This is a genomic window from Synergistaceae bacterium (genome assembly GCA_017443945.1).
GTDB lineage: Bacteria > Synergistota > Synergistia > Synergistales > Aminobacteriaceae > JAFUXM01.
In genome coordinates this window covers 1-50,076 of the sequence record JAFSXS010000090.1, presented here as the reverse complement: position 1 = coordinate 50,076, position 50,076 = coordinate 1, and the positions used below count along the sequence as shown (strand labels likewise).

At 40.1% G+C, this 50,076-nt stretch carries 47 protein-coding genes; 28 read left to right on the top strand and 19 right to left on the bottom strand.

The features are described from left to right. Nucleotides 1-105 precede the first annotated feature (105 nt). Nucleotides 106-405 carry a transposase gene (locus tag IJT21_09320; protein ID MBQ7578451.1) on the bottom strand — a complete coding sequence of 100 codons (300 nt, stop codon included), beginning with the start codon at nt 403-405 and terminating at the stop codon, nt 106-108. A 279-nt stretch (nt 406-684) separates the two neighbouring features. Here IJT21_09320 and IJT21_09315 point away from each other — a divergent pair, with 279 nt between their 5' ends. Next, entirely contained in the window at nt 685-1,014 is a 330-nt protein-coding gene (locus IJT21_09315) for a transposase (GenBank protein MBQ7578450.1), read from the top strand. Nucleotides 1,015-1,591: 577 nt separating this feature from the next. Here IJT21_09315 and IJT21_09310 read toward each other — a convergent pair. After that, entirely contained in the window at nt 1,592-3,001 is a 1,410-nt protein-coding gene (locus IJT21_09310; GenBank protein ID MBQ7578449.1) for an APC family permease, read from the bottom strand. Then, a complete protein-coding gene (locus IJT21_09305; GenBank protein MBQ7578448.1) occupies nt 2,998-4,419 on the bottom strand; it encodes an APC family permease in 1,422 nt (473 codons plus the stop codon). The genes IJT21_09310 and IJT21_09305 overlap by 4 nt, the downstream gene beginning before the upstream one ends. A gap of 116 nt (nt 4,420-4,535) precedes the next feature. Here IJT21_09305 and IJT21_09300 point away from each other — a divergent pair, with 116 nt between their 5' ends. From IJT21_09300 to IJT21_09285, 4 genes are read left to right on the top strand one after another with little or no spacing between them, the layout of a single operon-like run. Further along, nucleotides 4,536-6,389 (top strand): response regulator, encoded by a 1,854-nt coding sequence (locus tag IJT21_09300; GenBank protein ID MBQ7578447.1) that lies wholly within the window; start codon nt 4,536-4,538, stop codon nt 6,387-6,389. Between the two features lie 33 nt (nt 6,390-6,422). Then, entirely contained in the window at nt 6,423-7,730 is a 1,308-nt protein-coding gene (gene trmFO, locus IJT21_09295) for a methylenetetrahydrofolate--tRNA-(uracil(54)-C(5))-methyltransferase (FADH(2)-oxidizing) TrmFO (GenBank protein MBQ7578446.1), read from the top strand. Then, nucleotides 7,727-8,464: a precorrin-3B C(17)-methyltransferase gene (gene cobJ / locus IJT21_09290; protein ID MBQ7578445.1), complete on the top strand. Its 738-nt coding sequence runs from the start codon at nt 7,727-7,729 to the stop codon at nt 8,462-8,464. The genes trmFO and cobJ overlap by 4 nt, the downstream gene beginning before the upstream one ends. Before the next feature lie 41 nt (nt 8,465-8,505). Further along, nucleotides 8,506-9,240 (top strand): tellurite resistance TerB family protein, encoded by a 735-nt coding sequence (locus tag IJT21_09285; GenBank protein ID MBQ7578444.1) that lies wholly within the window; start codon nt 8,506-8,508, stop codon nt 9,238-9,240. On the opposite strand, the gene IJT21_09280 is transcribed toward IJT21_09285, so the two are convergent. Continuing rightward, nucleotides 9,228-9,608 carry a helix-turn-helix domain-containing protein gene (locus IJT21_09280; GenBank protein MBQ7578443.1) on the bottom strand — a complete coding sequence of 127 codons (381 nt, stop codon included), beginning with the start codon at nt 9,606-9,608 and terminating at the stop codon, nt 9,228-9,230. The two genes, IJT21_09285 and IJT21_09280, sit on opposite strands and share 13 nt — an antisense overlap. 144 nt (nt 9,609-9,752) lie before the next feature. Here IJT21_09280 and IJT21_09275 point away from each other — a divergent pair, with 144 nt between their 5' ends. Further along, the gene (locus IJT21_09275; GenBank protein ID MBQ7578442.1) at nt 9,753-10,721 is read left to right on the top strand and encodes a biotin--[acetyl-CoA-carboxylase] ligase; all 969 of its coding nucleotides are present in this window, start codon (nt 9,753-9,755) and stop codon (nt 10,719-10,721) included. Beyond that, entirely contained in the window at nt 10,718-11,245 is a 528-nt protein-coding gene (locus IJT21_09270; protein MBQ7578441.1) for a biotin transporter BioY, read from the top strand. Before IJT21_09275 ends, IJT21_09270 begins: the two co-directional genes overlap by 4 nt. Before the next feature lies 1 nt (nt 11,246). On the opposite strand, the gene IJT21_09265 is transcribed toward IJT21_09270, so the two are convergent. The 3 genes from IJT21_09265 to IJT21_09255 form a co-directional block, all read right to left on the bottom strand. After that, nucleotides 11,247-12,167, bottom strand: coding sequence for an AAA family ATPase (locus IJT21_09265; GenBank protein MBQ7578440.1), 921 nt, complete (start codon nt 12,165-12,167; stop codon nt 11,247-11,249). A gap of 61 nt (nt 12,168-12,228) precedes the next feature. After that, a complete protein-coding gene (locus IJT21_09260) occupies nt 12,229-13,299 on the bottom strand; it encodes a ParA family protein (protein ID MBQ7578439.1) in 1,071 nt (356 codons plus the stop codon). Beyond that, nucleotides 13,296-15,137 carry a tetratricopeptide repeat protein gene (locus IJT21_09255; protein MBQ7578438.1) on the bottom strand — a complete coding sequence of 614 codons (1,842 nt, stop codon included), beginning with the start codon at nt 15,135-15,137 and terminating at the stop codon, nt 13,296-13,298. The genes IJT21_09260 and IJT21_09255 overlap by 4 nt, the downstream gene beginning before the upstream one ends. A 360-nt stretch (nt 15,138-15,497) precedes the next feature. Here IJT21_09255 and IJT21_09250 point away from each other — a divergent pair, with 360 nt between their 5' ends. The 5 genes from IJT21_09250 (at nt 15,498) to IJT21_09230 (ending at nt 24,673) form a co-directional block, all read left to right on the top strand. Then, nucleotides 15,498-16,793 (top strand): MBOAT family protein, encoded by a 1,296-nt coding sequence (locus tag IJT21_09250; protein MBQ7578437.1) that lies wholly within the window; start codon nt 15,498-15,500, stop codon nt 16,791-16,793. Between the two features lie 315 nt (nt 16,794-17,108). Continuing rightward, the gene (locus IJT21_09245; GenBank protein ID MBQ7578436.1) at nt 17,109-18,137 is read left to right on the top strand and encodes a hypothetical protein; all 1,029 of its coding nucleotides are present in this window, start codon (nt 17,109-17,111) and stop codon (nt 18,135-18,137) included. Between the two features lie 67 nt (nt 18,138-18,204). Continuing rightward, complete coding sequence (gene glgB, locus IJT21_09240; protein ID MBQ7578435.1) at nt 18,205-20,139, top strand: 1,4-alpha-glucan branching protein GlgB; 1,935 nt, start codon at nt 18,205-18,207, stop codon at nt 20,137-20,139. Between the two features lie 327 nt (nt 20,140-20,466). Continuing rightward, nucleotides 20,467-21,612: an efflux RND transporter periplasmic adaptor subunit gene (locus IJT21_09235; GenBank protein ID MBQ7578434.1), complete on the top strand. Its 1,146-nt coding sequence runs from the start codon at nt 20,467-20,469 to the stop codon at nt 21,610-21,612. A gap of 4 nt (nt 21,613-21,616) precedes the next feature. Further along, a complete protein-coding gene (locus IJT21_09230; protein ID MBQ7578433.1) occupies nt 21,617-24,673 on the top strand; it encodes an efflux RND transporter permease subunit in 3,057 nt (1,018 codons plus the stop codon). Between the two features lie 32 nt (nt 24,674-24,705). Here IJT21_09230 and IJT21_09225 read toward each other — a convergent pair whose 3' ends face one another. The 10 genes from IJT21_09225 to IJT21_09180 form a co-directional block, all read right to left on the bottom strand. Further along, entirely contained in the window at nt 24,706-26,037 is a 1,332-nt protein-coding gene (locus IJT21_09225; GenBank protein ID MBQ7578432.1) for an aspartate kinase, read from the bottom strand. Between the two features lie 88 nt (nt 26,038-26,125). Further along, complete coding sequence (locus IJT21_09220; protein ID MBQ7578431.1) at nt 26,126-27,322, bottom strand: hypothetical protein; 1,197 nt, start codon at nt 27,320-27,322, stop codon at nt 26,126-26,128. A 6-nt stretch (nt 27,323-27,328) separates the two neighbouring features. Then, the gene (locus tag IJT21_09215) at nt 27,329-27,796 is read right to left on the bottom strand and encodes an OmpH family outer membrane protein (protein MBQ7578430.1); all 468 of its coding nucleotides are present in this window, start codon (nt 27,794-27,796) and stop codon (nt 27,329-27,331) included. Nucleotides 27,797-27,920: 124 nt separating this feature from the next. After that, nucleotides 27,921-28,382: a QueT transporter family protein gene (locus IJT21_09210; protein MBQ7578429.1), complete on the bottom strand. Its 462-nt coding sequence runs from the start codon at nt 28,380-28,382 to the stop codon at nt 27,921-27,923. A 2-nt stretch (nt 28,383-28,384) separates the two neighbouring features. After that, nucleotides 28,385-30,145 (bottom strand): hypothetical protein, encoded by a 1,761-nt coding sequence (locus IJT21_09205; protein MBQ7578428.1) that lies wholly within the window; start codon nt 30,143-30,145, stop codon nt 28,385-28,387. After that, a complete protein-coding gene (gene coaBC, locus IJT21_09200; GenBank protein MBQ7578427.1) occupies nt 30,129-31,331 on the bottom strand; it encodes a bifunctional phosphopantothenoylcysteine decarboxylase/phosphopantothenate--cysteine ligase CoaBC in 1,203 nt (400 codons plus the stop codon). Before coaBC ends, IJT21_09205 begins: the two co-directional genes overlap by 17 nt. Next, a complete protein-coding gene (locus tag IJT21_09195; protein ID MBQ7578426.1) occupies nt 31,324-31,536 on the bottom strand; it encodes a hypothetical protein in 213 nt (70 codons plus the stop codon). The genes coaBC and IJT21_09195 overlap by 8 nt, the downstream gene beginning before the upstream one ends. Before the next feature lie 20 nt (nt 31,537-31,556). Next, on the bottom strand, nt 31,557-32,165 hold the full coding sequence (locus IJT21_09190; protein MBQ7578425.1) for a TerD family protein: 609 nt from the start codon (nt 32,163-32,165) through the stop codon (nt 31,557-31,559). A 3-nt stretch (nt 32,166-32,168) separates the two neighbouring features. Continuing rightward, nucleotides 32,169-32,855: a TIGR00266 family protein gene (locus IJT21_09185; protein MBQ7578424.1), complete on the bottom strand. Its 687-nt coding sequence runs from the start codon at nt 32,853-32,855 to the stop codon at nt 32,169-32,171. Continuing rightward, nucleotides 32,856-33,434 (bottom strand): TerD family protein, encoded by a 579-nt coding sequence (locus IJT21_09180; protein ID MBQ7578423.1) that lies wholly within the window; start codon nt 33,432-33,434, stop codon nt 32,856-32,858. A gap of 337 nt (nt 33,435-33,771) precedes the next feature. Between IJT21_09180 and hxsA3 the strand changes: the two genes are divergently transcribed. The 16 genes from hxsA3 to IJT21_09100 all read left to right on the top strand — a co-directional run bounded on the left by hxsA3 (nt 33,772) and on the right by IJT21_09100 (nt 48,230). Then, entirely contained in the window at nt 33,772-34,056 is a 285-nt protein-coding gene (hxsA3, locus tag IJT21_09175; protein ID MBQ7578422.1) for a His-Xaa-Ser repeat protein HxsA3, read from the top strand. A gap of 20 nt (nt 34,057-34,076) precedes the next feature. Further along, entirely contained in the window at nt 34,077-34,478 is a 402-nt protein-coding gene (locus tag IJT21_09170; protein MBQ7578421.1) for a hypothetical protein, read from the top strand. A gap of 78 nt (nt 34,479-34,556) precedes the next feature. After that, a complete protein-coding gene (locus IJT21_09165) occupies nt 34,557-35,474 on the top strand; it encodes a hypothetical protein (protein MBQ7578420.1) in 918 nt (305 codons plus the stop codon). A 19-nt stretch (nt 35,475-35,493) separates the two neighbouring features. After that, complete coding sequence (gene hxsC, locus IJT21_09160) at nt 35,494-36,339, top strand: His-Xaa-Ser system radical SAM maturase HxsC (protein MBQ7578419.1); 846 nt, start codon at nt 35,494-35,496, stop codon at nt 36,337-36,339. A gap of 14 nt (nt 36,340-36,353) precedes the next feature. Further along, nucleotides 36,354-37,766, top strand: coding sequence for a His-Xaa-Ser system radical SAM maturase HxsB (gene hxsB, locus IJT21_09155; protein ID MBQ7578418.1), 1,413 nt, complete (start codon nt 36,354-36,356; stop codon nt 37,764-37,766). A 233-nt stretch (nt 37,767-37,999) separates the two neighbouring features. Further along, nucleotides 38,000-38,158 (top strand): transposase family protein, encoded by a 159-nt coding sequence (locus IJT21_09150; protein ID MBQ7578417.1) that lies wholly within the window; start codon nt 38,000-38,002, stop codon nt 38,156-38,158. Between the two features lie 271 nt (nt 38,159-38,429). Further along, entirely contained in the window at nt 38,430-38,840 is a 411-nt protein-coding gene (locus IJT21_09145) for a DDE-type integrase/transposase/recombinase (protein ID MBQ7578416.1), read from the top strand. A 297-nt stretch (nt 38,841-39,137) separates the two neighbouring features. Further along, nucleotides 39,138-39,980, top strand: a complete 843-nt coding sequence (locus IJT21_09140) for a Sir2 silent information regulator family NAD-dependent deacetylase (protein ID MBQ7578415.1) — start codon at nt 39,138-39,140, stop codon at nt 39,978-39,980. After that, the gene (locus tag IJT21_09135; GenBank protein MBQ7578414.1) at nt 39,977-40,969 is read left to right on the top strand and encodes a hypothetical protein; all 993 of its coding nucleotides are present in this window, start codon (nt 39,977-39,979) and stop codon (nt 40,967-40,969) included. The genes IJT21_09140 and IJT21_09135 overlap by 4 nt, the downstream gene beginning before the upstream one ends. 132 nt (nt 40,970-41,101) lie before the next feature. Further along, a complete protein-coding gene (locus tag IJT21_09130; GenBank protein MBQ7578413.1) occupies nt 41,102-42,457 on the top strand; it encodes an FTR1 family iron permease in 1,356 nt (451 codons plus the stop codon). A 60-nt stretch (nt 42,458-42,517) separates the two neighbouring features. Further along, the gene (locus IJT21_09125) at nt 42,518-43,102 is read left to right on the top strand and encodes an iron transporter (protein MBQ7578412.1); all 585 of its coding nucleotides are present in this window, start codon (nt 42,518-42,520) and stop codon (nt 43,100-43,102) included. Between the two features lie 145 nt (nt 43,103-43,247). Then, nucleotides 43,248-44,456: a DUF2318 domain-containing protein gene (locus IJT21_09120; protein ID MBQ7578411.1), complete on the top strand. Its 1,209-nt coding sequence runs from the start codon at nt 43,248-43,250 to the stop codon at nt 44,454-44,456. 54 nt (nt 44,457-44,510) lie between these two features. Continuing rightward, nucleotides 44,511-45,806 (top strand): ABC transporter permease, encoded by a 1,296-nt coding sequence (locus IJT21_09115; protein ID MBQ7578410.1) that lies wholly within the window; start codon nt 44,511-44,513, stop codon nt 45,804-45,806. Beyond that, nucleotides 45,796-47,001, top strand: coding sequence for an FtsX-like permease family protein (locus tag IJT21_09110; protein MBQ7578409.1), 1,206 nt, complete (start codon nt 45,796-45,798; stop codon nt 46,999-47,001). Before IJT21_09115 ends, IJT21_09110 begins: the two co-directional genes overlap by 11 nt. A 6-nt stretch (nt 47,002-47,007) precedes the next feature. Further along, nucleotides 47,008-47,712, top strand: a complete 705-nt coding sequence (locus IJT21_09105; GenBank protein ID MBQ7578408.1) for an ABC transporter ATP-binding protein — start codon at nt 47,008-47,010, stop codon at nt 47,710-47,712. An 83-nt stretch (nt 47,713-47,795) separates the two neighbouring features. Further along, nucleotides 47,796-48,230: a hypothetical protein gene (locus IJT21_09100; GenBank protein ID MBQ7578407.1), complete on the top strand. Its 435-nt coding sequence runs from the start codon at nt 47,796-47,798 to the stop codon at nt 48,228-48,230. On the opposite strand, the gene IJT21_09095 is transcribed toward IJT21_09100, so the two are convergent. Together IJT21_09095 and IJT21_09090 are read right to left on the bottom strand one after the other, a co-directional pair. Continuing rightward, the gene (locus IJT21_09095) at nt 48,223-48,957 is read right to left on the bottom strand and encodes a glycosyltransferase (GenBank protein MBQ7578406.1); all 735 of its coding nucleotides are present in this window, start codon (nt 48,955-48,957) and stop codon (nt 48,223-48,225) included. The two genes, IJT21_09100 and IJT21_09095, sit on opposite strands and share 8 nt — an antisense overlap. A 16-nt stretch (nt 48,958-48,973) precedes the next feature. Continuing rightward, nucleotides 48,974-49,771, bottom strand: a complete 798-nt coding sequence (locus IJT21_09090; GenBank protein ID MBQ7578405.1) for a glycosyltransferase — start codon at nt 49,769-49,771, stop codon at nt 48,974-48,976. Nucleotides 49,772-50,076: the final 305 nt, after the last annotated feature.

The window sequence follows — 50,076 nt, the reverse complement described above, 5'->3', positions numbered from 1 at the left end:
GTTCTTAATTTTTGATTTTCTAGCTCCCTTTTAGAGATTGGAGAATAAAAATGTTCATAATAAGAACTGCGATTAACTTTTAGAACCCTGCATAACGTCTTAATTTTATTTCATGCCGGAGTTTATAAACGTTGCTTGAGTGTGGCGTGAATATGGCAAGGGCTTTTTTAATATTGTATTCTCCTCCTCAAGTGCAGCGTTACGTTTTTGAAGTTCTCTTATTTGCTTGGCACTAATAATTGTTTCATCGTCAAACTTAACTTCAGAAAAAAGCTTAATCCATCTGGAAGCACTTAAGGAAACCCCATATTCTCGGACTAATTGAGACTGCGATTTGCCGTTTTCGTACATACTAACGAGACTCTTTTTGAAGTCATCATTATATTTTACTGAACGAGTTCCCATATTTTATGTTCCTTCCTAAATTTCTTATTTTGCTGTCTATTTTATTAGGATAACACCATTTACATCGAATCAGAAGCAAAATAATACGTTATTTCAGATAGAGCAGATACACAGAGTCGTCCGGTGAAAGATAATCGCAAGCCCCCCCTTACTTTGAATGGCTTATGATAGATGCTTCCTACGTTAATGTACATTATGACGCAACTGTAGCTGTAGGAGGTAAACAAGATATGGGGCGTACAAAAGGGGGCTCCACACAAAAATAAATATTCATTTGGAATGCCAGTAAGAATTATTATAACAAGCAGAACAATAGCAGATAGCACACAAGTTCCCCAACTCATTCAAGGAATAAATGCAAAAAGTTTACTTGCTGATCGCGGATATGATACAAATAATGTATTGGAAGCAGTCAAAGAAGCTGGAATGGAAGTAGTAATTCCGCCGAAGAGAAACCGCCATGAGCAACGATATTATGAATTTCGTCACATAGTAGAAAATACATTTTTTAGAGTTGAAACGTTGGCGTGGAATAGCGACGCGATATGCAAAAAATACGTCAACATGTTTAGCATCGGTACAAATTTGCTGTATGGTAATGTGGCTTAAGATACTTTAACGACACCCTTTAGAAAATTTCAGAGGACCGGCCTTCACTGGTTTTGACACCAGTAGAACAATGTTAAGAATTTCAGCAATGAATCTTATGCAGCACTTAATCACTAAGCCGGAAATTATTTATCTCGACAGCGTTTCAAAGAATAACAACGCAGCCGGAAAATTTTAAATCGCCCTTCAAGGGTAATATTGACGCAGAAATAATCAACAAAAATTTAACTGTTCTCACTGACACAAGAAAACGGAATTACTATTTTATTGCTATTCCTGCGAATGTGAAAAAACGGCGGTCGGTGTGCGTGGAGTCTTGTTCGGGACTTAGGCAGCTCATATTTCAATTAGGCGCGAATTAGTAGAACACAATAAACACTTTCGGAAAGTAAATTTTTATGCATGACATTGTAAATTGGGAGTGTCAGTTTTTTTGTGTAAATGGAATCCAAAATTCAGTATTTGCAAGGTTTCAATTTTCTAATTACACAAAATTTTGGACAAACCTAACAAATTCGCTAATGACGTTCAAATCCGCCTGTACATATAATAGCAAATGCACTTGAATAGCTATTTATTATTTATCAGCAATGAAATTTTTTCTCTTGTAAAATATAACTCCTAAAATCGTCCACATAATTAATAATACATACGAAGGCATTTCAAGCGAACAATCAAATCCAACAGGCACAAGCAGCAATAACGCAAATATCACAGAAAAAATAAATCCCGCACCTCCAAATATAATCATGTCGATTCTTTTTTTCTCTTCAGACCTGGCAAAATGAATCGCCGCTAATGAAGTATAAGCCATGCTCACAGCTCCTCCAATTGATGACATGTCAACCGTCCAACCCAGCGCATTACGTCCCGCAAAAGGCGCAAGAATCGATACTGCCATACAAAATATTACTGCGTTCAACGGGATATTATTACGATTCAATTTCCCAAACCACGACGGAAGCATTTTTTCTCGCGACATTGAGTAAAGCAGCCGGCTCGTTGCTGTATAAAACGCTGTTATCCCCGTCAACATTGCCATAAAAGCCGCAAGACTCATGAAAAATATTCCCGTACGTCCCAAAACTTTATGTGCTGCTGAGAATGTCGCAATACCTTCTATCCCGTTTAAATTAGGAAGCGCGTTTACATATTCTACCCAGCCGGAAAATTTTTCACTAAAGCCTGAAGCAGCTATAACATTAAGAACAATATACACAAAGCAGCCGCACAAAATAGCAATGTCCATAATAGATTTTGTATAATTACGCGAAAATCTCGACTCCTCTGACAATAACGGCACTATGTCAAAGCCGACAAACGCCCACGGAGCAACAACTAAGACAGAAATAATTTGTGTCAAATAATTCCTGCTGTCATCAGGATAAAACATCGGCAGCAAATCACTTTTATTCGTGTTGGGACTGGTAATTAATCCTGCAAGAGTAACAAGAACTCCCGCAAGCAGCAAAATTACAAATATTGATTGAAGTCTCCCAGAGTAATAAACTTTTAGAGAGCTTATATACGCAAATAATATCAAAGCAACGCAAGCAAGCAGAATTTCACCAAAATAAATATCATAACCCGCTAACTTGTAATAAAATCCGAATTTCAGCAAATCTCCGCACAACGCCCTGAAAATTAAGCACAACGCAGTCGCATTCATCGGAATTATAGAAATATAGCAAAGCCCAAGAAACCACGCGCAAATAAATCCGTGTCTTGAACCAAATGCCTTATCCGCGTAAAAAAATTGCCCTCCCGTAACTGGAAATTTGTGAATCATATAAGCATAACTGTATGAGATTATCAACATTATAAACGCTGCTAGTTCCATAGCTATTAACGTCCCTAGAGTCCCAGCCCTCTTTAGAAAAACTGTCCCGGGCATAACAAAAGATCCCCATCCGATTACGCCTCCAAATGCAAGCGACCAAGTGTTGAAAGCCGTTAATCTGCGCCGAAGACGTAAATGTGTGCTCATTTTTTCTTGCTCCTAGTGTAAAAAGTTATCCCCAAAGCAATCCAGACAAGTAATAATCCGTAAGACTCTTTGCCGATTGAAACATTTAATCCCGGAATCGGAACAAGCAGCAATAAAGCAAAGCACCACGAGAAAATAAATCCTAGCAGCCCAAAAATTATTATATCGAGTCTACGTTCGTGAAAAGCGTATTTACACGCCGATATTGACGTATAAGCAAACCCGATAGCACCTCCGATTGAAGCCATATCAAATATCCATCCCAAAATCGCACGCCCTAAAAGTGAAGCAATACCCGCCGTTGTCATGCAGAAAATAGCAGCGTTTGTCGGGACATTATTTCTGTTAAGACGGCCAAACCATTCCGGAATCATTTTATCGCGCGCCATTGAGTAAAGTAATCTGCTTGTTGCAATATAGAAACCTATTATACCCGTCAGCATTGCCGCAAACACTGACGCAACTATAAAAAATAATCCCGTTCTGCCCATTATCATAGAAGCTGCATTTAACGTCGGGAAAGCTGTAACGCCGTTGAGATTGCTTATATCGTTAATGTATTCGGGCCAAGAATTATAAGCCGCCGGAAAAATCGAACACGCTAAAAATGTCAGCGCAATGTACACAAATCCTCCGCAAATAATACTTGTGTCCATTACAATTTTTGTGCTGTCGGGCGAAAAATTTGACTCTTCCGTCATCTGCGGCACTGTGTCAAACCCTATAAACGACATCGGAGCAGTTACAGCAACAGCTATAATTTGTGATATTATGCTCTTGTCAAATTTTGCGTCTATCGGGTGAAACATAGGCTGAATATTTGAAGCGTTGACTCTGGGACTGAAAATTGTTCCGCCGATAACAAATAATATTCCTCCTAATAGAATCATAACTAAAAATGTTTGCAGCCTGCCCGTAAAATTTACACCGAACGAGTCAATTACTCCGAATATTATCAACGCACTTATAACAACAAGCATTTCACCGAAATAAATATCATAGCCCGCAATAGAATAATGAAACCCGAATTGAAATAAATCACCGAATACAGCACGCATAATTAAATTCAAAGCTGTAGCATTTAACGGAATTACAGACAGATACGACAAACTCAGAAACCACGCGCAAATAAATCCGTGTCTCGCGCCGAACGCCATTTTTGCATAAATAAATTCTCCGCCCGTCATTGGAAATTTGTGAATCATGTAGCTGTAGTTGTACGAGATTACAAGCATTGTGAACGTCGCAAGCTCCATAGCTATTAATGTTCCGATAGGGCCTGCGTTCTTGAGAAATATTGTACCGGGCATAACATACGCGCTCCAGCCTATTACACAGCCGAATGCAAGCGACCATACGTTAATGGGTGTTAATTTTCTGTCAAGATGTCTCTCTGCGTCAAAATTAAAAAATAGCATTGTCGAGTCTGTCCTTTATTATTTATGTTAAATGCTGATTGAATTATATCACGCTGAAAATTTTTATAATGCTATACTATTCAACAGAGCAAATTAAATAAGGAGTCCTTCATGACATGATTGCTTTAGGAGAAATTAATTACACGTTCATAGAAATTACTGTGCTGCCGTTCTTGGCTGTGCTGACTGCTTTTCTTGCTGGCAGACTCTCGACAACTTACGAGATTAACCGGCGGTTTATGCTGCTTGTGCTGACAACTTTTATATCGGCAGTGTTTGAGACCTCGCTTGAACTTTTTCCCGCACTTGACGCAAATATTTCGGCACACAAAATTTTTTATTCACTGGTAAATATAAATGCTTACTGCTTAATGTGTTATATCGCTGCTTATACACGTTCAATTAATAAAACGCTGATTCACACAAATTTTTTCATGTTATGTGCAAGTGTCTTGATGTTGTTCCTGCTGAGTACTGATGAAAAACTTTATACACTGTTTTGTCCGGGATTTGCTGTATTCTTTGCGCTTGAAGGATTTATTTTGCAGCTCGTCTATCAGAAATATTACGGCAACGGTCAATTTCTCGTTATGAATCTTTTATTTTTGCTGCTGATTGACGCGTTTGTGATTCAATATTTATTCAATCAAGATTTCCCGCTGGTGTATTCAATTGCGGCAATAATGCTGTTCTTTACGTTTTTCTACCTTGAAGCACCGACCTACAAGCAATTAATCATAGCAAAGCAAGAAACCGAAGACGCACGAATCAGAACCGAGAAATCAATCAAGAAAGCTACAATCGCGAACAAGGCCAAGAGCAATTTTTTAGCAAGCACATCACACGAAATCAGAACGCCCATGAACGCAATTTTAGGAATCAATGAGATGATTCTAAATGAGGCAACGGACGAGGAGACTCGAAATGCAGCACTTGACGTAAAGAAATCCGGCGAATATTTATTAAATCTCGTGAATAACATTTTAGATATTTCCAAGATTGAGGCCGGCAAAATGGAACTTTTCGAGAATGATTACCACCTTTGGGACATGCTGAAGGAGTGCGAAATTTACGTTACTGAGCGAATCAAGTACAAGCCCGCATTAAAATTTGTGTTGAACGCTGATAAAGATTTAAGCGAGCATTTATACGGGGATTCATTGAGGCTCAAGCAGGCACTAATTAATTTACTCGACAACGCAGCAAAATATACGGAAAAGGGTCAAATCACTCTAACAGTGTCGGGCGAAAGAGTTACGAACAATATAAAATTAGTCTTCACGATTCAAGATACAGGAATCGGCATGAGAGAAGAAGAGAGTCAGAAAATTTTTGACCCCTTTGAGCGCGCAAATATCTTAGAGACTCGACACATTCCGGGTGCGGGCTTAGGCTTGAATCTCGTGCGTAACATTGTAGAAATTATGAGCGGCTTTATCGAGATAAAAAGCGTTTACGGCGAGGGAACTACTTTTATTATGACGATCCCGCAGAAAATTTCATCCGGAGACGAGTTCACAATCAGAAAATATGAAGAATTCTTAAACGCTAACAAACAACAGCAGGAAGAAGAAGACTCAGCCCCCGACACTTGGCCGGACGCAAATATTTTAGTTGTCGATGATACGCCCGTTAATTTAGTAGTCGCTAAAGGAATGCTTAAAGACTCGCAGGCACATATTGACACATCAGAGAGCGGAGAAAATGCAATTGACATGATGAAAGAAAAGCATTATGACATTGTATTTCTTGATCACAAAATGCCCGGCATGGACGGAATCGAGACACTTAAGCACGCAAAGAAATACGCCAACGGTACGAAATTTATCGCACTAACCGCAAATTCAAGCGCAAACGCAAGAGCAGAATATATTTCATACGGATTTGATGACTACCTGCCGAAACCTTTTAAGAGTCTCGAAATGATGAGAATACTTAAATCATGCCTAAATAAGAAAGCTCAATCATGATAAACTACACATATTTAACGGGAGGGAATATTTATAATGGCAGACGTAAAAATTATAGGCGGCGGCCTTGCAGGGTGTGAGGCAGCGTGGCAGTTGACAAAAAGGGGTTATACTGTCGAACTTTACGAGATGAGGCCGGAAAAATTAACTCCAGCACACAAAACCGGATTTCTTGCCGAACTCGTTTGCAGCAACTCTCTAGGATCCGAGAATAGAGAATACAGACTCACTGGTCAAGGCATTCTGAAAGAGGAACTTGCATTACTTGACTCTCTGATTCTTTCGTGCGCTCAGGCAACAAGAGTCCCGGCCGGCGGAGCTTTAGCAGTTGACCGTGATAAATTTGCAGCTTTGGTAACAGAAAAAATTACATCGAATGACAAAATCACAATAATTCGTAAAGAGTGCGAGAAACTTCCGAGGGGACTCACAATAATTGCTTCAGGGCCTTTAACCAGCGGAAAATTAGCAGCAAATCTCAAAGTCTTAGCAGATCAGCAAATTTCATTCTATGACGCAATAGCACCCGTTGTAACAAAAGATTCAATCGACATGAAAAAGGCTTTTGTCGCTGGGCGTTACGGTCATGATACGGATTATATTAATTGCCCGTTCGACAAGAAGACGTACACAAAATTTTATAATGCGCTAGTTAAAGCAAAGAGGAATTTACCTCACGATTTCGAGAAGGGAAAATATTTTCGCGGATGTATGCCCATTGAAGCAATTGCAGAGAGCGGCTTTAACTCCATGAGATTCGGCCCGCTAAAACCTGTAGGAATCGTGAATCCACAAACAGGCAATGAAGATTTCTTTGCAATAGTTCAGTTACGACAGGACAATTTTGACGGAACATTATATAACCTAGTAGGCTTCCAGACCGGTTTAAAATGGGGTGAACAAAAACGCGTTTTCTCGATGATTCCGGGACTTGAGCACGCTGAATTTGTTAGACTCGGTGTAATGCACAGAAATACATCTGTTAATGCTCCGGCCGTACTTGATGAATATTTGCGACTCAAAAAATGGAACAAAATTTTTATCGCAGGACAATTAACAGGAGTCGAAGGCTATCTTGAAAGTACAGCAATGGGACTCATAGCAGGACTTAACGCAGCTTATACACTCGCGGGGAAAGAGCTTTTAACTTGGCCGAGAGATACTGCAATAGGTTCATTATTACATTATTTGCAGACGACGAAGCCCAAAAATTTCCAGCCGATGAACGTAAATTTTGGAATCTTCACGCCGCCTGAAGGAGTTAAAGACAGAGACGAGAAAGCTAAAATTTTACGTGATAAATCAGTAGCAGCAATGACAAAATTTGTAGAAAATATATGATTTACGTAATAGGCATAGGGCCGGGCGGACATGACTCAATTACTCCGCGTGCATTAAAGGCGTTAAAGTCGTGCGAAATTATCGCGGGCTACACAAAATATATTGACTTAGTGCGCGATATTCTGCCCGGAAAATGCTTTATTGCTTACTCGATGAGACAAGAAATTTTACGTTGTCAAGAAGTATTAAATCTTTCACGCGGGAAAAATATAAATATTGCGTTAATCTCAAGCGGGGACTCTGGCGTTTACGGTATGGCGGGCTTAATGCTTGAGACTGCACGAGACAGCGGCCAAGAAGTTATTATTATTCCCGGGATGACTGCGGCTAATTCTGCTGCGGCTGTTTTGGGTGCTCCGTTAATGAATGATTATGTAAATATAAGTCTCAGCGATTTAATGACTCCTTGGAAAATTATCGAGAAAAGGTTAATAGCTGCCTGCACGGGAGATTTTGTAATTTGCTTATACAATCCAGCTAGCAATAACAGACCCGAAAATTTTAGACGAGCCTGCAAAATCTTACTTGATTATAAATCACCTTCAACGCCCGCTGGTTTTGTGATGAACTCTGACAGAGAAAATGAATATCACGAAATTATGACTCTCTCACAAATTCAAGACTGCAAATTAATAAATATGTCCTGCACCGTAATAATAGGCAATTCACAAAGCTACATACTTGACGGAAAAATTATCACTCCTAGGGGCTATAAAATTTTTCAAACATGCTAGAATCACTAATAATTTCACGTACGAAAGGAGCAAAAATTTCTATGGCATTAAATTTTATGGATCTATTAGGCTCAATGATTCAGGGCGGAGGGATGACTCCTTCATCAAATCAAAGGGTTTCACGCGCGGGCGGAGGGATTCAAGATATATTAAGCTCTCTCATGGGCGCAGGTCAGGCAGTTAAAGACAGAGTCGGCGGCGATAATCTTGCAGCTACAGGAATAGGAGCATTACTCGGCGCACTTGGCGGAGGTTCGCGAAGCACTACATTAAATTCACTCGGCGGCGGTCTAATGGGCTTGCTTGGAATGATGGCTTATAAGGCTTTCACTAACAGAGGCAGCAACGCAAGTACACCAGCTCCCGCAAATGTCCCCGCATACACACAGCCGACACCTCAGCAGCAGGCAACTGACGCAGAAATTATTTTACTCGCAATGATCGACGCTGCAAAATCTGACGGACAAGTTGACTCTAACGAACTCAATCAAATTATGAAAAAATTACAAGAGTCAGGAGTCGGCCAAGAAGGAGTCAATTACGTAATCAGCAAACTTAATGCGCCTATGGAGACAGCAAAAATTTTATCAGCCACACGAAACAGGCCGGATTTAGCAGCACAAGTCTATGCAGCGTCATTAATGGCCATTGAAGTAGACACCGACGCAGAAAGAAATTATCTCGACAAACTCGCTAAAGGAATGGGACTTACTGCCGACGTTATCAGAAATATTGAAGACATGACCGGCACAAGCAATACAAGTTACATTTGCTGATTTTCTTTGCGCTTGTTTATGAGATTTTCGACTAAGCGATTAAATAACTCATAACCTTTTTCCGTAGGGGGAAGCTCGATTCTTGTGCCTTCTCCCTCATATACTAACATTCCATTTGATTCGCTCGAATTTGGATAATAAACACTTGCGCGCCCCTGCCGATTTGTTACGGTTTTATCTGCTACGATGTCATCAGGAGAAATTTTTAACAGGTTTGCAAGCTCTATTATTCGCGTTCCTGTTGGTGCTGTCTCGCCTGCCTCCCAGCGTCTTAATGTTGCAATTGAGACCCCTAATTTATCAGCTAATTGAATTTGCGTGAGACCTGCTGTTTTGCGTGCAAGTCTAATATTTGCGCTTAATGACATTTTATGATTTCCCCCTGCATAAAAGATTGATTTATTTCACGAATTATAGCCGATAAAATATTTTTTCCGCAAGAGTCGCATTAATTGTAAACTAGTTATATAATTTCTGCGTTGACGATTTTAAATCAGGAGGTAATAAATTAATTGCGTGAAAAAGTTTTACAAGTTTTAGAATCAAACAGGGGAAAATTTATATCAGGTGAAAATTTAGCAGGTTCTCTCAATGTCTCAAGGGCTGCAATATGGAAAGCTATAGACTCACTCCGTAAAGACGGCCATAAAATTAAAGCTGTCCCGAATAAAGGCTATTCACTCGAAAATTTTAGTGATGTATTGACTGACAAAGGCATTAAATCATATTTGCGTGATGACTCAAGAGTCAAAAATGTTATCTGCTTTGACAAAATCGACTCCACTAATAATTACGCGAAAAAAATATCTTTGGACGGTGCCGAAAACGGGACTCTAATTGCTGCAAACTCACAAACAGCAGGCCGGGGGAGATTCGGACATTCTTTTGACTCGCCGGCGGGTACAGGCTTATATATGAGTCTGATTCTGCGTCCGAAAATTGAGTCCTCAAGATTTCAATTTATAACTATTGCTGCTGCTGTAGCTGTGTGCTTGACTATTGAAGATCTTTGCGGATTTAAGCCTGTCATAAAATGGGTAAATGATATTTACTTGAACGGTAAAAAAATTTGCGGGATTCTAACTGAGGCCGTAACAGGCTTTGAAAGCGGAGAAATTGAAAGCGTCATAACAGGAATCGGCATAAATATAACGACTGAAAAATTTTCCGGCAATTACAACGCAGGAGCACTTTTCAGCGATAATAATATGACTTGCACAAGAAATTCAATTTGCGCAAAAATAGCAGATTACATTATGGATTTCGCCGAAAATTTAAGCTCGCCGGAATTAATAAATTTATATCGTGAACGCTCAATTTTGACAGGAAAAAATATCACCTACATGAAAGACTCGCAAAAAATGTTCGCACTCGTTCAGGGAATCGACGATAACGGCGGATTAATTATCATAAATGAGTCAGGCGGTAAAGAAATTTTGCGCTCCGGTGAAGTATTTACAGTGAGGGAGAATCTATCATGAAGACAAAATATATTATTTTATGCGCGTTATTTGCGGCGTTAATTGCTGTAGGGACTTATATACGAATCCCGACTCCTTTAGTGCCTCTTACTTTACAGACTTTATTTGTAGTCTTGGCCGGTTTGATTCTGGGAAAATTTTACGGTGCTGTATCAGTATGCGTTTATATCGGTGCAGGACTCGCGGGCTTGCCGTTCTTTACGATTACTCCGACATTTGGTTATATTCTGGGCTTTATCGGGGGCGCGTGGATTTCGGGTTATGCTGCAGAAAAATTTAATCCCTGCTTATTAACGTGGATTGCGGGAGCTTTGGCGGGAATAGCTTTTATTTATGCAGTAGGGATTCCATATTATTATTTTGTGAGCAAATATTATATAGGCAATGAACTAGGCGCAAAGAGTCTATTAATTTATTTCGTGTTGATGCCTTTGCCCGGCGATATTGTGAAGAGTGTTGCTGCCGGGCTTGTTGTGCAGAGACTTAAAATATTTTTCCCGAATAAATTTACTTGGAAGCGGTAAATTATATTTCGAGCTTGTTTATAAATTCTTGGCCGAGCTGCTGTAGTTCGGCTTTAATTTTCTTATGAGTGCTGCTAAATAAAAATCTCGGCGTTGTCAACACTACCGGAAGACCTATTTTAGGAGCAGACCCGAATACAGACGCGTTATTTCTGACTCGAGTAAATATGTAATGTTTCTTTCTTAATTCGTCCTCAAATGCTGCCATAGTCTTTAACAGCGTATCACCCTTTGAATATTCGACCATTATGGGAACGACTCCAAGCTCCGAAATAAAAACCGGCTGATATGGCTTTTCCTTGCAAATTTTTCTATATTCGTCGTATTCAGTTAAAAATTTTTCGAGTCCAACCTGTAAATTTTCCGTTCCCAAAGTCGACAAATAATCAAGTTTAGCAGGTACTATATAATAATCACTCGCAACAATGGCATTTTTCACGAGAGTATAAAAATTTGGCGGACAATCAATCATAACTAAATCATAATTATTTCTTAGTTCATATAATCCATTGCGTAAATAACTGTACACTCTTAATGCGTTTCTTGCGAGTCCTTGAATATTCGGCGCAACTGTTGCAATAGCTGCTAATTCCATATCGGTCTCTATTAAATCTAAATGCGAGCTGATAATATCTAGTGTCTTATCGTCTGCACGCGCGGAAATTATTACTTCTGATAAGGGCATTATCTCATTTGCGTTATCTTTCGTTACGGGGTCAAAGCAATTCTTCAGAGTCATTTTGCCGGAGTAACGTTCTGCCCAGTCCGACGGCGCAATAAAATTAAATGTCAAATTTGACTGCGGATCTAAATCAATCATCAAGACTCTTTTCCCAACTGATGCAGCATAAGCACCTAAATTCGCCGTTAATGTAGTCTTGCCGACTCCGCCCTTATAGTTAATAACTGATACAACTTTCATGATAAATAATTTGCCTCCTGCATAAAAAATTTGCCCCTGAACGAGTCAAGGGCTTTATCTCTCACATGTAAGCATTAACAGAGCCGTTTTCGTCAAATTTTAGTGCCAGCTTGACGGATTCTTTTATTTGCGATGAAATAATAACCGGCGATAAATTCCCCTCGTCAGTCAAAATATAAAATGTTATTGCGTCATGATCAACGCTTTCAAATTCTGACTTGAGCGAATCTATATTTATTTCAGCGCAGGAAATATCACTAACAGCACTTAACATCGACAGCCACATATTTTTTTGCGAGTCATTGAGCATGTCAATAATTTTTTGCTTGGTGTCGGGTTCTGGTTCTGGTTCGGGTTGAGACTCGTCAATAATAACGCCTTCACGCTTTAATAATTCTATTGCAGCAGCTTTATAACACTGTGCACCTTTAGAGCGCGGAGAGTACGCAAAAATTGATAATCCCATTCTTGACGCTTCTATGAGACTCACGTTTTGATTTATGCAGGTCTCAAAAAGTTTATCGCTGAAATTTTTCTTGACTCTATCGTAAATTTTTCTAGCAACAGAAAGACGCGCATTATAATTTGTCATGAGAATCCCGGCAATATTCAAATCAGGATTCAATCTGTCGCGGAAAATCTGAATCGACGAGTTAAGCAGGTTCAAGCCCAGATAACTATAATAACCGCCGTCCATCGGGACAATAATACTGTTGCAGGCCGCTAATACATTTCTCGTGAAGACTCCTAATTGAGGAGGACTATCAAGCAAAATGTAATCATATCTGTCTGATTCTAATTGAGTCAGTGAATCGCGCAAAACTGTATCATTATTTATCGCGCCTTCATGATTCAATTCTGCCATGACGAGATTTAACGAGCTGGGAATTATATCAATATTTTCTTTGCGAATTACAACCTCGTCCCACGTCATAGAACCTGACAATAAATCAAAAACTTGAGGCTCGCTCGCAAGTGGCATTACACCAAATCCCGCGCTTAAATTGCTTTGAGGGTCCATATCGATTACTGCAATTTTTTTACCGAGTGAGGCAAGAGCAGCAGCAATATTTTGACATGCCGTAGTTTTTCCGACTCCGCCTTTGAGGTTGCAGAATCCTAAAATTTTCACTTGGACGCAGCCCCCTGACGCTTTAAGAACGCTTCTATTTCGGGATTCGGATGTGTTGCGAGACTCTGTCTGTACAAATCGAGAGCTTCTTTTACTTTTCCGGCCTTATATAGTGCGTTGGCTTGTGCGATTTGTTTATTTGCTGCGTTTACTGCGTCTCGTTCTCTGATTGTGCGCTCGAATCTTGTGAGCCAGTCTTTTAGCTGCGGATTTGCTGAAATTGTCTGTGCCCTTCTGTAAAGTGCTAAGGCCTCATCAAATTTTCCCTGCGCGTATAATTCGTCAGCTTGATTCGTGATTCTTTGAGCGTCGATTCTTGTTCCGATTCCGAAATCTTCAGGCCCTCTCAAGACTGTATCAGCTGGTAATCTCACATTTCGTAATTGATTCGCGCGTTGTCTTGCTTGATCGTTGGGCCAAACGTTTAGACTCTCTCTAAAGCGTTTCAATGCCTCCTGATTCTGATTCTTGCGTAATAACTCATTTCCTTCGCGGTAAAGTGCCTGTGCTTGACGTTCCCGCCGTGAAATAACATTTTGCAATTCTTCAATATGAGCTTTCAAAGTTGCGTCGGGGTTGCTCAAAACGCTTGCTCCATAACGCTGCAAAGCCTCCGTTAAATTTCCTTCGCGCTCTAAAGTATTGCCCTCACCTGCGTATTTGTCTGCGTTTGCAATGAGTGTTAATCGATTCTTTATGCGCTCGATTCGTTCGCTTACTGCATCATTTGAAACTATTGCTATACCCTTTGTGTAATAGTCAATTGCTTCCTCGAACATGTTTTCGCTGTCATAAGCCCGTCCCGTGTCAATAAGCCAGTTAGACTGCTGAACGAGTAATCTGTAATCATTTACTTTGCGTTCGGCCTCTGAAATTTTTTCTGCGTCAGTATCGAGCGGCCATATCACAGCAGCTGCACGCAAATTTTTCAATGCATCGTCAAATTTTTTGTTTTTGTCGAGTGTTACAGCGTCAGAACGCAATTTTTCGGCCTTAGTGAACCTTGCAAAATTAGTGTTCATTGCGCGCAGACCTTCGGAAATTTCTTTATCTCTGGGGGCGAGTCCTGCTGCACGTGTTGCGAGTTTGACACCTTCTGCGTATTTCTTTGCTTCCCATGACTCTTGAGCTTTCTGCCATAAATTCCAAGCCTCGCGCTCTCTCGATGAGTCCTCATATCTTGACATGGGGATATTAATTTTTACCTTCGTTGAACCTTGACCGAGTCTTATTCCCGACGAGTTAAAAGCTGTTACAGTTAATTCACTCTCGCCGACACTGCCTCGCCGTATAAAAATTTCGTCATTGTCTTGACTCATTAATGCCGTTGCTGCGTCAGAGACCCATTTAAACGTGTGTTCGCCTTTAAAATCGGGTGCAAGTTCCGCGCGAATCTTTATAGGAGTGTTAGCTAATAAATCACTTGGTTCAAGCACAAAATTTGAATGTTTCTCAGCGTCCCACAAAGTTAAAGGCTTATCGACCACGACAGAAGCATTAATTACAAATTCGCCGGGGTTGATAACTTTTTCTGAAGTCTCGACAATATCGCCCTGACTGTTTATGAAATTTGCTGTAACCTTCACCGGCTTTGTGTCGAGAGGCGTAAAAGCAAATTCGCGGCCTCCTGCTCTGAGTGAGATTCTCGCGGGAGTCTTTCCCGTTGTAGGAGCTACTGACCATTCAACAGAACCGCCAGAAGGTATTTGCGAAGTCTGAACGGAAAAAATTACTTGTTCGCCGACATGAGGATCTGTATTTGTGAGTGTTGCAGAATTTGCCGAAGCCGTTATTATCAGCGATAACGATAGAGTCAGAATAAAAATTTTTATGCGCATGAAATAAATTCCTCCCTAAATTTATATGTATAATTAGTTATTGTTGATATTATACCCTGAAAAAATTTATTCATTCACAATGCTATAATGTTTGCAAAAATTTTCACAAATTATCACAGAATCGGAGAGAAAATAACTTGACACAAAATTTAAAATCGTGTATAATCGCCTATCGCCTATCGCCTATCGCCTATCGCCTATCGCCTTAATTATTGACTCAAATATTTATTTTCGCAAGGACGTACATTTTTCAACTACATTTGCAACTACAAGAACGCGCAAAAATTTTAGTTCACGCAACGATTCATTTACTCTCACAAAAAAATTAGCTGCCTCAAAAATTGCGGAGGATTTATTATAATGCTCTGCACGTCGTTAGAATTTATTTATATATTTCTGCCTGTGAGTCTTGCGGGATTCTTTATTGCTTCGAGTTTCAGCAAAGATTTTGTTCTGTTATGGCTTGTGATTATCTCGTTGATATTTTACGGTTTAATGAGCGTTAAATTTTTTCCTGTCTTGATTGTCTCATTGCTGATAAATTATATTATGAGTCTCATGATTGCGCGGAAAAATTTGCGTAAATTCTGGTTATTTGCTGGAATAACATTTAATTTTGCGTTGTTGATATATTTTAAGTCAACAAATATTTTACCGCCTGGGATATCGTTTTATACGTTCACTCAGACAGGATATTTAATCGAAATTTACCGTGAGTCAATAAAATCTGTGCCGTTATTGAATTATGCGGGCTGCGTTGCATTTTTTCCGTGTATAACGTCGGGGCCTATAGTTGACTGCAAAAAATTTCTGCCGGAATTAAATAATATTTTGCCTAACCATGATAAATTAGCGAAGGGTTTAACACTTTTTATTATGGGATTATTCAAGAAAATTTTTATTGCTGACTCACTAGCTTCCATTGCGAATAATTTATTTGTTAATGCCGGTACAGTTACATTTATTGAGGCTTGGGCGGGTGCGGTCGGTTACGGAATGCAGTTATATTTTGATTTTTCCGGTTATTCTGATATGGCTGTAGGACTTGGGCTGATGTTTGGTTTGAATCTGCCTGTAAATTTTGACTCGCCTTATAAATCACTGAGTATTATAGATTTTTGGCGTAAATGGCATATTTCATTAGGCCGCTGGATAAGAGATTATATTTATATTCCTATGGGAGGCAGCCGCGAAGGTGAGATTAAGAGAACGCGCAATGTAATTATTGCTATGTTATTTACTGGATTATGGCACGGATTCGGACTCACGTTTATTTTATGGGGAGCTTTGCACGGTTTAATGCTTGCAATTAATCATCAGTGGCGGAGGTTAAATATAAAGCTGCCTGCGGTTATTTCATGGGGGATTACGTTTATTTGTGTGATTTTCTGCTGGGTAATATTCAGAGCTGAAAATTTAAATACTGCTGCAAAAATTTTATATGCAATGTTGAACCCGTTTAATTTCGGACATGCCGGCGACAAAAAATTAATTCTTTCTGCGACTCTGATTACGCTTTTATTTCCTAATAGTCAAGACTTGATTATGAAGAGATTTAGATCTGGTTATATATGGCTGCTTGCGAGTTTTGCACTTGCTGTAATAGCACTTTTTAATTATTCAGGAGTCAGCGATTTCTTATATTTCCAGTTTTAGAGCGTTGGATCACGAAAAAATTTTTGCCTGTTCGCGCTACCCCTTGAGTCCGGGTGGGTGGGTGGGCAGAACGAACGTGTTCGCGCGATAAATTAATAGCATTGAGCTGGAGTTATTTATTTATTATGACGAACTAGCTTTTAATGCCGGGTTAGGGAGTTGAAGCAATTAATAGCATTGAACTGGAGTTATTTATTTATTATGACGAGCTAGCTTTTAATGCCGGGTTAGGGAGCTGAAGCAATTAATAGCATTGAGCTGAAATTTTATGATCTGACACGAACTCAATAATAAATTTTAGGAGGCTTTATATTTATGACAGCTAAGAAATATTTTTACTCGCTTGTAATATTATTATTTGCGTTTATGGCGTTGAATCTTGCAATGTGGTACGGTTTCAACAAAAAAATTTTTCTCAGGGGCGATTTATCACGTATGGGAAGTTTTGCAACTACAGACTCACTCACACAAATAGCAAATTATTCACGCAGACACACAAAATTTCGCGATTATTTGAGTTCCGGCCTTGACGTAATCACCATAGGAGACTCTTTCAGCAATGGCGGCGGAAAAAATTATTATCAGGATTATTTGACGGATAAATACGGCTTGAGAGTCTTAAACTTTAGTCTAACATTTAGTCCCGTTGAAGATTTATATATTCTCGTAAATTCCGGCCTGATTGATAAATTGAAGCCTAGAGTCATAATTCTTGAAAGTGTCGGGCGTTATGTAAATGGCAGGTTAGGCACTAAAGAAATACAAGCAAATTCTGTAAAATCTGATATTGTGCTGAGTGATAATAAATCTAAGAATCTTTCAGACGGTTTATTTGCTCCCATAATGATTAAAGCGAATTATAATTATCTGTCAAACAAATTCTACAGACTCTTTCATCCCGAACAATTAAGCCCTGAAGTATATATAAACACTCTCAATCAGAATTTATTTACTAATCCGGGACAAGAAAATATTTTGTTGACTTATTATGAAGATTTAAATTATCTGCACGAGTCTATTAATCCTGCCATGATTCACGCAAATTTAAATAACGCTGCCGAAATTTTACGCGCGAAAAATATAAAGCTCGTCTTCATGCCCTGCGTTGATAAATATGATTTGTATTTCCCGTATATAATCAACAAGCACGGCCGGCCGGAAAATAATTTATTCGCAGAACTTGACTCAATGCCCGGCAAAAATTATATATTCGTGAACACTAAGAAAATTTTGCGCAAAGCACTTGAACGCGGAGAGAAAGATTTATACTGGCTGGTTGATACTCACTGGTCATGGAAAGGCTTTCAAATAGTGTGTGATGAATTTGTGCGTGAAATTCTCTAAAACATGATATTATTCATTCAATATGATTCAATCACGAAAAATTTTTTATTAGGAGGTAATTTATCACATGGCAGGAAGTATAAGACACGGAGTATCAGCACTAAGCGATTATGATATTTTCTTGTTTAAGCAGGGCACTCACTACAGTTTATATGACAAAATGGGCGCAATTCCCTTCACTGATCCGGCAGACGGTGCAGAAGGAGTCGCCTTTAGTGTATGGGCACCAAATGCACAGGCTGTCTCTGTTGTCGGAAATTTCAACTATTGGAACACTGAAGCACACCCTCTCGCGCCTCGATGGGACGGTTCAGGAATCTGGGAAGGTTTTGTACCCGACCTCAAAAAATGGGAGCTTTACAAATTCTGCATCAAAAACGTTCACGGCGAAATCAAAGAAAAAATGGATCCATTCTCGCGCTTATTTGAACTTCCTCCGAGAACATCATCAATTACTCACTGGCCCGAATATGAATGGGGCGACTCTGAATGGCTTGCACACAGAGGCGAAAAAATGAATCTCGGCGCACCATTGAGCGTTTATGAAGTTCATATAGGATCTTGGCGCAGACATTGGGACGTCGGTTTATCGCTCTCATATAAAGAAATGGCCGAAGAATTACCCGGATATTGCGAGGACATGGGCTTTAACGCTGTAGAATTTCTGCCGGTCATGGAACATCCTTTTTACGGCTCGTGGGGCTATCAGACATTAGGATATTTTGCGCCGACTTGCAGATATGGAACGCCTGAAGATTTTATGAAACTTGTTGACGAACTTCACAAGAAAAATATTGCAGTAATCCTTGACTTTGTGCCGAGTCATTTCCCGACGGACGATTTTGGACTCGCACGCTATGACGGGACTGCACTTTATGAGCATGAAGACCCGCGACGAGGTTATCACCCTGACTGGGGCAGCTACATATTTAATTACGGCCGCAATGAAGTTAGAAGTTTCTTGATCTCAAGTGCTGCATTCTGGATCGATAAATATCATGCTGACGGATTGAGAATCGACGCAGTTGCTTCAATGTTATATCTCAATTACTCACGCAGAGACGGCGAATGGATTCCAAATGTTTACGGCGGAAAAGAAAATCTCGAAGCTATTTCACTTTTGCGCGACCTCAACAGCGAATTATTTGGCAGATTTGGAACGATTCAGACAATCGCAGAAGAAAGCACAGACTGGCCTATGGTAACGCGTCCGGTTTTCTTGGGCGGTTTGGGATTCGGCATGAAATGGAATATGGGCTGGATGCATGACACGTTAGATTATATGAGTCTTGAGCCGATTTATCGCAGCTGGCATCAGAATCAATTGACGTTTAGTATCTGGTATGCGTTCAGTGAAAATTTTATGCTCTCGATCTCTCATGATGAAGTAGTTCACGGCAAGGGTTCATTAATTAATAAAATGTCGGGCGACTGGTGGCAGAAACGCGCGAATTTGAGACTCTTATTCGGTTATATGTGGGCGCATCCAGGCAAGAAATTATTATTTATGGGCTGTGAATTTGCGCAGGGACTCGAATGGAATCATGACTCGGCGCTTGAATGGCATTTGCTGCAAAAACCTGAATTTCGCGGGATTCAAGATTGGGTCAGAGATTTAAATCACGCTCTGAAAACGTATAAGCCTCTTTATGAACTCGATTTTACGCCGGACGGTTTTAGATGGATTGACTGTTCTGACTGGCAGCAAAGCGTAATAGTCTGGATTCGTAAGGGCAAGAGCGACGACGAATATATTTTATGTGCAGCTAATTTTACGCCTGTACCTCGTTTCGGATATAAAGTCGGAGTCCCACGCGCAGGATTCTGGAAGGAAATATTAAATTCTGATGCAGAGAAATACGGCGGAAGCGGTCTCGGTAATTGCGGAGGAATGGAGTCAGACTTAAGCGAGTCTCACGGTTATCCTTATTCATTAATGCTGACTTTACCGCCATTAGGTATTGTGATGTTCCATTTTCACACTAAGAACGAGCAGGAGTAAATAAATTTTTTGCGGGCAGTAAACACTCTGTCCGCTTTAATATAGTGAAAGCATTAAAAGCGGTTACTCTCGTTGGCCACAGCATAAGAACGTACATTTTTACAGCTATTCAAGTGCGTTTGCTATAAAGAGTAAATAAATTTTACCGCACATATTTACTTCGTTCAGGCTTCGTCGTCCGCCGCCTCGCCCCACCCGCCCACCCTGCTCGGCGGCGGAAAAACACAAAACACGCGCAATCACACAATCTTATAATATACAGAGGAAATAAATTGCTGAAAGTTTTATAATTTCACGCAATATCACAAATCTACAGGAGTGTGACTCATGAAGCATATTATAAAATTTTTAGTCGGGGCTGCTCTTGTCGCCGGCATTCTTTACGGATTCAACACTTTACGCACAAAACAAGAATCCCAGCCCGAACCCGAAATTATCAGACCAGTACGCACTATAACTCTTCAAGATTCCGGAGCGTCATTTAACAGACACTATTTCGGAACCGTTCAAGGAGGCAAACGCGCAGATTTGTCATTCAGGGTAGCAGGGACTCTCAACGATATTAAAGTCGAAAAAGGCGCACACGTCAAAAAAGGTGCATTACTCGCAACTCTTGACCCGCGAGACTTTAACACGAGATTATCACAGGCTCAAAGCGCATTATCACAAGCTCAGGCACAATACAAAGACGCTCAAGCAAATTTCAAACGCTACGAAAATTTATACAAACAAAAAGTAGTCCCCCGCGCAACTTATGACACCTACAAAACGCAATTGGACGTAGCAAGATCCGCAGTCAGAACAGCAGAAGCAAACGTCAAGGCCGCAAGAGATTCATTAAACGATACGAGATTAACAGCTCCATTTGAAGGAGTAATCGCAGACAGAACCGCCGAAAATTTTCAGGACATAAACGCAAAGCAGACAATTTTCAGCCTTCAGGATCTCAGCACGTTAGAAATAGTCTTCAACATTCCCGATAATGATATTTTGCTCGCACCGATCCGCAAAGTTAATAACCTTCAGGAATTGCAGGCAAACGCAAATTTATTCACGATTCATGCAAGATTTGACGCTCTGCCCGATAAAGTTTTTCCGCTGAAAATTAAAGAGGTCGCTACACAAACAACCGGCGCGAATACTTATCCCGTAACAGCCGTCATGCCCTCGCAGCAAGATTTTAGAATTTTGCCCGGAATGGCCGTAACCGTCGAAGCTGATTTTACAGGCGATACAAGCGAAAATAATAAATTTTTCGTTCCTACAAGCGCAATTTTGAATCAGGACGGAAATAATTTCGTGTGGCGTTACGAAGAAGGCCGAATCCGCAAAATTTTAGTTACTCTTGGAACGATTCGCAATGACTCATTTATCGAGATAGAAGGCAATATCAAAGGCGGAAATATCATCGTTACAGCAGGAGTCAATTTTTTGCACGAAGGCCAGCACGTTAGACTCTTGACGGAGGATTAAATCAATGGACATAGCACGAGCAAGCATTAAAAGATTTCGAGTCGTTGCGTTTATCTGCTTATTGACTCTTGTCGGGGGTGTCATGGCATATTTTCAGATCGGCAAGCTCGAAGATCCTTCATTTACTATCAAGACAGCAGTTATCAGCGCAATTTACCCCGGTGCAAGTGCTTACGAGGTCGAACAGGAAGTTACAGCCCGAATCGAAGACGCTGTTCAAGCAATGGGAGAAATTAAGCACATCCGCTCGCGTTCAACGGCAGGAATGACAATAATTTATGTTGACATCAAAGACGAATACACGAGTCAAGAACTCCCGCAAATATGGGACAAGTTAAGACAAAAAGTTAATGACGCGCAAATTTATATGCCTTCAGGAGCAACTATAATAATAAATAACGATTTCGGCGAGGTCTACGGGCAATATTACGCACTTGTAGGCGACGGCTACACAATGAAAGAATTATACGATTATGCAGACTTTCTCAAGAAAAATTTAGTGCTCGTTCCCGGTGTTGCAAGCGTTAAAATTTTAGGTGAGCAGACAGAAGGAATTTATATCGAGTTCTCCGCGTCAAGATTATCTGCATTAGGTTTATCGCCTGCTATAATTTTTGCAGCACTGACTCAGCAAAATACTTTATCGGCAGCAGGAAATATTACGCTCGGTGATAGATATATACGAATTTCGCCGACAAGCGCAATTATTTCTGTTGAGGACATCGGAAATTTAGTAATCGGCAGTGCAGGAGGAAATTTAACGCGCCTTCGAGACATTGCAGCAATAAGACGCGATTATGTAGACCCTCAGTCATTCAAGCTGAAATTTAACGATCGCCCGGCATTAGCTATAGGAATTTCTACAGTTGAGGGCGGGAACGTCGTTAATATGGGCCGTGCAGTCTCAAAACGTTTGAAGGAGTTAGAAGCATTCAGACCCGTCGGAATTGAGCTCAACGAAATTTATATGCAGTCGGATCAAGTTGTGAAGTCTACAGATGATTTCTTGATTAACCTGATGGAATCTCTTGCAATAGTCGTAGGAGTGCTGTTAATTTTTATGGGCCTGCGTTCGGGATTGATTATCGGACTTGTTTTGTTGATTACTGTAGCTGGGACGCTGGCAATAATGAATTACACCGGAATAACTTTGCAGATGGTGTCGCTGGCTGCGTTAATTATTGCGTTAGGTTCACTTGTTGATAATGGAATCGTTGTCGCTGAAGGAATGCTTGTCGGCGTTGAAAGAGGTATGACTCTAGAAGATGCTGCGAGCGATTCTGTAGAGTCATCAAAATGGGCGATGCTGGGCGGTACGATAATAGCTGTTCTTGCATTTGCTCCGGTTGGACTGTCAAAGGCTCAGGCTGGTGAATATCTGCGCAGTTTATTTCAAGTTGTAGGAATTTCTATGATATTGAGCTGGTTTGCTGCTTTAATTGCTGCTCCTGTGCTGGGGAAAGTTTTTCTCAAGCCGTCAAAGCAGGAAGGAGACCCCTACGACAGTTTTTTATTCAAGCTGTATAAATCATTTCTTGAACTATGTCTGCGCAATAAATTAATAACTGTAATGGTAACTGTTGCATTATTTGCGGGTTCAATGATGATATTTACGACCATGAAGACCAGTTTTTTCCCTGACGCTGAGACAGTATATTTCAACATAGATTTATGGAGTCCTGAAGGCGTATCGTTAAAGGCTCAGGAGGAAGCGACGAAAAAATTAGCTGACTTTATCTCATCAAATCCGAATGTAAAAAATGTCTCGCAATTTATAGGCGGCGGCGGATTAAGATTCATGCTGACGTATTCACCTCCTGAAGGCAGTAATGCATTCTCGCAATTAATGGTAGAGTTGAAGGACGCAAAATTTACACGTCAAATGCTGTTAGAGACTCAGAAATATATTGACGAAAAAATGACTCCTGTCGAAGGTTATTGCAGGTTATTTGCTAGGGGTTCAGGAATGAGCGAGAAAATCGGCGCAAGATTTTACGGTGATGACCCTGAAATTTTGCGTAAACTTGCGAATCAGGCGTGCGACATAATGAGGCAGGATCCTTCATCAAAATTTGTGCGTGATAATTGGCGTGAAAGAGTCGAGGTTATACGGCCTCACATCTTGAAGGATCAAATGCAGGCACTTGGACTCGGCAGACCGTTAATAAATTATGCGACTCAAATGGCAACAACGGGAATAACAATCGGGGCATTTCGTGAAGGTGATAAATCTTTGGCAATTTATGCGGCGTTAATCCCTGAAGAACGAAACAATATCGAGTTATTAAGCTCTGTGCCGGTGTGGTCGCCGTTGTTGAATAAAGTTGTGCCGCTGGGTACAGTTTTCTCGAATCTTGAGACAGTCTTTGAGGATAATATAATCATGAGGCGGGACAGAAGCCGTTATATTTCTGCAATGAGTGAAGTAAAATTCGGCATGAACGCTGATGAAATGCTAGCAAGAATCAAGCCCAGGATTGAAGCAATAAAACTTCCGTTCGGTTATTCGCTTGAATGGGGCGGAGAGCATGAACTCTCAGATGAATCAATTGCGGGGATGGCCGTAGCTTTTCCTGCTGCGATATTAATAATGTTTGTTATCATGATATTTTTATTTAACGGTTTCAGACAGACAATTATAATATTTATTTCATTGCCGTTAATATTAATAGGCGTTGTCGGGGGCTTATGGCTTGCGGGAATGGATGTAAGTTTTCTTGCGATTGTGGGTCTTCTCTCGCTTGTAGGAATGCTCGCAAAAAATTCTATCGTTATGCTTGATCAAGTCAGCGCGGATTTTGCGGCCGGCCGTGATAAATATAAATCTATCGTAAATGATGCTGTTGCGCGTTTAAGACCTGTTGCGATGTCGGCGTTTACTACAGTTTTAGGGATGATTCCGTTGATATGGGATGTAATGTTCGGTCCGATGGCTGTTACGATAATGGCGGGCTTGACAGTCAGTACTGTATTGACGTTAATTATTATTCCGGTATTGACGGCGATATTTTATAACGTCCCTTGTCCTGATGAAGACGACGACAGCGAAGACGACGAGTAAATAAAAAAATGGGGGAGCGTTTTCCCCCGTTATTATTCTTTCTCCTCGAAAATCATTGCGTCGTAGAGTGCTTTAATAGTTTTCTCGAAATCTGCATCATAGACTCCGATTACTATATTTAAATCGTCTGCTCCCTGACTGATGAAATGAATTTTTACGCCTACTGCTGCTATAGCGTTGAAGATTCGCGCGAAGATTCCTTTTTCTGTGCCCATGCCCTTGCCGATAATTGCAATGAGCGACAAATCATTATCCATTTCGATACTTTCGGGGTTGATTGCCTTCTTGATTTCCTCGAAAATTTGCGCTCTGTTGAGGTCAAATACCATGTTCCTAACGATTATGCAGAAATTATAAATTCCTGATACGTAATGCTCGCAGGAAATTCCATATTTTGCGAACGTCCCAAAAACTTTTTCTCCTACGCCGTGAAGCCGGTTGAGTCCAAATTTCTCGATTCTGATTGCCTTAAAATGTCTCTGTCCGGCGATACAAGCTGCAACACTGCGGTGTGAATCTTCCGCTAGATCTTCTGTTATGAGCGTTCCTTTGTCTGAAGGATTATATATATTATGTATACTGATGGGAATTTTCGCGCTCTGCAATAAATGTATAACGTCCTCGTAAATAACTTTAATGCCCATGTACGTAAGCTCGCGGAGTTCAGCATATGTAACGTGCCTTATCTTGTGAGGGTGATCAACAATTGAGGGATCCGCCGTGAAAACTTCTGTAGTTTCCGACCATTTTTCGTATAAATCAGCTTTTAAGGCCAGTGCAACAAGTGCGCCGGAAGTATCGCCCCCGCCGCGTGTGAAAGTTTTTATCCCGTAGCCCGGCATTGATCCGTAAAAGCCCGGTATTATTGCGTGATTTACATTTTTGAGTCTCATTTCTGAGCGTTCAAGAGTTTTAGCAAGGTCAAGAGTCCCGTCAATCTTGAAGAAAATAATTTCTGAAGCGTCGACGAACTGCCAATCGAGGTAAAGAGAAATTATTTTTGCCATGATGTATTCTCCGCGGCTGGCAATTTCTTCGCTGGGTTTGCCTGATAACAAGTTGCGCTTGATAACGTCAATTTCTGCGTCAATGTTAAAATCTATTCCCAAGCCCTGTATAATTTCTGTGAAACGTTCTTTGACTTGATTCAATGTCTCGTCGTAATTATCACGGCTCTTGAACCGCGAATGAGTCAAATACAATAAATCAGTTACGCGCAAATCATTCTTGAATCTTCTGCCCGGTGCTGACACAAAAATGTATCTGCGTGCAGGGTCAGACGTAATTATTTCGGCTGTTTTCTTGGCCATATCGGAATTTGCAAACGCGCTGCCTCCGAATTTAGATATGATAAAATTTCCCATTAGTATATATAACTTCCTAACTTAGCTAGATCTTAATCAGGTAATACAAAACGTTTTAATTCTATCATATAAACAGGGAAAAAAATTTTTAATATCCGGGAATATAGGCGAGTCCCTTTGTGCTTACAACGTCAAGATTATCATATTTGCGGTTTCTTACTTCGACGATAAATACATTTCGTTCTGCTGGTCTGTGAAGGCGTGAAGAAATATTTAAATTCTGATTCCCAAACGGTATTGAGTCAGCGCGTTCAAGATTTCGTAATAATAAATTTCTCGGCAAATTGTCAATCGGCTTCGGCATTAATTCAATAGCTTTCTTGAGCCATTCTGTTAAAGCAACTGCCCGGCCTGCTGCGACTGTATCATCAATATGCATTGCACGTGTACGCCATAATTCGCGCTTTGTCTCGATAAAGCCGCCCATTGAAGCAAGTAAAATATTTTGATCCGCGAAAATCATTCCTCTGCATGATAAATAACTTGAGTCAGGTTCTGCACAATTCCATAAACGCCAGCTCGAACGAAGACGCATAAAATTACGCCAAATTTCGCGCGCTCCCATGCTGCCCATGAAAGAAATAATTACTCCGGCATTCTCGCCCTCATAGCTTTCTATTTCTTCGGCCATCATAGCAAATGTATCATGAACAGACGCGTCCGCCCAGTAAGGCATAGGCATAAATCCGGCATTATCGAGCATTGTATAACAAATTTTTGCTTCCCGTTCCTGATTGACTGTAAATCTGCTAGCGGCCAGTGCGATTCTTTTCTCGCGGTTATAGATTCTCTTAGCATACTCCGTGAAAGCATTGCACCTGTAATCACGAAATAAATCAAGCGCAAAAATATTCGGAAATGGACGACCACCGAAATCAATCAAGACACTTTCACCGCCTGCAAGCATTAAAGGAATTTCACGGCCTGCGAGTCGGGCAACAAGGACTCTATCAATTTCGGGCGATAAAGCAAAACTCATTATCGCGGCTGTATGGTCATCAATCGGAAAATTTAAATCTCTTGCGGGGTTATCGCTGCTTGTGTTGAGATTCAATCTGATAAATTTCAAGTCATGACCGCCCACGCCTGAGCCTGAGTCAGAAATTTCTGCCTCGCACCATTTTAAAGCGGTGTTAATAGATTTTCCCGGTTCAGAGTCCCAGCCGTTTGCAGGCGGAATGACTAAGACGTTCCATACCCAGTCATGTTTTATTTCACGCTGAGCACAGAACGCCGGATTAACTAAGCATAAAACGATTACGATTAACGCAAAAATTTTACGCATGAGAAATTATTTTTTCTTCGCTAACTGCTGGATAACGTCTTGAGTAATATCGACTCCGCCGATTAAGACAACGAATTTATCAAGCACGAGAGTTAATTTGCGCTTTACTGCAACTTCTCTGACTGCCTGCTCACAATCTCTATAAATGGGAGCCATTAACTTTTGCTCTTCCTGTGCGAGTTCGAGTCTTTTAGCTTGGACTGCTTGTGCTTTCTTGGCTGTATCTGTCTCTTTATCTGCGGCGGCTTTGGCTTCGCTTTCTTTCTGACGTGCGATTTGTGCGAGCTGCTGCTGAACTTGCTGTAATCTCGGGTGATTATTGAGAATTTCTCCTCTGTCGACTACTCCGACAAAATCTGCTCCTGCTGCGGGTGCGGGTTTGGGCTTTGCTGCTGCTGCGTTGGCGGCTATTGCACTGCTCATCACGAAAAGTGTAATTACTGTTACGATTAATAAAATCTTTCTTGACATCATTATTAAAACATTCCTCCAAAAATTTTATGCCCTGCATTCTAGCATTTATTTACTTTGCTTTAAACCGTAAAGATTACTTACTCTCGCAAGAATCTTTTATCAATGCACGACTATTATATAACAATTACTGCCTGTGAATTATATTTCTGCGCTCTAAAATTTTCATCAACGGCACACCGATTATATAACACGCGCCAATTTCACCGAGTGCGACATAAATTCCCGTCATGATTAACGGCACATTTTCGAGATAATGCAGCAATGCGCCTATAATAATCATATTCGAGACCACCGGCCATAATGCAGCGATATAAATATTTCTTGATTTACGAGTCAATACAGCTGCAATAAGAGTCGCAAGAGACCCGAAAACTATATCAAGAATGCCGAAACCTCCGTAAATATTCGCGATGACACAACCGGCAAAGAGTCCCGGCACAGCTTCAGGCAAATAGAACGGCAAAAGAGTCAACGCCTCCGAGACCCTGCACTGTAATGGCCCGTAAGAAATCGGCGCAAGAATAACCGTAAGAACTGCATACAATGCTGCGATTAATGCACCGTTTATAAGTGATTTAGTATTAATTGTTACTCGCTCCTTATTGTGATATTTGGACAAATTTTATTTTTGTGTCCGGCTGTGAATAGAGGCTCTAAAAGTTTTCTCACACTTTCGAGATAATTTGTATTGACTACTAACGGCAAATTTATATCTCCCGGATCCATCACGAAAAAATTATTTAACTCTAGAGTCTCTATAATTCTTTCACGCAATGACTCATCATCGCAGTCAATTTCTATCATACAGCCGTACGGGGGTAAATTATACTCTTTACGTGCAATAAGTTCAGAGTCTAAAAACTTTTTCCAGCCGTCATAAAGCTGACTCGCGAAAATTTTTCCTGATATTCTCGCCTGAACTAAAATTTTTCTCTCTGAGTCATTCTTACGCCCTCGAAAATATGAGTCATATAACATCCTAAAAGCGTTAAATCTCGTGTTATAGTCGGGTCTCAATAGCTCAGAATCTATATCGAGCCAGGCAATTAACGAGGGATTAATTTTTTCGCAGAGTTCCAAGCCTCTTATAGTGCTTAATATGAGACCTCTAAAATTTTTCTTTCTCGATTTATCGCCGTAAATGTAAATATTTTTGTAGTAGGGAGCAATAATTTTCGCAAGAGCTTCGAGTCCCGGACGTTTCCCGCGCAAAATATCGAATCCGCAATACTCGCATTTTTCCGGAGTCTCTCTGACTTGGCCGCAAAATCTACAGTGTAAAATTTTCCCGTCGTCCTCGCTTCTCATGATGTGGCCGCATTTAACGCACTTGACTGACTCGCCGCAATTCCCGCAGAAAACTTCTGATGACTCGCCTAAACGATTTAGAATCCAGATTACATTACGTTTTTGTATTAATTCTTTGTAAGTGCGCTTTATCAATGAAAATGTCAGCGGTATACTGCCTTCGATGCCCTTTTCTTGAGTTTTGCGCGAATAATTTATGTCAACGATTATGATATTTTTGCGGTCGGGTTTGATTTCCTGTTCGGGTTTAAGACGCTTGAAAGTTTTTAGTGACGGGACAGCACCTCCCGTGATTAGTTCTGAGTGATTGAAATATGCTCTACGGCCCGCAAGACTCCTCGCTGAAATATTTAACGCATAGGGAATTACATATGAAGGGTTTGACTCGTCCTCTATTATTATTCTGTCAGGCGATAGGGGCGCAAAGATTCCCCCTGGTGCTGCGATTACGATATTAAATTTTTTCATGTGAACGAGCTGCCATGCTTCCCAAATTTTTTTGCTCGTCGAAGGCCATAATAACGCTTGAGATTTCAAGGAGTCCGGTAAATTCTCGAAAAAATTAGCTGCTCTTGCGTGAGTCGGCAGTAACATAAGGGAACGCCCATTTTGTGAGAGTGAGTCAATGTAAAAATTATTTCTCACGTCATCAAAGGGGTTAAAGCAGCTTGACTCATGAAAAGTTTTTGACTCATCGTGATAAATTTGTGAAAGCGCAATTATTTCACCGTCTAAAAATTTTTGAGGCAATATAAGATTTAACGCGCTGCCTTCTCCGCACATGCAGATTTTCCCCGCCCATAGTGCCATATCCCATAAATCAGAGTCAATTACGCGATGAGAATCAATAATTTTTGCGACGGGCTTAATTTTCACTGATGAGTCAATATTTATTTTGCTTGCACCGAGAACGAAGCCGACTCTATTTCTGCCGTGTACAGGAACAAGAACGCGCGCGCCGGACTCTGGTACAATTTCGCACTCGTAAGTCAATGCACCCCATAGCGGCCAAGTTATTATCACGTCAATTAGACAGCACATAATCCCAAATTTCAAACGCTATTTCCTGTTTCAGACCCGTAAAAATTTTTTCGTCCTTTGTCTCGTCTCTGGGGATTACCCTTATTATGTTAGAGTCGCTCGCAAAACCTGAATCTTTGCCGGTTACGTCATTTGCCAGAATGTAATCAAGATTTTTGCGCGATAATTTTTCCCGTGCATGAGTCAAAATATTTTCTGTCTCAGCAGCAAAACCGATTAAAATTTGATTCTCGCATTTGAGTCTTCCTACTTCGGCGGCTATGTCGGGATTCTGCACGAGTTCAATAATTAGCGAGTCTTTTCCCTCACGTTTTATTTTCTGAGCGTTAAAATTTTTTGCCCGATAATCACCGACCGCAGCAGCTTTCACGATAAAATCAGCCCATTCTAAATTTTTCATTACGGCATTTAGCATTTCTTGTGCAGAACTCACGCGAATCACTTCAAAACCGTATGAGTCAATATCTGCCGGCCCCGCGATTAATTTAACGTCAGCACCCCTGAGCCACGCCGCACGAGCCATAGCCACGCCCATTTTTCCTGTACTCGGATTTGATATATAACGAACGGGATCTAAATATTCATGAGTCGGCCCTGCTGTGATTAAAACTTTTTTCCCGGACATGTCATTAACGCCGCACAAAACTTTTTGAAGCTCGTAAAAAATTTCTTGAGGTTCAGGCATTCTCCCGCGACCTGACTCACCGCACGCCAAATCGCCGGAAGCAGGTTCTATTATATTTATGCCCCGCTCTGACAAAATTTTTATATTCACCTGTGTAGCTGGATTCATGAACATTTTTTGATTCATAGCAGGAAAAATTATAATCGGACATGAAGCCGCTAAAATCGTTGAAGTTAATAAATTGTCCGCGATCCCGTGTGAAATTTTCGCAAGAGTGTTCGCGCTGCACGGTGCAATAGCTATGACATCAGCCCATTCAGATAATTTTATGTGCGGGATATTATGACCTTCTGCGATAAAATCATTTTCGCGCCAAACCCGTTTATTTGCAAGTGTCGCAAGAGTCATAGGCGTTACAAAATTTTCTGCTGAAGGAGTCATAATTATTTCGAGTTCGCAATTTGATTTCTTTAGCAGTCTCACTAAGAACGGAATCTTGTAGGCCGCTATACCTCCTGTGATGCCCAGTAAGATTTTGCGGCCGTTAGTAAATTTATTCATTGACTGTGTGTGCGTTGATGGGGCTTGTGCCTGCTTCTATTTCGCTGAGAACGTCAGAGATAAAAAGCTCGTTTGTCGGATTAGTTCTGTCGTACGATGCTTCTTCACTTTTTCTGCGTGCCTCTGCTGCAACTTTAGCGGTAATCTCATATTTATTAGTAGTCCCGCATTCTTTAGCAAGCCATTCTAAGTCGTAAAATTTCATGAGTAAAAATTTCCCCTCCTTTAAGCGAATCTCCGTAAAAGCTCGCTGATTGAATTATCGTGTGTTGCCTGGCCGATTGCGTTAAATTTCCACTGGCCGTTGCGTAAATACATTTCTCCGAATATCATAGCAGTCATTGAGTCATAGTTTTCTGATAAATTATATCTGCATAATTCCTGATTATTATCGCCGTCATAGATTCTGATAAAAGCGTTGTTAATCATTCCGAAATGCTGTCCGCGCTCATTGGCCTTATAAATATTTACAACGAATATAATTTTATCGTATTTTGCGGGAAGTGATGTAAGGTCTATAAAAATTTCTTCGTCGTCGCCCTCGCCTGCACCGGTTAAATTATCGCCCATATGACGGACTGCTCCTGATGAGTGCTTGAGATTCCCGAAATAAACTACGTCTTCAGAGTCTGTTACTTTGCCGTTCACGCACAAAAATACAGTTGCGTCGCAGTCAATATCGTGAGTCTTTTTCCCGCCTCCGAACAGACCGCCCAAGAATCCGCCCGACTCCTTTTTTATTTCGTCCCAGCCGAGACCGATTACAACTTTTTTTAGCGAGCCTCCGTCAGATTTCCTGAGTTCAACTTTTTGACCCTTTTGTAAATTTACCATTTATTAATTGCCTCCTATGCCTAAAGATTTAAGCCATGTTGTAAAAGCGTCGGGATTTCTCGTTTGAATTAAAACCGTTCCCGGCCCTGTGAATCTGCAAACAAGACTCTCACCGCTCGCAATACTTGAGAACCACCCGCTAGCAGCCTTCTCGATTTTATATTGCATGTAATCAGGCCAAGCGACTAAATGTCCGTTATCAATAATAAATTCTTCGTTGTCTGCTAAATTAATTGCGTGGATTGCCCCGAAGCTGCTAAGAAAAACAGTCCCGCGTCCGTGAACGTTCAAGACAAAGAATCCTTCACGAGAAAATAACCCTTGCGATAAATTTTGCATTGTTGTATCAATTTCTATGCTTTCTTCTGACGCTAAGAATCCATTTTTCTGGACTCTCAGTCCGTAAGAGCCGTCAAGATTTACATCAATTATTCCGCCCGGTGCAGGATGACCAAATAAAACACTGCCGGGGCCTCTTGCTGCTGTTACACGCTGAAAGAAAAAACTTTCTCCCGTTAAAAATTTTCGCGCCAAACCTCCGAGAAAGCCTTTATTGCCCATTGAACCGGAAATATCGAGATTTGCAGACATTGCGACCATTGCATCAGACTCGGCCTTGACTGACTCGCCGGTTTGTAAATCGCACTTAACGACGGGAAAAGCGTCCTGATGTAAAATTTCGTATTTCATTTAGACGTTCACGCCGAAATTAACGCACAACGCACGCAGACCGCCTTTGAAGCCTGAACCTGTTGCTGTAAATTTCCATTCGCCCGCGTTCCTGTAAAGTTCACCGACAACAACAGCTGTCTCAATCGAGAAATCTTCGCCCAAATCGTAGCGTATTAATTCCTGATTCTTGGCCTCGTCGACAACTCTAATAAAAGCGTTTGAGACCTGTCCGAAATTTTGCCGTCTTGACTCTGCTTCGTGAATAGTAACGGTGAACGCAATTTTTTCGATATTTGCCGGAACTCTGGAGAGATCGATTTTAATTTCTTCGTCGTCGCCGTCTCCTGCACCGGTTAAATTGTCGCCCATATGCTGAACTGCTCCCGATGAGTGCCGCGCGTTGTTATAGAATATGAAATCTGAGTCGTTCGTAACTTTGCCGTTTGCACCGAGTAAAAATGCTGCTGCGTCGAGGTCGAAATCTGAACCGGTATCGTATTTGTTCACATCCCAGCCGAGTCCGACAAGTAAGCGCGAGAGTCCCGGGTTGCCCTTAGTGAGGTCTACTTTTTGACCCTTTGATAAACTTATTGCCATAAATAAAGCCTCCTTACAAATTATAGTGCGCGTTTTTTGTGATTATATCATGCAAAAAAATTTACTGACTTCATGACAAGAGCGCGAAAAATTTTTTATATTTATGTTGCACGAAGAGGCTATAATTTCTGTTAAGTGAAGAATAATTGTGGTGGGTTCGTTAATGGTGGTGCTTGCGTGTAGTATCCATAACCATAGCAGCAGTTATAATTATCACTCAAATATTTATGTCCCATACGTGAAGACTCCTGTATCGCCTGATATAGTCCCAGTTAAATAATTATTCATGTATAATGGTAGCAATTCAGATAAAATTTTTTAATGGGAATAATTAATCATGTCGAAGAAGTTATTTAGTGAGCTTGAGTCAGTTGTCAATCATTCTATATCAGATTTTCTGCTTGATGAAGAGGCCAGTATACCGAAGGGACAGCTTCTCGCGGTGGGGTCATTAATGGTGGTGCTTGCGTGTACCCTTTGTGTAGACGATGCATCTGCTTGGCACGGCAGCCACAGTAATTTTGGTCATATGAGCCATAGCAATTATACTTATCCGCGTCATTCGAGCCACTCAAGCCACGCGAGTCATGCAAGCCATAACAATAATATGTTTAAATGGTAGTATCATTACGGAGAAAAAGTTTGAAATCATATGAACTGACGAATAACGGTTTTGTTATAAGACTCGACAGAAATTTATACGCCCGTGAAGCTGTTATGAAAGCTCTATATCGTTTTCACGAGAAATATATTATTTATTATGAGAACGACGGTGCATTTATTAATGTATTCTTTGAATCAGCCGAAAAATTAATTTCTATCGAGCAGGAAATAGCAATTATCATGAAGGAACTTAGCTTTCAAATGATTAGGCTTGACACTGCCCGCCGTACAAAGGGTATAAGAGAATTACTTGTAGCGCGCTCCCTTTATGCTTCATGCATTGAACCTGAACGGGAAATTTCAGAGTCCGACACAGTAGAAATAAAATCAAATTGGCGCGAGGATGAGAAAAATATTTTTGCTAGCTGGTCTGAAGAATAAATAATGACTCCTGCATATATATTACTCGTATTAATTGCCTCAATAACTGGAGCTTTCACTGATATTAGCTCAGGACGAGTGAGAAACAAACATTTAATTATTTTCTTGGCTGTCTGGACGGTTATTGTTGCTAGTGAATATTTTATCTCGCAGTCATTATCGATTCAGATTTTACCGTTTGCAATAAATTTTTTATTCGCAGTCATAACGGCTGTAATATTTTATATGACAGATATTTGGGCACCGGGGGACTGCAAATTTTATATTGTTATCTCGTTAATTTTTCCTATGCGCTTTTATGTTGTGAGAGACGGGAATATTTTTCCTGCATTGAATTTCGTTATATATTCCTTTGCGCTTGGGTATATTTTCTTGATTATAACAACTTTTATGCGCAAAAATGGCGGTAAAATCAACATAAATTATAATTTCAGCTTTCGTAACGCTATTTCTATTCTCGCAAATGCAGGTGTAATATCATTCTTTAATATTTTGCTGAACACTTGCGCGCCCGACTTCTTTTATGCAAATCAAATGTTGTGCGTACTATTTTCGATCGCGTTAATATTTCTGATTCATAATAAATTTGACCCTGCAAGAAAAATAATAGGCCTTATGGGCTTGATATTCAGTATATTATCAAACACTTTTATAAATTTAGCTCTCAGCCTCGTTATAGCGTCTATAATAGAATTTATCAGCAATAGAGTCAGAGTCAATACTTACCGGGAAATTTCAGCGGATGAAATACGGCCGGGAATGATTCTAGCTTTTGTTTCGTTATGGGCTATGAAAAAATGTACTGATCCTGAACTCCCAAAGATTACAACGGAAAATAGAAGGTCTCGAATCACAAAGAGTCAGGCTAAAGCTATAAAAATTTGGTGCAGGAACAATCACAGCAATATAATTATAGTCGAAATGATGCCCTTTGCGCCTTTTATTGCCGGAGCTGTATTAATTGAAATATTGCGATTCATTTTGCTTGGACGCTAGAAAGGGGAAATAAAATTTTATGGCAGATACTATATTTACTACGGGGCTTTGCAACTCTAACTGTATAATGTGTCCATACACGGAAAATTTCAGGCTTAATGCAAAATCTGAGCCGCTAACTAATCTGAAAAAATTTATTGCCTCAATGAGTCCCCATACTGAATATATATGTATAACCGGCGGAGAACCTACAATACTGCGCGACGATTTTCTGAATCTGGTTGATTATTGCAGAAATTATTTTTCTTCCGCGATACTGCACATTCTCACAAACGGGCGTACATTTGCGTATAAAGATTTTCTCTCAGATTTCCAAAAAGTTAGGCCGTATAAAACTTTATTAGGGATTCCTCTTCATGCTGATAATTCCGGACTTCATGATTATATTTCACAGACTGAAGGCAGCTTTAACGAGACTCTGTGCGGGCTTGATAATCTTCATAAATCCGGAGAACATATCGAAATCCGTATAGTAACATCAAGACTCAATTATAAAAATTTGCCTGCACTCGCTTTTATGATTGCGAAAAAATATCCCTATTGCAGTCATGTCTGTTTAATGGGGCTTGAGATGATGGGCAATGCTATGATTAACAGAAATAAAGTCTGGTGCAGTTATGATGAATTATGGCCGTTTGTTCGTGAAGCAGCTTATATACTCATTATGAACGGCGTAGAAGTCGAATTATATAATTATCCGCTCTGCATTGTAGATAAAAATTTGCAGACTATATACAGAAAAAGTATTACACCTTCAAAAATTGAATACTTGAATGAATGCGGAATTTGCACGAGAAAAAATGATTGCGGAGGATTTTTCCGTACTACGAAAATTATGCCTGATATAAACATTAGGCCGTATTAAAAGGTGAATCGCACATGAATTATTTTACAGCTTATTATAACTGGACGGAATTTAACGGGGATTTTTTGCTGACAAATGATATGGGCAAATATTTTTTCCTGAGCAAAGATAAATTTTATGATTTTGTAGAAGGCAGATTATCACCAGAAAGCAATATATTTAATTCTCTGCAAAAACTCGGTTTTGTTTACTATGACAGGGACAAATATATATCAAAATTTCAGCATGATATGGCCGCGATGAAAAAATGTCTCTTGAGTGCTGCACAACTTTTTATAATTGTATTGACTGATTCATGTAATCAACGCTGTATTTACTGTCAGGCGGGAGAAGCAAATATATCAAAAATTTCTGTTGAAGTATGCAGGAAAGCTGTTAATTTAGCTGTACAATCTCCCGTTTCACATATGACGATTGAATTTCAGGGCGGCGAACCTACACTAAATCCAGAGGCTTTGAGATTCACTATTTCATATGCACGGCAAATTTTTAAAGAGCACGGAAAACACGTCGATTTTGCAATAGTAAGCAATTTCACAAATATTGACTCTGATTTATTACGCTGGCTGATTGATAATGATATACATATTTCTACGTCTCTTGACGGCAATAGAATCATACACGAATATAACCGGCCTTTGTCTGTGAATAAATCAAGTTATGACGCTTGGCACGCAGGAGCAGATTTATACAGAAAACTTTGCATAGAGTCCGGGAAAAATCCTGTAATCAGTGCTATTCAGACAACAACCCAAAAATCATTGAATTTTCCTGAAGAAATAGTTGACGAATACATATCTAACGGAATGAATAATATTTATATTCGACCGCTGACACCGTTGGGGCGTGCTCGTGAAAATTGGGATATTATAGGCTATACTCCGGAAGAATATGTAAAATTTTATTGCAGAGTGCTTGATTATATGCTCAAAAAGTGTCAGCAGGGAATTTATATTACAGAGTCTACGGCCTGTATTTACTTGAGACGCATTCTAAATAATGAATCAGCCGGCCACACTGAATTTCGTTCTCCTTGCGGTGCTGCAACGGGACAAATTGCTGTTAATTTCGACGGAAATATTTATACTTGCGACGAAGGCCGAATGTTTGCGAATATGGGCGATAATATTTTTTGCTTGGGAACTGTTGACAACACTTACCGCGAATTAATGTTGTCGCCTGCCGCACATGCAATATGCACAGCTTCATGCATTGAGTCTCTTCCGATGTGCTGTGATTGTGTGTATATGCCTTATTGTGCTGTATGCCCTGTTATTAATTACGGCCTCGAAGGTGATTTAATTCAACACGGCGAAAATTTTTATAAATGTGTAATTGCAAAGGGTATATTAACGCATTTATTCGAAATTATTAATCGCAATAATCCCGCAGAAGTTTCAATTTTGCAACAGTGGGCAAATAATTAAAATTTTTCGCATGTAAATTATCACGATAAGAAAATTTTTCTCCGTGCGAGTGTGTACGGGGTTTATTTATATTTCTTGTATAAACTTTTTCGGAATCATACAGAGCAAATAGAAAAATTACATATGAAAAATTTCAAAGGATTTTAGGTGTTAAGCGTAATACATTTTTTATCGTGCTTGATAAATTTATAGAAAGCCATAAAATGGGAGGTGTCCGCCTGAGATTAATACTTTTGTGCATCTTTTTAGCTTATTATCGCAATTATCGTACTATGGAAGATATTGCAAACGAATATGAAATATCCGTAAGTACAACATATGACATAATAAAACTTGTAGAAAAACATTGGCTTCATGTGAAGAATTTAAGCTCTCTGATAAACAAAAACTGAAAGTAAAATCAAGCGGCTAAAAAGGGAACATCAGAATACTACAGCGGCAAGAAAAAGAAATACACACAAAAAGCTCAAATAGTAATAAATTTTATATTACAGGGGAAATTTTTGCGGAGGCCGTAATTAGGGTTTGTCCAAAATTTTGTGTAATTAGAAAATTGAAACCTTGCAAATACTGAATTTCGGATTCCATTTACACAAAAATCTGACACTCCCTTATATTAATTTATAATGTCATGCATAAAAATTTACTTTCCGAAAGTGTTTATTGAAACAACAGTTTAATCCTAAATCACCTAACCAAGTCTGGGCTAGTGATATAACTTATATTCGTACCTCCAAAGGTTTTTGCTATCTTTGTGTAGTAATGGATCTTTTTGCAAGAAAAATTATCAGTTGGCAACTTTCTCAGAGTTTGAATGCTAAACTTGTCGAGAAAAGTATAGTTCATGAATGGAATAATAGAGACTGTCTCTCACTTATTATATTTCATTCAGATAGGGGCTCTCAGTACACTTCAGAAAAAATTAGAAATTTGCTTTACAAAACAGTTTTTATAATCCTAAACACCCTCATAGTGCTAATAGCGGACTTTCACCTGATGAAAGAGAAATATTTTTTGAGAAAGAAAATACAATATAATTTTTATTTTTCCTGTTTTATGTGTCTACTTTATTGACAATAATTCAGAGTTTTAGGGATTTTGTCTCGCACACATACAACAAATTTTTTGTAAATATTCAAGTTTTAATATATATACACTCAACAAAAATATTTTGTCATAGTTTTCCGAAAATGTTTAATGTTCTCTTCCTGAATTTTTCATTACGTAACTCATGTTTATATATGTTAATAAGTTTTTTAGCTATAAAATATTTTTTCTGTCATGCCATTATAAGCAACACCTCTCGGCAGCAAAAAACAAAATCTCCCTCCCATAAACTATAATATGCGCAAAAGGAGTTGAAAAAATTTCATGACAGAGACAGAAAAATTTACGCGACTCAAAAACGCATTAAACGAGTCTCAAGCAATAATAATCGGAGCAGGCGCAGGACTCTCAACTTCAGCTGGACTCACTTACGACGGCGGGAGATTCACAAAAAATTTCGCTGACTTCGAGAAAAAATATAATTTCCATGACATGTATTCAGGAGGCTTCTGCACGTTCGAGTCAAGCTCCGAAAAATGGGCATTCTGGAGTCGAAATATTTTCTTGAACCGCTTCACTAATCCGCCCAAACCAGTTTATAATAATTTATTGAATATCTTGGACGGGAAAAATTATTTTGTCATCACAACAAATGTAGATCACTGCTTCCAACGCGCCGGATTTGACAAAACTAGACTCTTTTACACTCAAGGCGATTACGGTTTATTTCAATGTCCGCTGCCATGCCACTATAAGACTTATGACAACGAAGAAATAATCACAAAAATGTTTTATGGCCAGAAAAATATGCGAGTCCCCGAAAATTTAATCCCTCACTGCCCTAAATGCGGCCGGGAAATGACAACAAATTTGCGCATTGATGATACTTTCGTCGAGGACTCCGGATGGCACAAAGCAGCAAAAAATTATTCCCGTTTCCTTGATGATAGCTGCAAGAAAAAAACTTTGTTCCTCGAACTCGGCACAGGCTACAACACGCCAGGAATAATAAAATTTCCATTCTGGAAAATGACTCGTGAATGGCCAGACGCTTTTTACTGCTGCATAAATCTCGGTGAGGCTCATATACCTTCACGCGCAGGAATTTCTGAACGTTCTATCAGCATTGATTCTGACATTGGCGAAATCCTAGAAAAATTATTGTGAGCGCAAAATTTTCGAGCTTTGAAGACTTCCTGCGAAAAACGGCGAATCAAGACAGACAATTTTTACGGGGCGACGAGCTTTATAAGATTCCCGAGTCAATTAACGCGCTCGCAAATAGTTTCGGCGGATGGATAATCGCAGGTGCTGAACTCGATACACAGGACAATATAATAATTTCAGGTTTGCCCGACAACACAAAAATTTTCAGGCCGGACTCGCAAATATTTGACTCTCCTGCACGAATCATAATTTTTCCCGTTGAAGCTCTTTCATGGCACGACAAACCGCAAAATTTACATAACAAAGTCTTTCGCAGAGTTGAAGGCGTTAATCTCATGTCAGGCAGGCACGCAAAAATTTTAATGGCCTCTGACTCTCTGGAATTTTCCCGCGATGATTTCCCCGTTTTTGACTCGCTTGATGAAGATTGCATAAAAAAATTTCGCAGCGTTCTAACAAATTTGCACGATGAATATAAATTTTTGACCAATCAAGAATTTTTGCGGAGGAGCTTTATTTATTCGGGTAAACACTTAACTTTTGCAGGTGCGCTAATGTTTGGCAGACGTTTAGAGATTCGCGCAGAACTTCATCACACGCAAATAATTTCACTTGAAGCAAATAATATCTGGGACGCTTACACAAAAATTTTGCCTAGACTGACTCTAAAACTTTCTAACAAGTGCGCAGACTCATTCAGGGAAATTTTTATAAATGCGCTCATTCACTCAGATTACAATATCGACAATCACATAAATATAAATATTATCTCAAATCCTCCGCGCGTAATAATTGACAACCCCGGCACAATCAGAGGCACTACAAGAAATTTGCGCCTTCAAAAAATTTTTTCTCTCGCAGGAATAAACACTAACGGACTCGACTCTGTAAAACTTTATGAGCCTTCATTTAATTTGCGTCAGGACATGCTGAATTTCAGAGTCAGCGCAACTCTTTCACTCGAAGGCAGAAAAATTATTTTGCTGTAAAGTTTGCTGCAATTAACTTTTTCTCTTGACCGGAAAAATAAACACTGCTAAAATTTTTCACGTAATAAAGTTTGACTCACATAATTTTTCAGAAGGAGATTGACTCATTTGTTCAGGAATAAACGAGCTGTTATGCTTGTGCTTGTGATTTGTGCGCTAATTTTTTCGTGCGTGAATGAATCACAGGCCGCAAAGAAGAAAAAACGTTATGACGACTGGCGCGGGGTTGCTGCTGATATGGCACTTGAATTTAACGCAGCTATCGAAGACGTTAAGGCCGATAAATACAAGGACGCTTATAATCACGTGAACGACGCATATTTTAAATATTACGAGGTTCAAGGCTTTGAAAGCACTGTAATGTATGCGATTTCGGCGGCAAGAGTCAATCACATAGAGGCGCAATTTAGAGACATAAAACATGTTTTACTAGGCAATCAGGACAAAGAAAAAAATTTGTTGATGCAGCAAATAGAGGATCTCAAGATAAAAGTTTATAAGGACGCAATGGTCTTAGACGGTAAAGTAGAAATTGATGATCCTGACTCGCTCGGCCTCGCGTTATATAGTGATACTCAAGTTTCAAAGCCTGATTTTGTAGTAGCTGCTGAACCTGCAAAACCTGCCGAGACTCCGACCCCTGCTCCTGCTTCAACGGAAAAACGAGCTCCCGTTAATAGAGACTGGCTTACATTCTTGACGGCGTTCGGGCTTCTTGTGCGTGAAGGACTCGAGGCAATTCTCGTAATCGTGGCTATTGTTGCGTACTTAATCAAAACGGGAAATAAGAACATGCTGAAGGGCGTTTATTTAGGGTCATTTGCGGCGATTATAGCGAGCGTTATTCTTGCTTGGCTGCTTGAGACTCTAATGGGCGAACAAAGCGGAGTCGCACGTGAATTATTAGAGGGCTGGACGATGTTTCTTGCGGTGGCAGTATTATTTTATGTCAGCAATTGGATGTTGTCGAAAGCTGATAATATCGCGTGGGAAAATTATATTAGCGGCAAAGTTCAGCAGTCAATAGATTCAAAGAGTCAATGGACATTAATTTTTGCGGCATTCATTGCGGTAATGCGTGAGGGCGCAGAATTGATATTATTCTATTCAGCAGCGTTTACAGGCGGAATGAGCAACCCGGCTTATATTGCATATGGAATCGGCGCGGGGATTCTTGTTCTTGTTGCTGTATGGGTCGCGTTTAGATATTTCAGCGTGAAACTGCCTTTGCGTGCGTTCTTCATGTTCACGAGCGTTTTATTATTCCTGATGTGTATTTCATTTATGGGCAAGGGAGTTGTTGAGCTCACAGAAGCCGACGTTATAACGGGACGTACAGTAATTCCCGCTATGAAAGGTTTCTCAATTGAGATATTGAGCATTTACGACCGTGCAGAGACTCTTATTCCGCAAATAATGCTTGTAATCGCGGCAGTATGGATAATGATCCCGCACATTTTCAGGAAGAGAAAGAATCAGGATAAATAACCCGTATGATAGTTAATGCGGGAGATTTATAAAAATTTTTCTAGGAGGTAAATAATTATCATGAAAAAATTTATTCTCGCTGTATTAATGCTCACTCTTGCATTTGCCGGAGCAGCTTTCGGAGCAGCAGCAGTACCAGTTAAACCCGGTGAAACAGGTTTTGAAGAGATTCCGATCGGTGAGACTCAGGTCGGCCCCTACAACGTAGCAGCGGTATATTTCCAGCCCGTTGACATGTACCCGGCCGGAAAAGGTGTATCACGTGAAGACTCAGACCTGCATTTGGAAGCAGATATTCATTTGAAGCCTGAAGACGCAATTAAATACGGTTTCGGCAACGGTGAAGACATTTGGCCGGCATATCTCACAGTTAAGTATGAGATCGCAAAAGTTGACGGCACTGTTGTAATGTCAGGTTCATTTATGCCCATGAACGCGAGCGACGGCCCTCACTACGGATCAAATATCAAGAAGGGACTCCCCGTTGGACCTTACAAGCTGAAATTTATAATTGAGCCTCCGACGGATTATTTACTTCACATTGATGACGAGACCGGCGTACCAGCTAAAGAAGGCGCAAAAGAGTTCTTCAAGACTCATACAGTAGTATTTGATTGGAATTACACCGGCGAACAGCTGCAATAATTTATAACGCGGCTTCATTCGTAAAAATTTTATCTAGGGGGCTTTGCTTAATTGCAGAGTCTCCCGTTTTTGTGTTGTGAGGGAGTGAGGGAAAATTTTAAAATATCTCGTCGCCGTTACTGATCATTTAGCGGCCTTTGCTTTTATGTTGGGAGTAATATTCAGTTTTTCGCGCAAAAAATTTGTTGTATTAGCTTCATTGCTGGGAATTATAGCGGGCGTTATAGTTTTTTGCGTGAGATTATACGATCCTAAGGGCATGAATTTAATTTTGCTTGCGTTTAACCGGCGAGTCGTGATAAGTCTTGCGTTAATATCTGTGAGTGTCTTAATTTTTACGGGATTGACAGCTATTATCAGGAAAAAATTTATCTGGCTCATGAATCTTGTATTGCTGTCGATAATGATATTTGCTGCGTTTATGTATTTATTGCCGCCGATATTGCAGTTTACGCGGGAATTTATTTATTTCGGCGAGGCAGGGATCAGCACAAATGCAATGTTACGCGCTTTAGGTTATACGCTGGGAATAATTTTATGTCTGTTAATCACGCTGGGCGGTTATGAAGTCCATAAATCTTTGAATACAGCGAGTCAGAGTTATTTATTCATGATTTTGTCGATTCTAATATTTGCACTTGAATATATTGCGTCGGCTGTAGTGGCTCTGCAAAAATTGAAGCTGTTAAAAATTTCTGACTCGTTCATGAATATTTCAGTATTTGACGTTATGATCTGGCACAATGCGAACCCGAACGCGTTTTTATTCTGTGAGCTTGCGTTGGCTGTAATTATGTTAGTCTTTGTTATTATTACACATTTAAGGCCGTCTCACGAGTTCCCGAACAAAGCATTACTCCGCAAAGAAAAAGCGCGTTTAAGAGATTGCCGCCGCTGGTCTATGAGTCTTGCGATATTTGGAATGCTTGCGATTTTTACTGTTACAGTTCTGCACTATTACGACAATAAACCGCCGGTAGAGATTCAGCCGGAGCCTTACGAGATTTCAAACGGGGTAATTTCTATTAAGCTCGAAAATATTTCAGACGGACATTTGCATAAATTTTCGTATATGACTCCAAACGGCTATGATGTGAGATTTCTTGCGGTGAAGAAACCTGCGGGGACAGCATACGGGATCGGACTTGACGCGTGCGAAATCTGCGGGATTGCGGGATATTTTGAGCGGGGAGATGAAGAAGTCGTATGCAAGCGTTGTGATGTCGTCATGAATAAGAATACTATAGGTTTTAAGGGCGGTTGTAATCCGATACCGTTTGAATATGAGATTAAGGACGGAAAAATTTTTATAGATGTCAAAGTTTTAGAGGCTCACGAAAATAGATTTAGATAAAATTTTAAGGTTTTGACTTTGATTTTATAGATTTGGAGGCATGAATACACAAAAATGTTTTGGAGAATGGTAACAAAGACTCTAATCCGTCAGAAAAATAAAATGTTGATGATAGCTTTCACTGTAATATTAGGTGTCTCGCTCTCTACTGCTATGATGAATGTAATGTTAGGTGTCGGCGATAAGGTCAACCGGGAATTAAAAGTTTACGGCGCAAATATAACGGTCAGGCACAAGGATGCAGCACTAATGAGCGATTTATACGGGCTGACAGGACTCGGAGTCAACGACAAATTTTTATACGAGGAAGATATTTTCAAGCTCAAGTCAATTTTCTGGGGATTCAATATTTTAGACTTTGCCCCTATCTTGGAAGGACACGCAGTTTTACAGGTTAAAGGCCGTCCGGGTGTAATCGGTGAAGCAGCTTTATTCGGAACTTGGCCGGAGAAGCACGCGACTTTATCAACGGGCGAAGAATTAAATACGGGCTTGAAAGCTATTCGCACATGGTGGGAAATTTCCGGCGAATGGCTCAACGAGTCAGACAATGACGCAGTAATGATAGGAAAATTGCTCGCCTCAAGAAATAATATTAACATCGGGGACGCAATTACTTTGACAAATAACGGCATCGTAAAAAATTTTCGCGTAAAAGCTATCTTCAATGACGGCGGAAACTCTGACGAAAAAATTTTAATGCCGCTCGAATCGTTGCAGGAATTAATGAATCTTCACGGCAAAATTTCAAGTATAGAAGTCTCTGCACTCACTACGCCCGATAATGATTTAGCACGCAAGGCCGCGCAGGATCCCCGAAGTCTTTCACCTGATGAATACGAAACATGGTACTGTACTGCATATGTGAGCGCGATTTGTCATCAGATTCAAGAAGTAATAAGGGACGGAGTCGCAAAAGCAGTCAGACAGGTTGCAGAGTCAGAAGGCACAATTTTAAACAAGACGACTCTATTAATGATTCTGATTACGATTTTAAGCTCGATAGGTTCAGCTCTTGCAATCTCGAATTTAATCACAGCAAGTGTCATAGAACGAAGTCAGGAATTAGGACTCTTAAAGGCTTTGGGCGCGTATAACTGGCAAATTGCTTTACTCGTCCTCGTTGAAGTAATGATTACGGGCTTATTAGGCGGTATTCTGGGTTATTTTCTGGGCATAGGCTTTGCGCAGATTATCGGACAAACTGTATTCGGCTCATATATAGAAATTGCGCGGATGGTCATATTAATTGTTGCAGTAATATTATTTTTCGTTACGTTAATCGGCAGCATTCCAGCGATACGTTATTTAATGGCACTGAAGCCGACGGAGGTTCTACATGGCAAATAGACAGAAAATGTATATAAAAATGGTAACAAGTTCATTAATTCGCCGTGCATCAAGATTAATTATTGCGGTGCTTGCTATTGCGATAGGTGCGACAATTTTATCTGGACTCGTTACTATTTATTATGATATTCCCGATCAATTAGGGCGCGAATTTAGGTCATACGGAGCGAATTTAATTATTTTGCCTAGAGGGGACTCAAAGATTACGCGCGGGATTCTTGACTCGTTAAAAAATTTAATCGGCTCAGATAAATTAGTCGGGATTGCTCCATATCGTTATCAGACAGTGAAAATTAACGAGCAGCCATACATCATAGCCGGCACTGATTTAGAGCAGGCAGAAAAAAACAGTCCGTTCTGGTATATTGACGGGAGCTGGGGAAATTCGCGGGAAAATTTGCGTGTTATGGTCGGTCATGAGATTGCAGAGACGTTAAATTTGAATCTCGGCGACTCATTCATGGTACAGGGCGTTAAATACGGCGAGCAGGCTCAAGCGTCAGGACAGAATCTTTCAGCAGCAGAGAATCAAAAACGTGATTTAGCGCGTCAAAACTTTCATAAAACTTTTACAGTATGCGGCATTGTCTCAACTGGAGGAGCTGAAGAGGGCTTTATTTTCGCAGATATTGATATGTTAAATGACTTAATCGGCGATACTTTCAGGGCTGACGTTATAGAATGCAGCGTAATAGCAGACGCAAAAGAGTTAGAAATTATTTCGGCCAAGATCGAGCATGATTTACCGGATTTACAGCCCCGTGCAGTGAGAAGGCTTACTCAATCGCAGGATATAGTATTAGGAAAATTGCAGGCGTTAGTATTGCTTGTTACAGTTGTTGTGCTGATTATAACTATGATTTCAGTATATACAACTATGATGGCAATGGTAGCAGAACGACGGCGGGAAATTGCGTTAAAAAAGGCTCTCGGCGCAGAAAATAAATTTGTCATGGGAGAATTACTCGGCGAGGGCGTTTTACTGGGTTTTATCGGCGGTGCATTAGGAGTCTGGCTCGGTTTTGAATTTGCCCAGCGTGTGAGTCTAAATGTTTTCGGGCGCGCTATAAATTTTCAGTGGGCGTTAATTCCCGTTACCATAATAGTTTTTATCGCAATAACCGTAATGGCCTCGATAATTCCTGTGCGCAAAGTAATGGATATACATCCTGCAATAGTCTTGAAGGGAGAATAATTTTTTATGGCAGGCAAAATTTTAGAGCTAAAAAATGTTTCAAAAATTTATGGCAGTCTCAAAGCATTAGCAGATATAAATTTAACCGTCAACGCAGGCGACTGGCTCTCAATAATGGGGCCTTCAGGATCCGGCAAAACAACGATGATTAATATTATCGGCTGCATGGATACGCCCTCACTTGGAAATGTTATTCTTGATGGAGTCGACATAAGCAAAGAAAACGCAGCGAGTCTGACTCGAATTAGGCGCGATAAAATAGGGTTAATCTTTCAACAATTTCACCTTATAAGCTACTTGACGGCACTAGAAAATGTCATGGTCGCACAATATTATCACAGTATGCCCGACGAGTCAGAAGCAATGGAAGCACTTGAGAAAGTCGGACTCAAGGACAGAGCAAAGCACTTGCCCGCCCAGCTTTCAGGAGGAGAACAGCAGAGAGTCTGTATTGCCCGTGCATTAATAAATTCTCCTAAAATTTTATTGGGCGACGAACCAACCGGAAATCTTGACGAGGAAAACGAAAAAATTGTAGTAGATTTATTTAGGCGGCTTCATAGTGAGGGCGTTACGATTATAATAGTTACTCATGATCCTGAAGTCGGCGACGTTGCGCAAAGAAAAATTATTCTCGAACACGGGAAAATTATAGACGATATTGACCAGTCAGCTACTTTCGGTGAGGCTCTCAAGCTAAGAGGGCAATAAATTTATAGACCGCCCCGGACATGATATTATTGTAAAATAAAAATGTTCGAGGCAGTCAAAATATAATTATGTGAGGTTATAGAATGCGATACAATTTTTACGGCTGGGAAAATGCTTTAAACGTTCACGCGATTAATCACGACTATGCAAATATAGAGACTCCCTGCGATTTATATAACGCGCTCTTAAAAATTTGGTGTGAATATTCATGTGCGCCTAGACTTCGGGAAAATTGGAGCGAAGAAAATATAACGCTTGGTCAGTGTTCGATTACGGCATTTCTTGCACAGGACATTTTTGGCGGGAAAGTTTACGGGATTCTGAGGCCTGGCGGAAATTATCACTGTTATAACGACGTTGACGGAAAAATTTTCGATCTCACCAGCGAGCAATTTGGCAGTGAAGAACTTGATTACACCCACAATCCGGAACAATCCCGCGCGACTCACTTTGCTAAGACCGAGAAAAAATTACGCTACGAATATATAAAATCTGAACTCGCGAAAAATTTTAAGTGAGAATATATTTAACCGCCTCAAATAATAATCTATGTAGATAATAAAATTTGCTCATGCCGTATTTCTTGTAAATCCCGTAAATTTCGTTAATGCGCTTCTTAACGTCTGCAAAACTTTTCTGCGTACTCATGCCCCCGAAAGTGAAATTGCTGATAACTTTATCGAGAGTAATAATTTTTTTGCCGTCAAGATAAACATGTGTAGCAAAGTCGAAATCATCATGTGAATTAGTCAACGGATAGGGGTACTCAAGCAAAATTTTTCTTGCAGCAAACGCCGCCGGGTGGCACCAATGCGAAGTAGTCCATAAAAAGCCCCTTTTTGCGTGTTTTATCATGTTGCCTGTACGCTTAATGACTCGAATACTTCCCCAAGCCAAGTCAAATTTTTCACGTTCGTATAATTCCGCCATAGTTTGAACTGCGTCGGGTTCGTAATAATCATCAGCGTTAATTTGTCCGACGATAACTCCATTAGCGAGCCTTGCGCCTTTATTGAGAGCGTCATACATTCCCTTATCAGGTTCAGAAATAATTTGCATAGTTCGTCCGGGAGTTGCATTAAATTTTTCGCGGTAAGATTCAGCGATTTTTACTGTGTCATCGTGTGAATTTCCATCAATTATTATATATTCGATATTGTTATAAGTCTGATTCATTACTGACTCGATTGTCCGCGCGATCGTTGCTGAACTATTTAGAGCGACTGTCAAAATTGTAACCAGCAAAATTTAATCTTCCTCCTTATGCCATTAAATATTTAGTAAATTCATATATAAATCTTTGCACATAATATAATTTGCTCAACCCGTAACGCCTATAAATTTTGCAAATAGCTTTCCATCTTCTTATGACCTCGCTTAAACTTTTTTGTGTGCTCATTCCGCCGAAATTGAAATTTGAGATAACTTTATCTGTAACGCTTAATTTCTTGCCTTCACAATAACATCGTAATATAAAATCGAAATCGTCGCAGAAGTCTTCTAATATGTAAGGATATTCGAGTAAAATTTTTCGTTCTGAGAAGGTCGAAGCGTGGTGCCAATGGGTTGTAGTCATGCCTCCCCCTCCTTTAGGTAATTTCGCGTGCTTGATAATGATTCCTTTACCCGTTTTTATTCTGACAGTTCCCCATGCAACATTAAATTTTTCGCGCTCGTATAATTCTGCCATAGTTTTCACTGCGTCAGGCTCGTAAAAATCGTCGGAGTTGACTTGACCTACTATAACGCCATTTGCGAGTCTTGCGCCCTTATTGAGAGCGTCATACATTCCCAAATCAGGCTCAGAGATAATTTTCATAGTGCGGCCCGGTATAGCATTAAATTTTTCGCGGTATGACTCAGCGATTTTTACTGTGTCGTCTTGTGAGTTTCCGTCGACGATTATATATTCAATATTGTTATAAGTCTGCTTCATGACTGACTCGATAGTCCGCGCGATTGTTGCAGAACTGTTTAGAGCAACTGTCAAAACTGTAACGAGTATAATTTTTCTCACCTCGAAAACGATTATAACACGCAATAAAATCAATATCTGCAAGAAATTTTTTATCACACAAAACAGGCAATCACAATATTTCACGATAATTTATCACATGCACAAAAAATTTTTTTATGAAAGTGTTGACATCTAAGAAATAGGGTGTATAATTTCCCTTGTTGCGCTTGAGAGAGACAGACGCTCAATAGAGAAGAAGTCAGGAACCAAGCAAGACGAGCGAAATAATAACAAATTTCGAGTATATTGACAGAGCTAATTTACAGATGAGAATATGAATTTTTGTTTTGCGATTATAAAGCTAGAAATCAAACAAAATAACTGAGAGTTTGATCCTGGCTCAGGAT

Coding starts and splice junctions, on each gene's coding strand:
- IJT21_09270 (MBQ7578441.1), top strand. CDS start 10,718: ATGAAGACAAAATATATTATTTTATGCGCGTTATTTGCGGCGTTAATT.
- IJT21_09280 (MBQ7578443.1), bottom strand. CDS start 9,608: ATGTCATTAAGCGCAAATATTAGACTTGCACGCAAAACAGCAGGTCTC.
- IJT21_09265 (MBQ7578440.1), bottom strand. CDS start 12,167: ATGAAAGTTGTATCAGTTATTAACTATAAGGGCGGAGTCGGCAAGACT.
- IJT21_09230 (MBQ7578433.1), top strand. CDS start 21,617: ATGGACATAGCACGAGCAAGCATTAAAAGATTTCGAGTCGTTGCGTTT.
- IJT21_09115 (MBQ7578410.1), top strand. CDS start 44,511: ATGTTTTGGAGAATGGTAACAAAGACTCTAATCCGTCAGAAAAATAAA.
- IJT21_09215 (MBQ7578430.1), bottom strand. CDS start 27,796: ATGATGTCAAGAAAGATTTTATTAATCGTAACAGTAATTACACTTTTC.
- hxsA3 (MBQ7578422.1), top strand. CDS start 33,772: ATGTCGAAGAAGTTATTTAGTGAGCTTGAGTCAGTTGTCAATCATTCT.
- IJT21_09140 (MBQ7578415.1), top strand. CDS start 39,138: ATGACAGAGACAGAAAAATTTACGCGACTCAAAAACGCATTAAACGAG.
- IJT21_09105 (MBQ7578408.1), top strand. CDS start 47,008: ATGGCAGGCAAAATTTTAGAGCTAAAAAATGTTTCAAAAATTTATGGC.
- IJT21_09305 (MBQ7578448.1), bottom strand. CDS start 4,419: ATGCTATTTTTTAATTTTGACGCAGAGAGACATCTTGACAGAAAATTA.
- IJT21_09310 (MBQ7578449.1), bottom strand. CDS start 3,001: ATGAGCACACATTTACGTCTTCGGCGCAGATTAACGGCTTTCAACACT.
- IJT21_09320 (MBQ7578451.1), bottom strand. CDS start 405: ATGGGAACTCGTTCAGTAAAATATAATGATGACTTCAAAAAGAGTCTC.
- IJT21_09245 (MBQ7578436.1), top strand. CDS start 17,109: ATGACAGCTAAGAAATATTTTTACTCGCTTGTAATATTATTATTTGCG.
- hxsC (MBQ7578419.1), top strand. CDS start 35,494: ATGGCAGATACTATATTTACTACGGGGCTTTGCAACTCTAACTGTATA.
- IJT21_09225 (MBQ7578432.1), bottom strand. CDS start 26,037: ATGGGAAATTTTATCATATCTAAATTCGGAGGCAGCGCGTTTGCAAAT.
- cobJ (MBQ7578445.1), top strand. CDS start 7,727: ATGATTTACGTAATAGGCATAGGGCCGGGCGGACATGACTCAATTACT.
- IJT21_09220 (MBQ7578431.1), bottom strand. CDS start 27,322: ATGCGTAAAATTTTTGCGTTAATCGTAATCGTTTTATGCTTAGTTAAT.
- IJT21_09235 (MBQ7578434.1), top strand. CDS start 20,467: ATGAAGCATATTATAAAATTTTTAGTCGGGGCTGCTCTTGTCGCCGGC.
- IJT21_09195 (MBQ7578426.1), bottom strand. CDS start 31,536: ATGAAATTTTACGACTTAGAATGGCTTGCTAAAGAATGCGGGACTACT.
- IJT21_09130 (MBQ7578413.1), top strand. CDS start 41,102: ATGCTTGTGCTTGTGATTTGTGCGCTAATTTTTTCGTGCGTGAATGAA.
- IJT21_09285 (MBQ7578444.1), top strand. CDS start 8,506: ATGGCATTAAATTTTATGGATCTATTAGGCTCAATGATTCAGGGCGGA.
- coaBC (MBQ7578427.1), bottom strand. CDS start 31,331: ATGAATAAATTTACTAACGGCCGCAAAATCTTACTGGGCATCACAGGA.
- IJT21_09110 (MBQ7578409.1), top strand. CDS start 45,796: ATGGCAAATAGACAGAAAATGTATATAAAAATGGTAACAAGTTCATTA.
- IJT21_09125 (MBQ7578412.1), top strand. CDS start 42,518: ATGAAAAAATTTATTCTCGCTGTATTAATGCTCACTCTTGCATTTGCC.
- IJT21_09180 (MBQ7578423.1), bottom strand. CDS start 33,434: ATGGCAATAAGTTTATCAAAGGGTCAAAAAGTAGACCTCACTAAGGGC.
- IJT21_09255 (MBQ7578438.1), bottom strand. CDS start 15,137: ATGCGCATAAAAATTTTTATTCTGACTCTATCGTTATCGCTGATAATA.
- IJT21_09315 (MBQ7578450.1), top strand. CDS start 685: ATGCCAGTAAGAATTATTATAACAAGCAGAACAATAGCAGATAGCACA.
- hxsB (MBQ7578418.1), top strand. CDS start 36,354: ATGAATTATTTTACAGCTTATTATAACTGGACGGAATTTAACGGGGAT.
- IJT21_09205 (MBQ7578428.1), bottom strand. CDS start 30,145: ATGTGCTGTCTAATTGACGTGATAATAACTTGGCCGCTATGGGGTGCA.
- glgB (MBQ7578435.1), top strand. CDS start 18,205: ATGGCAGGAAGTATAAGACACGGAGTATCAGCACTAAGCGATTATGAT.
- IJT21_09300 (MBQ7578447.1), top strand. CDS start 4,536: ATGATTGCTTTAGGAGAAATTAATTACACGTTCATAGAAATTACTGTG.
- IJT21_09185 (MBQ7578424.1), bottom strand. CDS start 32,855: ATGAAATACGAAATTTTACATCAGGACGCTTTTCCCGTCGTTAAGTGC.
- IJT21_09250 (MBQ7578437.1), top strand. CDS start 15,498: ATGCTCTGCACGTCGTTAGAATTTATTTATATATTTCTGCCTGTGAGT.
- IJT21_09190 (MBQ7578425.1), bottom strand. CDS start 32,165: ATGGTAAATTTACAAAAGGGTCAAAAAGTTGAACTCAGGAAATCTGAC.
- IJT21_09120 (MBQ7578411.1), top strand. CDS start 43,248: ATGTTGGGAGTAATATTCAGTTTTTCGCGCAAAAAATTTGTTGTATTA.
- IJT21_09100 (MBQ7578407.1), top strand. CDS start 47,796: ATGCGATACAATTTTTACGGCTGGGAAAATGCTTTAAACGTTCACGCG.